This window comes from Pseudomonas sp. GW821-FHT09E04 (genome assembly GCF_059416185.1).
The window spans coordinates 173,015-230,685 of the sequence record NZ_JBWKOR010000003.1 but is presented as its reverse complement, the minus strand read 5'-3'; the positions used below and the strand labels follow the sequence as shown (position 1 = coordinate 230,685).

The window sequence follows — 57,671 nt, the reverse complement described above, 5'->3', positions numbered from 1 at the left end:
GTGCTGCCCCTGACGGCCAACGGCAAGCTGGATCGCCAGGCGTTGCCGGCACCGGGACCTGAGGCGTTGATCCGCCGCGAATATGAAGCCCCGCAAGGTGACGTCGAAATCCTCCTGGCGCAGATCTGGGCCGAGGTGCTGCAAGTCGAAAAGGTCGGGCGTCACGATCACTTCTTTGAACTGGGCGGGCACTCGTTGCTGGCGGTCAACCTGATCGAGCGCATGCGTCAGCTCGGCATGAGCAGTGATGTGCGCGTGTTGTTCGGCCAGCCGACTTTGGCGGCACTGGCCGCGTCGGTGGGCACTGGCCGAGAGGTCGAAGTGCCGGCCAACCGCATTCCGCCGGGCTGCACGCAAATCACGCCGGACCTGTTGCCGTTGGTAGAACTGGATCAGGCCACCCTCGACCGGATCATCGCCACGGTGCCGGGCGGGGCAGCCAACGTGCAGGACATCTATCCGCTGGCGCCGTTGCAGGAAGGCATCCTCTATCACCACATCACCGCCGCGCAGGGTGATCCGTACCTGCTGCAATCGCAGCTGGCGTTCGACAGCGTCGAGCGGGTCGAGGCCTATGCGGCCGCGTTGCGTCAGGTCATGGCGCGGCACGATATCCTGCGCACCGCGGTGGTCTGGGAAGGTTTGACCACGCCGGTGCAGGTGGTCTGGTGCGAAGCCGATCTGCCGGTGCAGGAAATCACCCTCGATCCGGCCGAGGGCGATGTCCTTGCGCAACTGCATGAGCGTTTCGATGCCCGTCGTTATCGCATCGACGTCAGTCAGGCGCCGCTGATCCGGCTGATGTATGCCCGCGACCCGGCCCACGGGCGGATCGTCGCGATTCTGTTGTTCCACCACCTGGCGCTGGATCACATCGCGCTGGAAGTCTTGCGTCATGAAATGCGCGCCAACCTGTTGGGGCAGGGCGAACCGTTGCCGCCGGCGGTGCCGTACCGCAATTACGTGGCGCAGACACGACTGGGCGTCAGCGAACAGGAGCACGAAGCGTTTTTCCGCGAGATGCTCGCCGACATCGACGAGCCGACCCTGCCTTTCGGTTTGCAGGACGTGCAGGGCGACGGTCGCGGCATCGACGAAGCCGTGCGAACGCTTGCGCCTGAACTGGACCGGCGCTTGCGCCTTCAGGCGCGGCAGGCGGGTGTCAGCGTGGCCAGCCTGATTCACCTGGCCTGGGCGCAGGTGCTGGCGGCGACGTCGGGGCAGGAACATGTGGTGTTCGGCACAGTGTTTATGGGCCGTATGCAGGGCGGTGAAGGCGCGGACCGCGCGCTGGGGGTGTTCATCAACACCTTGCCATTGCGGGTGGACATGGACCGGGGCGCGCGCGATGCGGTGCTGCTCACCCACGCCCGACTGACCGACTTGCTCGGGCACGAACATGCGTCACTGGCGCTGGCCCAGCGTTGCAGCGGGGTCGCGTCACCGGCACCGCTGTTCAGTGCGTTGCTCAACTATCGACATACTGACCTTGAGGCGCAGGAAGCGGCGTCGGACCAAGCCTGGCAAGGCATCCAGACCCTGGAGAACGAAGAACGCACCAACTACCCGATGACCTTGAGTGTCGATGATCTGGGCAGTGCCTTGCAGATCACCACGCGGACCCTGATCAGCATCGGCGCCCAGCGCATCGGCGACTATGTGCAGACTGCGTTGCAGACGCTGGTGGATGCCCTGGAGCAGACACCACAACAACCGCTGAATCGCTTGCCGATTCTGCCGGCGGCGGAGCTTGAGCAGCTGCTGGTCGGGTTCAATGCCAGCGAAGTCGATTGCCCGCTCGATCAGCCGCTTCAGGTGCTGTTCGAACAGCAGGCGCAACGCAGACCCGACGCCATTGCCTTGCAGGCCGGGGATCAACAGTTGACGTATCGCCAACTGAATGAGCAGGCCAACCGCCTGGCGCATCATTTGCGCGAGCACGGCGTGCAGCCCGATTCTCGGGTGGCGATCTGTGTCGAGCGCAGCCTGGACCTGGTGATCGGCCTGCTCGGCATTCTCAAGGCCGGCGGTGCGTATGTGCCGCTGGACCCGGACTATCCGCTGGAACGCCTGCACTACATGCTGCAAGACAGCGCGCCGGTCGCGGTGCTGGTGCACGAAGCCACTCGCCATCTGCTGGGCGATCCGGGCGTGCCGGTCATCGATTTCGACCGTTGCACCTGGCAGGACGCGTCGGCCGATAACCTGCACGTACCGGGGTTGAGCGCTGCGAACCTGGCCTACATGATCTACACCTCCGGCTCCACCGGCACGCCGAAGGGCGTGATGATCGAGCACCGAAGCGCCTGCAACATGGTGCACTGGGGCTCGCAGATCAGCCCGCCGACCGAGCACGGCGCGCTGTTGCAGAAGGCGCCGTTCAGCTTCGACAGTTCGGTGTGGGAGATCTTCTGGCCGCTGTGTTCCGGCCTGCGGCTGGTGCTGGCGCGTCCCGACGGCAACCGCGATTCGGCGTATGTGACCCAGGTGATTCGTGAACGACAGATCACCGTGGTCAAGTTCGTACCAGCGCTGCTGCAACAGTTCATCGAACAGGACGATGTCAGCCAGTGCACCAGCCTGACCGACGTGCTCAACGGTGGCGGCGAACTGACCGCCGCACTGGCCCGGCGTGTCCGCGAGCGCCTGCCATGGGTGCGTCTGCATAACGTCTACGGGCCGACCGAAACCACGGTCGACAGCACCGGCTGGACGCTTGAACCCGATCAATCGGTACCAGAGGCCGTAGTGCCAATCGGCAAGGCCCTGAGCAACACCCGGCTCTATGTGCTGGACGCCCACGATCAACCGGTGCCATTCGGCGTCAGCGGTCACCTGCACATCGGCGGGGTCGGGGTCGCGCGGGGGTATCTGGGGTTGCCGGACATGCAGGCCGAGCGCTTCATCGACAGCCCGTTCGTGGCCGGTGATCGCCTGTACCGCACCGGCGATCTGGTGCGTTACCGAGCGGATGGCAACCTCGAATTCCTTGGGCGCAACGACTTCCAGGTCAAGCTGCGTGGCCTGCGTCTGGAACCGGGGGAAATCGAAGCGCGGCTGATCGAGCATCCAGCGGTGCGTGAAGCGGTGGTGCTGGTGCGGGACGAGCGGCTGGTGGCGTATTTCACCGTGCGTGAAGGCTTCGACGCGCCCAGCATCGAAACCTTGCGCGCCCATGTGCTGGAGCGCTTGCCGGAGTACATGGCGCCGGGCGCTTACGTGAAGCTCGATGCGTTGCCCCTGACCCCCAACGACAAAGTCGATCGCAAGGCCTTGCCGGCTCCGGGGGCAGAAGCGGTGCTCAGTCGTCGTTACGAGGCGCCCGAAGGGGAGGTCGAGATCAGGCTGGCGCAGATCTGGGCCGAGGTGCTGCAACTGGAGCAGGTCGGTCGCAACGACCACTTCTTCGAACTCGGCGGGCATTCGTTGCTGGCGGTCAGTCTGGTGGCGCGCATGCGTCAGGCCGGGCTGCACGTCGATGCCCGGACGCTGTTCAGCCAGCCGACCCTGGCTGCGCTGGCGGCTCAGACTTCGGCGCAGTCAACGCAGGTGGAAGTCCCTCAAACCACCATACCGACGCTCAATCGCAAACGCCGGCTCTGAGCGACATCGGCGCCGATTCGCGGTTCCCGCGGATCGGCGGCCATGACTGATCGGTCACGGGTCTTGTCCCCGCTTCCCATGTCAGACACCCAAGCCCCGATGTTTTAGCTTTTCCGGGCTGCGCGTGGCCGCACGGATTCGCCGCTGCGCGCTCCTTTTTCCCGAATTTACAGCAGGTTACCCCCATGCAATTTCGCGAGCTGATGGCTGTTATTTCCACCCATGCGATCCGCCTTCAACAGGACGATGAAGACCTGGTCATTCTGGGCAACGACGACGCGCTGGACGACGCGTTGTGGGACAGCCTCGCCAAGCACAAGGCGCAATTGCTGGAACTGGTGGCGAGCCACGGCGGCGACTGGTCGAGCCCGGCGCTGCGCATCACCCCGGACATGCTGCCGCTGGTGAAACTGGATCAGCCGGCCATCGACCGCATCGTCGCCACTGTGCCGGGTGGCGTGGCGAATGTGCAGGACATCTATCCGCTGGCGCCGCTGCAGGAAGGCATGCTGTATCTGCACCTCGCGGCCGGCGAAGGTGATCTGTATGTGCAACAGGCGCAGTTCACCTTCGACAATCACCAGCGCCTCGACGCATTTGCCCAGGCGTTGCAATGGGTGATCGACCGTCACGACATTCTGCGTACCTCGTTTGTCTGGGAATGCCTGGACGAGCCGGTGCAAGTGGTCTGGCGCCAGGCACCGCTGGTCTGCGAAGAGGTACAGCTCGACACCTCCACGGATGTGTTCAGCCAGTTGCAGGCGCGCTACGACGCCCGTCACTTGCGCCTCGATCTGCAACAGGCGCCGCTGCTGCGCTTGGTCTATGCACGGGATCCGGCGCAGGGACGGATCGTCGCGCTGCTGCTGTTCCATCACATGATCATCGACCACGTTGCACTGGACGTGGTGCGCCGGGAAATCCAGGCCTGGCTGCAAGGGCAGACTGAGCTCGTGGCGCCGGCGGTGCCGTTTCGCAATCACCTGGCGCGAGCGCGCATGGCCCTCGACGAGCAGGCCCACGAAACGTTCTTCCGCGAGATGCTCGGCGATATCGACGAACCGACATTGCCGTGGGGCCTGCAGGATGTTCACGGCGACGGACAGGATTTCGAAGACGCACAGCTCAGACTCTCTGACGATTTGAACCTGCGACTGCGCACGCAAGCGCGGCAACTCGGCGTGAGCGTGGCGAGCCTGATGCACCTGGCGCTGGCGCGGGTGTTGGGCCAGTTGTCCGGGCGCACCTCGGTGGTGTTCGGCACGGTGTTGCTGGGGCGGATGGAGGCGGGTGACGGCGGCGAGCAGGCGTTGGGCATGTTCATCAACACCTTGCCGCTGCGGGTCGATGTCGGTGCACAAAGCGTCTACGACGGCGTGCACGCCACGCATCGACGGTTGAGCGCCTTGCTTGCCCACGAACAGGCGTCGCTGGCATTGGCCCAGCGTTGCAGCGCGTTGAGCGCGCAGACACCGTTGTTCAGCGCCATGCTCAATTACCGTCACAGTGCTGTCGGTGATGTCGCCGAGGTGATCGAACTGGCCCCCGGCGTCCAGGTCCTGAGTGGCAAGGAACCGACCAACTACCCGCTGACCTTGAGCGTCGATGATCTGGGCAGTGGTTTCCGGTTGTCCGCCATCGCCCCGACCGGCATTGGCGCCGAACGCGTCTGCGGCTATGTGCAAACCGCACTCGACGCCTTGCTGGACGCTCTGGAACAGTCGCCCGAGACGCTGATCAACCAGTTGCCGATTTTGCCGGAGCAGGAGCGTCAGCAATTGCTGGTGGGCTTCAATGACAGCCGCGTCGAGTTCGATCTGGAACAGACCGTTCATGGCCTGTTCGAGGCTCAGGTCGAGCGCACGCGGCAAGCCATTGCGTTGCAGGCCGATGAGCTGTCACTGACGTACTTTGAGCTTAATGCGCGGGCCAATCGCCTGGCTCACCGATTGCGTGAGCTGGGTGTCGGGCCGGACACGCCGGTGGCGATCTGCGTCGAACGCGGGTCTGAACTGGTGATCGGCCTGCTGGGCATTCTCAAGGCCGGTGGCGCTTACGTGCCGCTGGATCCGGCCTACCCGGCGGAACGTTTGAACTACATGCTCAAGGACAGCGCCCCGGTGGCGGTGCTGGCGCACGGCGCGACCCGGGCGATGTTCGAGGCGGGCGGCGTGCCGTTGCTCGATTTCGATCAGGATCACTGGCAGGACTACCCCGATCACAATCCTCAGGTGCCGGGCCTGAACGCTTCGAACCTGGCCTACGTGATCTACACCTCGGGTTCCACCGGCACGCCGAAAGGGGTGATGGTCGAACACCGTGGCCTGGGCAATCTGCTTCATTGGAGTTCGCAGGTGTGCCCGCCCGTGGCGGACGGCGCCCTGTTGCAGAAAACCCCTTACAGTTTCGACGCTTCGGTCTGGGAGCTGTTCTGGCCGCTGACGGCCGGCCTGCGACTGGTGCTGGCACGTCCCGATGCGCACTTCGAACCAGCGTATCTGACGCAAGTAGTGCGCGAGCAGCGCATCAGCGTGATCCAGTTCGTCCCGGCGTTGCTGCAACAGTTCCTCGACGTGGAAGACGTCAGCCAATGCACCAGCCTCACGGATGTGTTCTGTGGCGGCGGTGAGCTGACGCCAGCGTTGGCCCGCCAGGTGCGCGAGCGTCTACCGCAGGTTCGCTTGCATAACGTCTACGGCCCGACCGAAACCACGGTCGACAGCACGGTGTGGACGCTGGAGCCGTCGATGCCCGTGCCAGAAGCGCTGTTGCCCATCGGCCGACCGGTCAGCAACACCCGTTTGTACATTCTCGATGAACAACGGCAACCGCTGCCGATGGGCGTGACCGGTGAGCTGTACATCGGTGGCGTGCAGGTGGCGCGCGGCTACTTGAACCTTGCATCGCTCACCGCCGAGCGTTTCCTCGACGATCCGTTCAGCGATCAGCCGAACGCGCGGCTTTACCGCACGGGCGACCTTTGCCGCTACCGGGCCGACGGCAACCTCGAATACCTCGGTCGCAACGACGATCAGGTGAAGATTCGCGGCTTGCGTATCGAGCTCGGGGAAATCCAGGCACGGCTGATTCAACTCGATACCGTACTCGCCGCCGAAGTACTGGTGCGCGAAGACGTGGCCGGCGATCCACGGCTGGTGGCGTACTACACCGGTGAGCCGCTGGACATCGGCGAACTGCGCGACCATCTGCTGGAGCAGTTGCCGGATTACATGGTGCCGACGGCGTTCGTCCATCTCGACGCCATGCCCCTGAGCCCCAACGGCAAACTCGACCGCAAGGCCTTGCCGGCCCCGGATCAGAGCGTCCAGTTGCTGCGCGGGTATGAGGCGCCTGTAGGTGATGTGGAGTGTCGCATCGCCGAGATCTGGCAGACCTTGCTGAACGTCGAGCAGGTCGGGCGGCATGACAATTTCTTTGAACTGGGCGGCCATTCCCTGTTGGCCGTGAAGCTGGTCGAGCGCATGCGCCAGCAGGAATTGAACTGCGATGTGCGGGTACTGTTCGGCCGGCCGACCGTGGCGGGATTGGCGGCAACCCTGGGCGCGTCGTCCGGTGTTCAAGTACCGGTCAATCGCATCACCCCTGACTGCCAACACATCACGCCCGACATGCTGCCCCTGGCCTCACTCGATCAGGCCGGCATCGACCGGATCGTGGAAAGTGTCCCCGGTGGCGTCGCCAACGTGCAGGACATCTATGCGCTGGCGCCGTTGCAGGCGGGGATTCTGTATCACCACATGGCCGCGACTGCCGGTGATCCTTACGTGTTGCAGGCGCAATTCGTGTTTGACGGGATCAAGTCGATCAAGGCGTTTGTGCGCGCCGTCAACGTGGTGATCGCGCGCCACGACATCCTGCGTTCAAGCGTGGTCTGGGAAGGTCTCGAAGAGCCGGTGCAAGTGGTCTGGCGGGCGGCGCCGCTGGCGCTTGAACGAGTCGATGCCGACCCGCAGGACGGCGACGTGCTGCAACAAATGCAGGCGCGATTCGACCCGCGTCACTATCGTCTGAATCTGGGCCGCGCACCGATGATGCGCTTTGCCTACACCGAGGATCCGCAGCAACAACGCTGGGTCGGCATTCTGTTGATGCACCACCTGATGCTCGATCACACCGCGCTGGAAGTGCTGGTGAGCGAGATGAACAGCGTGCTGCACGGTCACGCCGCCGAACTGGCGACCCCGGTGCAGTACCGCAACTATGTGGCACAGGCACGGCTTGGCGCGGATGCCGAGGCGCACGAAGGGTTTTTCCGCGACATGCTCGGCGACATCGATGAGCCGACCCTGGCGTTCGGCGTGCAGGACGTGCACGGCGACGGCAGCACGGTGGTCGACAGCCAGCTCACGCTGGACACCGCGCTGGCCTTGCGTCTGCGCGAGCAGGCACGCCGGCTCGGCATCAGCGTGGCGAGTCTGGCGCACCAGGCCTGGGCGCAGGTCCTGGCGCAGCTTAGTGGCCGGGATGAGGTGGTGTTCGGCACGGTACTGCTGGGCCGGATGCAGGGCGGCGAGGGCGCCGACCGGGCGTTGGGACTGTTCATCAACACCTTGCCGCTGCGCGTCAGCGTGACCGCCACGGCGGTACGCGACAGCGTGCTCGCCACCCATGAACGGCTGGCGCAGTTGCTCGCGCATGAACAAGCGTCACTGGCGCTGGCCCAGCGTTGCAGCGGGGTTTCGGGGGCGTTGCCGCTGTTCGGCACGTTGCTCAACTATCGCCACAGCGCACCGCAGGCTGCCGGCTTGACTCTGGACGGCATTGAATTGCTCAGCTCCCGCGAGCGCAGCAACTATCCGCTGGTAGTCAGCGTCGATGACCTTGGCGAAGGTTTGCGTCTGAGTGTGCAAGCGGTGCCGGGCATCGATGGCGCGCGAATTTGCGAGTACATCAATATTGCCTTCGACAGTCTGGTGCAGGCGCTGGAGCAGACGCCGCAACTGGGTGTCGATCAGTTGTCGATTCTGCCGCCGGATGAGCGTCGGGAGTTGCTGGTCGGTTTCAATGCCACCCAGCGGGATTACCCGTCGGGTTCGACGGTTCATGGTCTGTTCGAGCAGCAAGTGAAATTGCATCCGCAAGCCGTGGCGGCGGTGCATGGACACACCGCTTTGACTTATGAAGGGCTGAATCAACGGGCCAACCGACTGGCCCATCACTTGATCGGGCAGGGCGTACAGCCAGGCGACCATGTGGCGATCCTGCTGCCGCGTTCGCTGGAGTTGTTGGTCGCGCAACTGGCCATCGGCAAATGCGCGGCGGCTTATGTGCCGCTGGACATCAACGCCCCGGCCGAGCGTCAGGCGTTTATGGTTGAGGACTGCGGGGCGAAATCGCTGCTGACCTTCAGCACTGAAACGATTGATTACGCAGTGCGCCGGATCGATCTGGATGCGCTGGATCTAGGCGCGCAACCGGTCTACAACCCGGATCTGTCGCAGTCTTCCGAATCCTTGGCCTACATCATGTACACCTCCGGTTCCACCGGCACGCCGAAGGGTGTGATGGTGCCGCACCGGGCGATCGGTCGACTGGTGATCAACAACGGTTATGCCGATTTCAACCCGCGGGATCGCGTGGCATTCGCCTCCAACCCGGCGTTCGACGCCAGCACCATGGACGTCTGGGGGCCGCTGCTCAACGGCGGGCGAGTGGTGGTCATTGATCACGTGACCTTGCTTGATCCGCACGCATTCGGACAGGAATTGGCGACTTCGGGCGCCACGATCCTGTTCGTCACCACCGCGCTGTTCAACCAGTATGTGCAGCTGATTCCCGAGGCGCTGAAGGGGCTGCGCATCGTGCTCTGCGGTGGCGAACGCGCCGACCCGGCCGCCTTCCGCCGCTTGCTGGCCGAGGCGCCGGATCTGCGCATCGTTCACTGCTACGGCCCGACCGAAACCACCACCTATGCCACGACGTTTGAAGTGCGCGAAGTGGCAGAAGATGCCGACAGCGTGCCAATTGGCGGCCCGATCTCCAACACTCAAGTCTATGTACTCGATGCTCGTCAGCAACCCGTGCCGATGGGCGTGACCGGCGAGTTGTACATCGGCGGGCAAGGCGTGGCGCTGGGTTACCTCAATCGCCCGGACCTGACCGCCGAGAAATTCCTGCAAGACCCGTTCGGCGATCAACCGGGCGCGTTGCTGTACCGCACCGGCGACCTCGCACGCTGGCTCGCGCCGGGGCAACTGGAGTGCATCGGTCGTAACGACGATCAGGTGAAAATCCGTGGTTTCCGCATCGAACTGGGGGAAATCGAAAACCGCCTGCTGAACTGCGAAGGGGTTAAAGAGGCCATCGTGCTGGCCCGTCAGGACGGTCAGGAGCCGTTGCGTCTGGTGGCGTATTTCACCGCCGAAGAGGGCATCGACAGCGCCAGCCTGCGCGAACAATTGCAAGCGCGCCTGCCGGAATACATGGTGCCCTCGGCCTGGGTGCAGCTCGACGCGTTGCCGCTGAACAACAACGGCAAGGTCGACCGCAAAGCCTTGCCGCTGCCGGATCAGAGCGCCTGGCTCAGCCAGGCATACGAAGCCCCGCAAGGCCCGGTGGAAACCGCGTTGGCGCAGATCTGGGCCGATGTCCTGAAGCTGGAAAAGGTCGGTCGCCACGACAACTTCTTCGAACTGGGCGGCCATTCGTTGCTGGCGGTGAGCCTGATCGAACGCCTGCGCCGGATCGGCCTGAGCACCGACGTGCGCGTGCTCTTCAGCCAACCCACTCTGGCTGCACTGGCTGCGGCGGTGGGCAGCGGTCGCGAAATCGAAGTGCCGGCCAATCGCATTCCTGCTGATTGCACCCACATCACCCCGGACTTGCTGAGCCTGACCGAACTGGATCAGGCCAGCATCGACCGGATCGTCGCCACCGTACCGGGCGGTGCTGCCAATGTGCAGGAAATCTACCCGCTGGCGCCGTTGCAGGAAGGCATCCTTTATCACCACTTGAGTGCTGAGCAGGGCGACCCGTACCTGCTGCAATCGCGGCTGGCCTTCGACAGTCTCGAGCGTCTGCGCACCTTCACCGACACCTTGCAGCAGGTCGTCGCCCGCCACGACATCCTGCGTACCAGCGTTGTCCACGAAGGCCTGGCGATTCCTCATCAGGTGGTGTGGCGCCACGCCGAACTGGTGGTGCAACAGGTAACGCTGGACCCGGCGCAGGGCGACATTCTCGAACAGTTGCACGAGCGCTTCGATGCCCGTCACTACCGCCTCGACATCAGCCAGGCACCGCTGCTGCGCATGGTGTATGCCGAGGATCCGAAACAGCAGCGCGTGGTGGCGATCCTGCTGTCCCATCACCTGATCCTCGATCACACCGCGCTGGAAGTGATCGTCGAAGAAATGCGCGATGTGATGTTCGGTGAGATCGACCATCTTTCGGCGCCGATCCCCTATCGCAACTACGTCGCCCAGGCACGCCTGGGGCTCGGCGAACAGGAGCATGAAACGTTCTTCCGCGAGATGCTCGGTGACATTGACGAGCCGACGCTGCCGCTAGGACTGCGGGATGTGCAGGGCGACGGTCACGGCGTCGAGGAAGCGCTGCAACCGGTGGCTGCCGAACTCAACGGGCGCCTGCGTGAACAGGCGCGACAGCTGGGCGTGAGTGTCGCCAGCCTGATGCATCTGGCCTGGGCGCAAGTGCTGGGCGTGCTGTCGAACCGGCGTGATGTGGTGTTCGGCACGGTGATGATGGGGCGGATGCAGGGGGGCGATGGTGCCGACCGGGCGCTGGGGGTGTTCATCAACACCTTGCCGCTGCGCATCGATGTCGGCGCTGGCGCGCGCGACGGGGTCAAGGCGACCCACGCACGACTGACTGCGCTGCTCGGGCATGAACACGCCTCGCTGGCCCTGGCCCAGCGTTGCAGTGGTGTCGCGGCGTCGTCGCCGTTGTTCAGTGCCTTGTTCAACTACCGTCACAGTGCCCCCGCGCAACAGTCGCAGCACGGGCAGGGTATCTGGGAAGGTGTGCAGAAACTTGGCGGTGAAGAACGCACCAACTACCCGTTGACCCTGAGCGTGGACGATCTGGGCGAAGGGTTTGCCTTGTCGGTTCTGGCGGTCAGCCAGATCGGCGCGCAACGGATTTGCAGTTACATGCACACCGCACTGGAGCAACTGGTGCAGGCACTGGAACAGACGCCGCAAAAGCCGCTGAACCGTTTGCCGATCCTTTCGACCGTGGAACTGGAACGTCTGGTCGACGGCTTCAATCCACCGGTCACGGCCTATCCCCGTGGCGCAACGATTCACGCAATGGTCGAGGTTCAGGCCGAGCGCAATCCGCAGGCCCTCGCGGTGATTCAAGGTGCGCAACAGCTGACCTACGGTCAGCTCAATCAGCGCGCCAACCAACTGGCCCATCATTTGATCGGCCTCGGCGTGCAACCGGACGACCGCGTTGCGCTCTGCGTGCGTCGCGGCCCGCAGATGCTGGTCGGGTTGCTGGCGATTCTCAAGGCCGGCGCCGGTTATGTACCGGTGGATCCGGCGCATCCGGTGGAACGCATCGCCTACCTGTTGCAGGACAGCGATCCGGTGGCCGTGCTCGCACAGGCTTCGACCCGGGAGCTGCTGGGCATGATGCCGGTGATCGATCTGGACAGCGACGCCTGGCAACACCTGCCCGACAGCAACCCGAAACTGCCGTACCTGACTCCGGCGCACCTGGCCTACGTGATCTACACCTCGGGCTCCACTGGCCAGCCAAAAGGGGTGATGGTCGAACACGCCACCCTGGAAAACCTCGTGCACTGGCACGCCGAAGCCTTCGACCTGCGTGCCGGCAACCACACCGCCAGCGTTGCCGGTTTCGGTTTCGATGCCATGGCCTGGGAAGTCTGGCCAGCGCTGTGCGTCGGTGCGACCCTGCACCTGCCGCCGGAATCGGTGAGCAATGAGCATCTGGACGAACTGCTCGACTGGTGGCGAGCGCAGCCGTTGCAAGTCAGCTTCCTGCCGACTCCGGTGGCCGAATACGCCTTCAGTCGCGAGCTGCAACACCCGACCCTGCGCACGTTGCTGATCGGCGGCGACAAGCTGCGCCAGTTCAACCATGCGCAAACCTTCGCAGTGATCAACAACTACGGCCCGACCGAGGCCACGGTGGTCGCGACCTCCGGGCCAGTGGAGGTCGGTCAGCCGCTGCACATCGGCCGGCCAATGGCCAACGCTCGCATCTATCTGCTTGATGACCAGCAACGTCCGGTGCCGGTGGGCGTGACGGGCGAGTTGTATGTGGCCGGCGCCGGTGTGGCCCGGGGTTACCTGAACCGTCCCGATCTGACCGCCGAACGCTTTCTCGCCGACCCGTTCAGCGACCAGCCGCAGGCACGGATGTACCGTACCGGTGACCTCGCACGCTGGTTGGCGGACGGCAACATCGAATACCTGGGCCGCAACGACGATCAGGTGAAACTGCGCGGCGTGCGGGTCGAACTGGGGGAGATCGAAGCCGCGCTGGCCAGACATCCGACGGTGCAGGACGCGGTGGCGCTGGTTCGCGACGGGCAGTTGCTGGTGTGGTTCACCGAGCGTGCGCCGACCCATATCGAAGCCCTGCGCAATCATCTGCAAACGCTTCTGCCGCAAGCCTTGATCCCGGCGGCTTACGTGCGACTCGACGCCTTGCCGCTGACCGCCAACGGCAAACTCGACCGCAAGGCCTTGCCGGAACCGGATCAGAACGCCTGGCTCAGCCGTGAATACGAAGCCCCGCAAGGCCCAGTGGAGACTGCGTTGGCGCAGATCTGGGCCGATGTCCTGAGGCTGGAAAAAGTCGGTCGCCACGACAACTTCTTCGAACTGGGCGGCCATTCGCTGCTGGCGGTGAGCCTGATCGAACGTCTGCGCCAGATCGGCTTGAATACCGACGTGCGCGTGTTGTTCAGTCAACCGACGCTCGCAGCCTTGGCTGCTGCGGTGGGTAGTGGTCGCGAAATCGAAGTGCCGGCCAATCGCATTCCCGTAGGCGGCACTCACATCACTCCGGACCTGCTGAGCCTGGCCGAACTGGATCAGCCGAGCATCGACCGGATCGTTGCCACGGTGCCGGGCGGCGCCGTGAACGTGCAGGACATTTATCCGCTGGCGCCGTTGCAGGAAGGCATCCTTTATCACCACTTGAGCGCCGAACAGGGTGACCCGTACCTGCTGCAATCGCGGCTGGCCTTCGACAGCGTCGAGCGGATCGAGAGCTTCGCGGCAGCGCTGCGTCAGGTCATGGCACGCCACGACATCCTGCGCACGGCGGTGATCTGGCAGGAACTGGCCGAACCGATGCAAGTGGTGTGGCGTCAGGTTGAGCTGCCGGTGCAGGAGATCGTGCTCGATCCGGCGGATGGCGACATCCTTGAGCAGTTGCACGAGCGTTTCGATGCCCGTCACTACCGCCTCGACATCAGTCAGGCACCCTTGCTGCGTCTGGTGTATGCCCGTGATCCGGCTCACGACCGGGTGGTCGCAATGTTGCTGTTCCACCATGTGGTGATGGATCACACCGCGCTGGACGTGGTGCAGCACGAAATGCTCGCCTGCCTGCAAGGGCGCGAAGCCTCGCTGGGCGCGGCCGTGCCTTACCGTAACTACGTGGCCCAGGCGCGGCTGGGTGTCAGCGAGCAGGAGCACGAAGCGTTCTTCCGCGACATGCTCGGCGACATCGACGAGCCGACCCTGCCGTTCGGCTTGCAGGATGTACAAGGTGACGGTCGCGACATCGAGGAAACGCAACAGGCCCTGACCGCCGCCACCGGTCAGCGTCTGCGCAGCCTCGCACGGCAACTGGGCATCAGCGTGGCCAGCCTGTTCCACCTCGCTTGGGCGCAGGTGCTGGCGGCGACGTCCGGACAGGAACGCGTGGTGTTCGGCACGGTGCTGATGGGCCGGATGCAGGGCGGCGAGGGGGCCGACCGGGCGTTGGGGATGTTCATCAACACCTTGCCGCTGCGGGTCGATCTGGGGGCAACCCCGGTGCGCGAAGGGGCTCGGGCGACGCATGCGCGTCTCAGTGCGCTGCTCGGCCACGAGCACGCGTCACTGGCGCTGGCCCAGCGTTGCAGCGGTGTGGCTGCGCCATCGCCACTGTTCAGTTCGATGCTCAACTACCGCCACAGCGTCGACGAGGCGCAACAGCAAAACGTGCGTCAGGCCTGGCAAGGCATCGAGACCCTGAGCAGCGAAGAACGCACCAACTATCCGCTGAGCCTGGGCGTCGATGATCTGGGCAACGGTTTCGTACTCACTGCCATGACCCCGGCGAACATCGGTTCGCAGCGTATCTGTGACTACATGCAGACCGCGCTGGAGAAACTCGCGGACGCCCTGGAACAGGCACCGGATCAGCCGCTGAATCGCTTGTCGATCCTTGAAGGCGCAGAGCGTCAGCAGGTGCTGTACGGCCTCAACGTCACCGGCACCGCAGACGATCTGGAGCAAACCGTTCACGCGCTGTTCGAGGCGCAAGTGCAGCGCACGCCGCAAACCATTGCGTTGCAGGCCGGTGAACAGCGGCTGACCTACGCCGAACTCAACGCACAGGCCAACCGTCTGGCCCATCACCTGCGCGAACTGGGCGTGGGGCCGGATGCGCGGGTGGCGATCTGCGTCGAGCGCGGGCTGGAACTGATGGTCGGTCTGCTCGGCATCCTCAAGGCCGGCGGCGCCTATGTGCCGCTGGACCCGGCATACCCGGCGGAGCGTCTGGATTACATGCTCAAGGACAGCGCGCCGGTGGCCGTGCTGGTCCATGGGGCGACTCGTGAGTTGCTGGGCGAGAGCACTGCGCTGGTGATCGATCTGGATCAGGATCACTGGAAGTTCAACCCGGATGACAACCCGCAAGTGCCGGGCCTGAGCGCTTCGAACCTGGCCTACGTGATCTACACCTCCGGTTCGACCGGTGCGCCGAAGGGCGTGATGGTCGAGCATCGCGGCGTGGGCAATCTGTTGCACTGGAGTTCGCAGCTGTGTCCTGCCGTGACGGACGGCGCCCTGTTGCAGAAAACCCCGTTCAGTTTCGATGCCTCGGTCTGGGAGCTGTTCTGGCCGTTGAGCGCCGGGCAGCGTCTGGTGCTGGCGCGTCCTGACGGGCACCGCGAGCCGGCGTATCTGGCGCAGGTGATTCGCGAGCAGCGGATCAGCGTGATCCAGTTCGTGCCGGTGTTGCTGCAACAGTTCCTCGAGCAGGACGACGTCAGCCAGTGCAGCAGCCTCACTGATGTGTTCTGTGGCGGCGGAGACCTGACGCCAGCGCTGGCTCGTCTGGTTCGTGAGCGTTTGCCGCAGGTGCGTTTGCACAACGTCTACGGCCCGACCGAGGCGACGGTCGACAGCACGGTGTGGACGCTGGAGCCTTGGATGCCGGTGCCGGACAGCGCGTTACCGATCGGACGGCCGATCATCAACACTCGTCTCTATGTACTCGACGCCGCCGAACGGCCGGTACCGATGGGCGTCATCGGTCAATTGTTCATTGGTGGTGCCGGGGTTGCGCGGGGCTATCTGGGCCTGCCGCAGTTGATGGCCGAACGGTTTATCCCGAGCCCGTTCGTGGCCGGCGATCGGCTGTACGCCACGGGCGACCTGGTGCGCTACCGCGCCGATGGCCAGCTCGAATTCATCGGGCGCAACGACTTCCAGGTCAAACTGCGTGGCTTGCGCCTGGAGTTGGGTGAAATCGAAGCGCAACTGCTCAGCCATCCGGCGCTGCGTGAAGCCGTGGTGCTGGTGCGTGAGGAGCGTCTGGTGGCGTACTTCACCTGGCACGCCGAGGCCGGGCAACCGGGGATCGAGGCATTGCGCGAACACTTGCTCGCACGCTTGCCCGATTACATGGTGCCGTCAGCCTTTGTCGCACTCGACAGCCTGCCACTGAGCCCCAACGGCAAGGTGGATCGCAAGGCGCTGCCGGCCCCCGGTGCCGAGTCGGTGCTGGTGCGTGAATACGAGCCTCCCGTCGGTGAGACCGAAATCGCCCTGGCCCGGTTGTGGGCCGAGGTACTGAAGGTGGAGCGGGTCGGACGTCACGATCACTTCTTCGAACTGGGCGGTCACTCGCTGCTGGCGGTGAGCCTGATCGAGCGCATGCGCCAGATCGGGCTGAGCACCGATGTGCGTGTGCTGTTCAGTCAACCCACCCTGGCCGCGCTGGCTGCCGCCGTGGGCAGCGGGCGGGAAATCGAAGTGCCGGCCAACCGCATCGCAGCCAATTGCACCCGCATCACCCCGGACATGCTGACGCTGGTGACACTGGATCAGGCCGCCATCGACCGCGTGGTGTCCAGCGTGCCGGGTGGCGCTGCCAATGTGCAGGATATCTACCCGCTGGCGCCGTTGCAGGAAGGCATTCTTTACCACCACTTGAGTGCGGGAGAAGGCGATCCCTACCTGCTGCAATCGCGACTGGCGTTCGACAGCCTTGAACGTTTGCAGCATTTCCGCGCGGCGTTGCAACACGTCATCGACCGCCATGACGTTCTGCGCACGGGTGTGGTGTGGGAAGGCTTGAGCGTGCCGGTGCAGGTCGTGTGGCGCCAGGCTGAACTGGTGGTGCAGGAGGCCATACTCGATCCAGCGGCCGGCGACATCCTTGAACAACTGCACACCCGGTTCGATGCCCGGCATTACCGCCTCGACATCGCCCAGGCACCGTTGCTGCGACTGGTGTACGCCCGCGATCCGGCACACGGCCGGGTGGTGGCGATGCTGCTGTTCCATCACATCGTGCTCGACCACACCGCGCTGGAAGTGGTGCGCCATGAAATGCAGGCGTACCTGCGCGGGGCGGATGAGCCGTTGCCGGCGGCGGTGCCGTACCGCAACTACGTGGCGCAGGCGCGTCTGGGCGTCACGGAGCAGGAGCATGAGGCATTTTTCCGCGACATGCTCGGCGACATCGACGAGCCGACCCTGCCGTTCAGCTTGCGCGATGTACGCGGCGACGGACGCGGCATCGAGGAAGTGCAGCAGGCGCTCGACAACGGCCTGAACCTGCGCCTGCGCAGTCAGGCGCGGCAGATGGGCATCAGCGTGGCCAGCCTGTTCCACCTTGCGTGGGCCCAGGTATTGGCGGCGACCTCCGGGCAGGACAATGTGGTGTTCGGCACGGTGTTGATGGGCCGGATGCAGGGCGGCCAGGGCGCCGACCGTGCGCTGGGCATGTTCATCAACACCTTGCCGTTGCGGGTCGATCTGGGCGAGACCCCGGTGCACGAGGCGGTCAAGGCGACGCATCAGCGTCTCACCGCGCTGCTGGGGCATGAGCATGCTTCGTTGGCACTGGCCCAGCGTTGCAGCGGGATTGCGGCGCCGTCGCCGCTGTTCAGCGCGATGCTCAACTATCGACACAGCCACGGCGCGGAGCATTCGGACAGCGTGATTCAGGCCTGGCAAGGCATCGAGACCCTGAGCAGTGAAGAACGCACCAACTACCCGCTGAGCCTGAACGTCGATGACCTGGGCAACGGTTTCTCGCTGATAGCCATGGTGCCGACGGACATCGGCGCGCAGCGGATTTGCGGTTACATGCAAACGGCGTTGTTGGCATTGGTGGAGGCGCTGGAACAGGCACCGACGCAGGCAATGAATCGCTTGCTGATTCTTGAGGGAGCAGAGCGGCAGCGGCTGTTGTTCGATTTCAACGCTACTGATGTTGGTTATGACCTTCAGCAAAGCATCCACGGTTTGTTCGAGGCGCAGGTCTTGCGCACGCCGCAGGCTGTGGCGGTGCTCTCAGGCGAGCAGCGGCTGAGCTATGCCGAGCTGAACGCTCGGGCCAACCGTTTGGCGCATCACTTGCGCGGTCTGGGCGTTGGCCCGGATTCGCGAGTGGCGATCTGCGTCGAGCGCGGGCTGGAAATGGTGGTCGGGCTGCTGGCCATTCTGAAGGCTGGCGGCGGTTATGTGCCGCTGGATCCGGCGTATCCGCTTGAGCGTCTGTCTTACATGCTGGAGGACAGCGCGCCGTCGGCGGTGCTGGTGCAGGGTTCGACTCGCGGGTTGTTGGGTGAGGTCGCGGTGCCGATGGTCGATCTGGATCACCAGAATTGGCAATCACAGTCGTCCGAAAACCCTTCGGTCGATGGACTGACCCCGCAGCACACGGCTTATGTGATTTACACCTCCGGTTCCACCGGCCAGCCGAAAGGCGTGATCAACGAGCATTCCGGGGTGGTCAACCGTCTGCTGTGGATGCAGGACGCCTATCGCCTGACGGCTGAGGACGTGGTGCTGCAGAAAACCCCGTTCAGTTTCGACGTCTCGGTCTGGGAGTTCTTTTGGCCACTGATGACCGGCGCCCGACTGGTGATGGCGCGTCCGGGCGGCCACAAGGATCCGCTGTATCTGAGCGAAGTGATCGAGCGCGAACGCATCACCACGCTGCACTTCGTGCCGTCGATGCTCGACGTGTTCCTCGCTCACGGTGACACCGCACGTTGCAACGGTTTGCGTCAGGTGATGTGCAGCGGTGAAGCGTTGCCGGGCAGTCTGGTACGGCGCTTCAAGCAGCAATTGCCGAACAGTGGTTTGCACAACCTGTACGGCCCGACCGAAGCGGCCGTGGACGTCACGGCGTGGGATTGCGCCGGGCCGTTGGAGCTAACGCCAGACAACACGCCGATCGGCAAACCGATCGCCAACACCCGCATGTACATCCTCGATGCCCAGCAGCAACCGGTGCCGCAAGGCGTGGTCGGCGAGCTGTACATCGGCGGCGTGCAAGTGGCGCGGGGTTACCTGAACCGTCCTGAACTCAGCGCCGAACGTTTCCTTCAGGATCCATTCCAGCCGAACGGCCGGATGTATCGCACCGGCGACGTCGCCCGCTATCTGGCTGACGGCAACATCGAATACCTGGGCCGCAACGACGATCAGGTGAAGATCCGTGGCCTGCGCATCGAACTGGGTGAAATCCAGTCACGCCTGACCGACATCGGTGGCGTGCAGGAAGCGGCGGTGCTGGCCCGAGAAGATGTGCCGGGAGACAAACGCCTTGTCGCCTACTACACCGGCGCACGACTGGAAATCGACGTGCTGCGCGGTCACTTGCTCGAGCACCTGCCGGATTACATGGTACCGGCGGTATTCGTGCACCTGGATGCGCTGCCACTGAGCCCCAACGGCAAACTCGACCGCAAGGCACTGCCGGCACCCGATCAAGCGTCTGTGATCACTCGCGAATACGAAGCCCCGGTGGGCGAAGTGGAAATTCTCCTCGCCGGGCTCTGGGCCGAATTGCTCAACGTGGAACGGGTAGGGCGGCACGACAACTTTTTTGAACTGGGCGGACACTCATTGCTGGCGGTCAGTCTGATCGGCCGGTTACGTCAGGAAGGCATGGAAGCCGAAGTCAGGGCGTTGTTCGAGCAACCGACCCTGGCCGGTTACGCCGCAATTACGGAAAGAATGGAGATCGTCCTGTGAACGTGATCGAACTGTTGGCAACACTCAAAGCAAAAGATATCCAGTTGGCGGTCACCGACGACCAGTTGCGCGTACAGGGCAACAAACAGGCGCTGAGCGATCCGGCGGTGCTGGCGCTGTTGCGCGAGCACAAACCGGCGCTGATCGAACTGATCAAGGCCGGGCAATATTCAGCGACCAAGAGCGGTCAGGTCGACGTGCCGGCCAATGGCATTGCACCCGGCACCACGCGCATCACCCCGGCGATGCTGACCCTGGCCGAACTCGATCAGGCGGCGATCGACCGTCTGGTCGCCGACGTGCCGGGCGGCGCGGCCAATGTGCAGGACATCTACCCGCTCGCACCGTTGCAGGAAGGCATTCTTTACCATCACGTCAGCGCCACGCAGGGTGATCCCTATGTGATGCAGGCGCATTTCGCCTTTGCCGATCGCGGGCGCTTGAGCGCTTTTGTCCAGGCTTTGCAGGCTGTGATCGATCGCCACGACATCCTCCGTACGGCAGTGGTCTGGGAGGGGCTGGATACGCCGCAGCAAATGGTCTGGCGTCAGGCCGAATTGCCGGTGGAAGAGATCGATGCCGAAGGCGATGCGCTGGCGTACTTGCACGAGCGTTTCGACGCCCGGGAATTCCGTATGGACGTGAGCCGGGCGCCGATGATGCGTCTGGCCCATGCGTGGGACGACGCCGGGCAACGGGTGGTCGCGACGCTGCTGTTTCATCACATGGCGCTGGATCACTCGGCGCTCGACGTGGTGCGCCATGAGATGCGCGCGTTCCTTACGGGGCAGGGCAATCTACTGGGGCGGCCGGTCGCGTTTCGTGACTACGTGGCACAGGCGCGGCTGGGTGTCAGCGAAACCGAGCACGAGGCGTTCTTTCGCGACATGCTCGGCGATATCGACGAGCCGACCTTGCCGTTCGGTTTGCAGGATGTGCAGGGTGACGGGCACGGCATCACCGAGCTGAGTGTGCCGGTCGAACCGGCCTTGGGGCAGCGTTTGCGGGGGCAGGCGCGGCAGCTCGGGGTGAGCGCGGCCAGTCTGTTTCACCTGGCCTGGGCGCAGGTGCTGGCCACACTCGCCGGCAAGCAGCGCGTGGTGTTCGGCACAGTGTTGATGGGCCGCCTGCAAGGTGCCGAGGCCACCGACCGGGCGCTGGGTATCTTCATCAACACCTTGCCGGTGCGGGTGGACGTCGATACTCAGAGCGTGCGCAACGCCGTGCAGGCGACCCACGCGCGCCTGACCACGCTGATGCGTCATGAACACGCGCCGCTGGCGCTGGCCCAGCGCTGCAGCAGCGTGGCTGCGCCGACGCCGCTGTTCAGCGCCTTGCTCAATTACCGCCACAGCCATGGCGCGGCATCGGCGAGTGCACAAACCCTGTCCGCATGGGAAGGCATCACCACCCTGCACTCGGAAGAGCGCACCAATTATCCGCTGACCCTGAGTATCGATGACTTGGGTGATGCCTTCAGCCTGACCCTGCTCGCCACTACTGAAGTCGACCCGCAACGGGTATGCGATTACATGCTCGGTGCCCTGAGCGGTCTGGTGTCTGCGCTGGAGCAGGCACCGGATTCGCCGATCAGCCAGGTGCCGATCCTGCCGGACGCCGAGCGCGAGCAGATCCTGCGCGGCTTCAATGCGACCCAGGCCGACTACCCGCAAGGGCTGACCATTCATCAGCGTTTCGAGGCGCAAGTCATCGAGCGGCCGGAAGCGGTGGCAGCGGTGTTCCTCGGTGAACAGGTGACCTATGCCGAGCTGAACCAGCACGCCAATGCACTGGCCCATCATCTGATCAGCCTGGGCGTTCGCCCCGATGATCGCGTGGCCATCGTCGCCCGCCGAGGGTTGGATACGCTGGCCGGGCTGCTGGCGATTCTCAAGGCCGGGGCCGGCTACGTACCGGTTGACCCGGCGCATCCCGCCGAACGCTTGAGCTATCTGCTCAGCGACAGCGCCCCGGTGGTGGTGCTGACCCAGAGCGATCTGCGTGATCGACTGCCGACGCTGGACGTCCCGGTGATCGACCTCGACCGCCGTACCTGGCCACTGAGTCTGGCCCTCGATCCGCAGGTGCCGGGGCTGACCACAGAGCATCTGGCCTACGTGATCTACACCTCGGGCTCGACCGGTCTGCCCAAGGGCGTGATGGTCGAACACCGCACCCTGTCCAACCTCGTCGACTGGCATTGCGGCGCGTTCGATCTGTGCGCCGGCCGCCACACTTCAAGCCTTGCCGGGTTTGGCTTCGACGCCATGGCCTGGGAAGTCTGGCCGGCGCTGTGTGCCGGTGCGACCCTGCATCTGGCCCCGGCCCGCGACGGCAACGAAGACATCGATGCCTTGCTCGATTGGTGGCGCGCGCAGCCGCTGGATGTGAGCTTTTTGCCAACGCCGGTGGCCGAATACGCCTTCAGTCAAAACCTCGAACACCCGACCTTGCGCACGCTGCTGATCGGCGGGGATCGCTTGCGGCAGTTCAGCCGTCACCAGCATTTCGACGTGATCAACAACTACGGCCCGACTGAAGCCACGGTGGTGGCGACCTCGGGCAAGGTCGAGGCCGGGCAGACGCTGCACATCGGTCGGCCGGTGAGCAATGCCACGGTCTATCTGCTGGATGAGCAGCAACGTCCGGTGCCCATCGGGGTAGCGGGGGAGTTGTATGTCGGTGGCGCCGGGGTTGCCCGGGGTTATCTGAACCGTCCCGAGTTGACGGCCGAACGCTTTCTCGACGATCCATTCAACAGCGGGCGCATGTACCGCACCGGTGACCTGGCGCGCTGGCAGGACGACGGCACCCTCGAATACCTGGGACGCAACGATGATCAGGTGAAAATTCGCGGCGTGCGCATTGAACTGGGCGAGATTGAAACCCGGCTCAACCAGCTTCCCGGTATCCAGGAAGCGGTATTGCTGGCCCGCGAAGATGAACCCGGTCAGCCGCGCCTCGTCGCCTATTACACCGAACAGGCTCAGGTCGAACCGCAACCGGTGGCTGAGCTGCGCGCCTGCCTGCTGGCGCAATTGCCCGAGTACATGGTGCCGTCGGCGTTCGTGCGACTGGATGCGCTGCCGCTGACCGCCAACGGCAAAGTCGACCGTAAAGCCTTGCCGGCGCCGGACCGCGCGGCGCTGTTCACCCGTCATTACGAAGCACCGCAAGGCGAACTGGAAACCGCGTTGGCGCGGATCTGGGGTGAAGTGCTGCAAGTCGAGCGTGTCGGGCGGCGTGACCACTTTTTCGAGCTGGGTGGCCACTCGCTGCTGGCGATGCGCATGGTGTCTCAGGTTCGCCAACGCCTGGGCGTCGAGCTGGCCCTGAGCGAGTTGTTCGCCAATGCCGAGCTGTCAGCGGTCGCCGAGGTGCTGGCTCAGGCCGGGCGCAGTTCGCAACCGGCGATGCTGCCGGTGCCTCGTGACGGCGCGCTGCCGCTGTCGTTTGCCCAGCAACGACTGTGGTTTCTGGCGCGGATGGAAGGGGTCAACACCGCCTACAACATTCCGCTGGGCCTGCGTTTGCGCGGCCATCTCGACGAGGCGGCGCTGCAACAGGCACTGGCCCGGATCGTCGACCGCCACGAAACCCTGCGCAGCCGTTTTGTCCCGCACAACGATGAGGTGCAGGTGATGATCGCGCCGGTCGACAGCGGCATGCTGCTGCGGGTCGAGGATCTGCGTCAGCATCCACACGCCGACGAAGCCTTGCAGGCGTTGATCCGTGAACAGGCCTCGACCCCGTTCGATTTGCAGAACGATCCGTTGATTCGCGGACGTCTGGTCCGGCTGGCCGACGATCACCATGTGTTGCTGCTGACCTTGCACCACATCATCTCCGATGGCTGGTCGATGGGCGTGCTGACCCGTGAACTGATGGCGCTGTATCAGGCTTACAGCCATGGCGAGGCCGATCCGCTGCCGCCATTGGCGCTGCAATACGCCGACTACGCGACCTGGCAACGGCGCTGGTTGAGCGGTGAAGTGCTGCAGCGTCAGAGCGATTACTGGCAGCAGAATCTGGCGGGGGCCCCGACCTTGCTGGTGCTGCCGACCGACCGTCCGCGTCCGGCGCAACAGGATTACACTGGCAGCAGCGTCGAGTTCCGGTTGGACGAACCGCTGAGCGCCGCACTCAAGGCGCTGAGCCAGCGGCACGGCGTGACGATGTACATGACGATGGTGAGCGCCTGGGCGTTGTTGCTCAGTCGCTTGTCCGGCCAGTCCGACGTGGTGGTGGGTTCGCCGATTGCCAACCGTGGTCGGGCGGAAATCGAAGGGCTGATCGGGTTGTTCATCAATACCCTGGCCCTGCGGATCGATACATCCGGTGGGCTCAGCGTCGAGGCGTTGCTGGCCCGGGTCAAGGCGTGCACGCTGCAAGCCCAGGCCCATCAGGATCTGCCCTTCGAGCAGGTGGTGGAAGTCACCCGGCCGGCGCGCAGTCTTTCCCACAGTCCGTTGTTCCAGACCACCCTGAGCTGGGAAAACAGCGTGGGGCCGGATCTGGCGCTGGGTGATCTGGCGCTGGAAAGCGTGGCCGGTCCGGCTCAGTTTGCCAAGTTCGACCTGTCGCTGACCCTGGGTGAAACCCGCAGCGGAATTCGCGGAGCGCTGGAATACGCCACGGCGTTGTTCGATGAATCGACGATCCAGCGTTATGTCGGCTACTTCCAGCAACTGCTGCATGCAATGGTCTCCAACGATCAGGCAGAGCTGGAACAGCTCGATATGGTTCAGGCCCACGAGCGTGAACAGTTGCTCGTCACGTTCAACGACACGCACACGGCGTTTGTGTCGGGGCTGACCATTGCGCAGCGATTCGAGGCACAAGTGATCGAGCGGCCCGAGGCGGTTGCGGCGGTCAGTCAGGGGCAGGCGTTGACCTTTGGCGAGCTGAACCGACAGGCCAACACTCTGGCTCATCACCTGATCGGGCTGGGCGTTCGCCCTGATGATCGCGTGGCCATCGTCGCCCGGCGCGGGCTCGACACACTGGTCGGGCTGGTGGCCATTCTCAAGGCCGGCGCCGGTTATGTGCCGGTGGATCCGGCGCACCCGGCGGAGCGTTTGCACTATTTGCTGAGCGACAGTGCGCCCGTGGCGGTGCTGTGCCTGAGTGATTTGCGTGAACGCTTGCCGGCGCTTGATGTACCGGTGATCGATCTGGATTTGCGTACCTGGCCGGACAACGAGACCGGTAATCCGCAGGTGCCTGGCATGACCAGCGAACACCTGGCCTACGTCATCTACACCTCGGGCTCCACCGGTTTGCCCAAGGGCGTGATGGTCGAACACCACACACTGAGCAACCTCGTCGATTGGCATTGCAAGGCTTTCGACCTGTGCGCCGGGCGTCACACGTCGAGCCTTGCCGGTTTCGGCTTCGACGCCATGGCTTGGGAAGTCTGGCCGGCCCTGTGTGCCGGCGCGACCCTGCACCTGGCGCCGGCCCGCGACGGCAGCGAAGACGTGGATGCGTTGCTCGACTGGTGGCGCGCGCAGCCGCTGGACGTGAGCTTCTTGCCGACACCGGTGGCCGAATACGCCTTCAGCCAGAACCTCGAACATCCGACCCTGCGCACGCTGCTGATTGGCGGCGACCGTCTGCGTCAGTTCAATCGTCAGCAGTCGTTCGATGTGGTCAACAACTACGGCCCGACCGAGGCCACGGTGGTCGCCACCTCGGGCATTGTCGAAGCGGGGCAGGCGCTGCACATCGGCAAACCGATCGCCAACGCGACGGTGTACCTGCTCGATGAACAGCACCGCCCGGTACCTGTCGGCGTGGCGGGTGAGCTTTATGTGGGCGGCGCCGGTGTGGCCCGGGGCTACCTGAATCGTGCGGATCTGACCGAAGAACGCTTCCTGCGTGACCCGTTCAACCACGGCCGGATGTACCGCACGGGTGACCTGGCGCGCTGGCGCGCCGATGGTTCCATCGAGTACCTGGGGCGCAACGACGATCAGGTGAAAATCCGCGGCGTGCGTGTCGAACTGGGCGAAATCGAAACCCGCCTGAATCAGTTGCTCGGCATCCAGGAGGCGGTGCTGGTGGCCCGCGAAGACGAGCCCGGCCAGGTGCGGCTGGTGGCGTATTTCACCGAGCAGGCACAGGTCGAGCCGTTGGCCGTGGCCGAACTGCGGGCGCACCTGTTGACCCAGTTGCCGGAATACATGGTGCCGGCGGCCTTCGTCAGACTCGACACGCTGCCGCTGACCGCCAACGGCAAGGTCGACCGCAAGGCCTTGCCAATGCCGGATCGCAGCGCCTTGTTCACCCGCGACTACCAAGCACCGCAAGGTGAGCTGGAAACCACTCTGGCGCAGATCTGGGCCGACGTGCTGCAAGTTGAGCAGGTCGGACGTCAGGATCACTTTTTCGAACTGGGCGGCCACTCGTTGCTGGCGATGCGCATGCTGTCTCAGGTGCGCCAGCGGCTGGGGGTGGAACTGACGCTCGCTGAGCTGTTCGCCAATGCCGAACTGTCAGCGGTCGCCGAGGTGCTGGCCCAGGCCGGGCGCTGCACGCAACCGCCGATCATGCCGGCGCCGCGGGACGGCGCGCTGCCGTTGTCGTTCGCTCAACAACGGTTGTGGTTCATGGCGCAACTGGAAGGCGCCAACACCGCCTACAACATTCCCCTCGGCCTGCGCCTGCGCGGTCGCCTCGACGAAACCGCCCTGCAACGAGCACTGGCGCGGATCGTTGAGCGTCACGAAACCCTGCGCAGCCGCTTCGCCCAGTTCAACGATGAAGCCCAGGTGCTGATCGCGCCGCTCGACAGCGGTGTGCTGCTGCGGGTCGAAGATTTGCGCCACCACCCGCAAGCCGACGACGCCTTGCTCGCGCTGATTCAGGGTGAAGCCTCGGGGCCGTTCGATTTGCAGGACGACCCGTTGATTCGCGGGCGTCTGGTGCGACTCGCCGATGATCATCATGTGTTGCTGCTGACCCTGCACCACATCATCTCCGATGGCTGGTCGATGGGCGTCCTGACCCGCGAATTGATGGCGCTGTATCAGGCGTTCAGCCATGGCGAGGCCGATCCGCTGCCGCCGTTGGCGTTGCAATACACCGATTACGCCGTGTGGCAGCGCCGCTGGTTGAGCGGTGAAGTCTTGCAGCGTCAGAGCGATTTCTGGCAGCAGACCCTGGCCGGTGCGCCGGCCTTGCTGATGTTGCCGACCGACCGTCCACGCCCGGCCCAGCAGGATTACGCTGGCAGCAGTGTCGACATCCGGCTGGATGAGCGTTTGAGCGCCGGGCTCAAGGCGCTGTGCCAACGCCACGGCGTGACGCCTTACATGGCGGTGATGAGTGCGTGGGCGATGTTGCTCGGTCGCTTGTCCGGCCAATCGGACGTAGTGATCGGGTCGCCCGTCGCCAACCGCAACCGGGCGGAAATCGAAGGGCTGATCGGATTGTTCGTCAACACGCTTGCGCTGCGCATCGATACTTCGGGTGCGCTCAGCGTCGAAGCGTTGCTGGCGCGAGTCAAGGCGTGCACGCTTGAGGCGCAGGCCCATCAGGACCTGCCGTTCGAACAGGTGGTGGAAATCACCCGGCCGGTGCGCAGCCTGTCACACAGCCCGTTGTTCCAGACATTGTTGAGCTGGGACAGTGGCAGCGGTGCGACGCTGGCTCTCGGTGACCTGACGCTGGAAGGCGTGGCCGAGCCGAGCCACTTCGCCAAGTTCGACCTGTCGCTGACGTTGGGCGAAGCCCAAGGTGTGATCCGGGGTTCGCTGGAATACGCCACGGCGTTGTTCGATGAGTCGACGATCCAGCGTTATGCCGGTTACTTGCAGCAACTGCTGCAGGCCATGGTCAGCAACGATCAGGCGTTGCTGGAGCAGGTCGATGTGCTGGCGGAGGATGAGCGTCGGCACTTGCTGCATGACTTCAATGCCACTGACGTTGATTACGATCTGGAGCAGAGCATCCACGGTCTGTTCGAGGCGCAGGCCTTGCGCACGCCGCAGGCTGTGGCGGTGCTCTCAGGCGAACAGCGGCTGAGCTATGCCGAGCTGAACGCTCGGGCCAACCGTTTGGCGCATCACTTGCGCGGACTGGGCGTTGGCCCGGATGCGCGGGTGGCGATCTGCGTCGAGCGCGGGCTGGAGATGGTGGTCGGGTTGCTGGCGATTCTGAAGGCCGGTGGCGGTTATGTGCCGCTGGATCCGGCGTATCCGCTGGAGCGTCTGGCTTACATGCTGGAGGACAGTGCACCGTTGGCGGTGCTGGTGCAGGGTTCGAGCCGCGAACTGTTGGGTGAGGTGTCGGTGCCGGTGGTCGATCTGGATCGCAACACCTGGCAATCGCTGTCGGCCGAAAACCTTTCCGTTGATGGACTGACCCCGCAACACACCGCCTACGTGATCTACACCTCGGGCTCCACCGGTCAGCCGAAAGGTGTGATCAACGAGCATTCCGGTGTGGTCAACCGCTTGCTGTGGATGCAGGACGCTTATCGCCTGACGGCTGAGGACGTGGTGCTGCAGAAAACCCCGTTCAGTTTCGACGTCTCGGTCTGGGAGTTCTTCTGGCCGTTGATGACCGGCGCCCGACTGGTGATGGCGCGTCCGGGCGGCCACAAGGATCCGCTGTATCTGAGCGAAGTGATCGAGCGCGAACGCATCACCACGCTGCACTTCGTGCCGTCGATGCTCGACGTGTTCCTCGCCCATGGCGACACCGCGCGTTGCAACGGTTTGCGTCAGGTGATGTGCAGCGGTGAAGCGTTGCCGGGCAGTCTGGTACGGCGCTTCAAGCAGCAATTGCCGAACAGTGGTTTGCACAACCTGTACGGCCCGACCGAAGCGGCAGTGGACGTTACCGCATGGGATTGCGCCGGGCCGTTGGAGCTAACGCCAGACAACACGCCCATCGGCAAACCGATCGCCAACACCCATATGTACATCCTCGATGCCCAGCAGCAACCGGTGCCGCAAGGCGTGGTCGGCGAGTTGTACATCGGGGGTGTGCAAGTGGCTCGCGGTTATCTGAACCGGCCCGAGTTGAGCGCCGAGCGTTTCCTGAACGATCCATTCCAGCCGAACGGCAGGATGTACCGCACCGGCGACGTCGCCCGTTATCTGGCCGATGGCAACATCGAATACCTGGGCCGCAACGACGATCAGGTGAAGATCCGTGGCCTGCGCATCGAACTCGGTGAAATCCAGTCTCGCCTGACCGACATCGGCGGTGTGCAGGAAGCGGCGGTGCTGGCCCGCGAAGACGTGCCGGGAGACAAGCGCCTTGTCGCCTACTACACCGGCGCACGTCTGGAAATCGACCTGCTGCGCAGTCAACTGCTGGAGCACCTGCCGGATTACATGGTGCCCGCAGTGTTCGTGCATCTGGACGCTCTGCCGCTGAGCCCCAACGGCAAACTCGACCGCAAAGCCTTGCCGATGCCGGATCAGGCCTCGGTGATCACTCGCGAGTACGAAGCGCCCGTCGGCGAGGTGGAAATTCTCCTCGCAGGGTTGTGGGCCGAACTGCTCAAGGTGGAGCGAGTAGGGCGCCACGACAACTTCTTCGAACTGGGCGGACACTCGCTGATGGCAGTCAACCTGGTGGCGCGGATGCGCCACGTCGGGCTGACGGCTGATGTGCGTGTGCTGTTCAGCCAGCCGACGCTCGCCGCACTGGCCGCCGCGGTCGGCGATGAGACGGAGAGCGAAATCCCGGCCAACCGGATTGCACCGGACTGCAAACACATCACCCCGGACATGCTGCCACTGGTTGCACTGGATCAGCCCGCCATCGACCGCATTGTCGCCAGCATTCCCGGCGGCGCAGCGAACGTGCAGGACATTTATCCGTTGGCGCCGTTGCAGGCCGGCATTCTGTTCCATCACTTGTCGGCACCCCAGGGCGATCCGTATGTGTTGCAGGCGCAGTTCGCCTTTGCCAATGAATCACGCCTGAGGGTGTTCGCCGAAGCCTTGCAGGCCGTGATCGAGCGCCATGACATCCTGCGCACGTCGCTGTTCTGGGACGGTCTGCAAGAGCCGGTGCAAGTGGTCTGGCGTCAGGCGTCGCTGGTGTGTGAAACGGTGGAGCTGGATGCTGGCGAAACTGATGCACTCGATCAGTTGCGCAGTCGGTTCGATACCCGGCAATACCGCATGGCCGTCACACAGGCGCCATTGATGCGAGTGGTGCACGGCTGGGACGCGGTCAATCGGCGCGTGGTGGCGCTGCTGCTGTTCCATCACCTGGTCATGGACCACATTGCGCTCGAGGTTCTGCGCCACGAGATGCAGGCAGTCCTGCTCGGCCAGGTGCGGCAACTGGCCGAACCGGTGCCTTATCGCACCTATGTCGCCCGTACTCGCTCGGGGCTGAGCGAAGAGGAACATGAGACGTTCTTCCGTGACATGCTCGGCGATATCGACGAACCGACCCTGCCGTATGGCCAGAGTTCTGTCGCGGACAGCGGTAACGGGCATGCGCAGCGGCTGCTGAACACTGCGCTGAGCCAGCGGGTCAGGGCCAAGGCCAGGCGCCTGGGCATCAGCGCCGCCAGCCTGATGCACCTGGCCTGGGCCAGCGTGCTGGGGCAACTGTCGGGGCGTGAAAACGTGGTGTTCGGCACCGTCATGCTCGGCCGGTTGCACGGCGGTGAAGGTGCCGAACGGGCGCTGGGCGTGTTCATCAACACGCTGCCGCTGCGCATCGATCTGGACGGGCAATCGGTGAAAGAAGCGGCGCTGGCAACCCATCAGCGCTTGAACCGCTTGCTGCATCACGAACACGCGCCGCTGGCGCTGGTGCAACGTTGCAGCGCCATGGCCCCGGGGTCGCCGCTGTTCAATGCGTTGTTCAATTACCGCCACAGTGGCGGCGGGGGCACGCCGTCCGACGAAGTCGTGGCGGCATGGCAGGGCATGCAGTTGCTCGATGCCGAAGAACACAGCAACTACCGCCTGAGCCTGAGCGTCGATGACCTGGGCGAAGACTTCAGCCTGACTGCGTTGACCATGTCCGGGATCGACGCCGAGCGGATCTGCGACTACATGGATCTTGCGGTCGACAGCTTGTTGCAGGCGCTGGAGCGGACGCCGCAACTGGGCATCGATCAGTTGTCGATCCTGCCGCGGGATGAGCGGCGGCAACTGCTGGTCGAGTTCAACGCCACTCAACGGGATTACCCGGCGACGTTGACGGTTCATCGTCTGTTCGAACAGCAGGTGACGAAGCATCCGCAAGTGGTGGCAGCCGTGCATGGTGCGCTATCGCTGAGCTACTTTGAGTTGAATGAGCGGGCCAATCGCCTGGCCCATCACTTGATCGGCCAAAGTGTGCAACCGGGCGATCACGTGGCGATCCTGCTGCCACGCTCGCTGGATCTGCTGATCGCGCAACTGGCCATCGGCAAGTGCGCGGCGGCGTATGTGCCGCTGGACATCAACGCGCCGGCCGAGCGTCAGGCGTTCATGGTCGAGGACTGCGGGGCGAAAGCGCTGTTGACCTTCAGCACTGAAACGGTTGATTACGCAGTGCGCCGGATCGATCTGGATGTGCTGAAGCTTGATGCGCAACCGACGAACAACCCGGATCTGCCGCAGTCCTCGGAATCGCTGGCCTACATCATGTACACCTCCGGCTCCACCGGCACGCCGAAAGGAGTGATGGTGCCGCACCGGGCGATCGGTCGACTGGTGATCAACAACGGCTACGCCGATTTCAATCCGCAGGACCGTGTGGCGTTTGCCTCCAACCCGGCATTCGATGCCAGCACCATGGACGTCTGGGGGCCGCTGCTCAACGGTGGGCGCGTAGTAGTGATTGATCACGCGACCTTGCTCGATCCACTCGCGTTCGGACGTGAGCTGGCCAACACCGGCGTCACGATCCTGTTCGTCACCACCGCGCTGTTCAACCAGTACGTGCAGTTGATTCCCGAAGTCCTCAAAGGATTGCGCATCGTGCTCTGCGGTGGCGAACGCGCTGACCCGGCCGCCTTCCGCCGCTTGCTGGCCGAGGCGCCAAGCCTGCGTATCGTTCACTGCTACGGCCCGACCGAAACCACCACCTACGCGACTACTTTTGAAGTCCGCGAAGTGGCAGAAACTGCCGACAGCGTGCCGATTGGCGGCCCGATCTCCAACACCCAGGTCTATGTACTCGATGCCCGCCAGCAACCGGTACCGATGGGCGTCACCGGCGAGTTGTACATCGGCGGGCAAGGCGTGGCGTTGGGTTACCTCAATCGCCCGGACCTGACCGCCGAGAAATTCCTGCAAGACCCGTTCGGCGATCAACCGGGCGCGTTGCTGTACCGCACCGGCGACCTCGCACGCTGGCTCGCACCGGGGCAACTGGAATGCATCGGTCGTAACGACGATCAGGTGAAGATTCGTGGCTTCCGCATCGAACTGGGGGAAATCGAAAACCGCCTGCTGAACTGTGAAGGAGTGAAGGAGGCCATCGTATTGGCCCGTCAGGACGGCCAGGAACCGCTGCGTCTAGTCGCGTACTTCACAGCTGAAGAGGGCATCAACAGCGCCAGCCTGCGCGGTCAATTGCAAGCACGTCTGCCGGAATACATGGTGCCGTCGGCCTGGGTGCAGCTCGACGCGTTGCCGCTGAACAACAACGGCAAGGTCGACCGCAAGGCGTTGCCAGTTCCGGCACAGGACGCACTGCTCAGTCGTACCTATGAAGCCCCGGCCAATCCGCAGGAGGAAACCCTCGCTCAGTTGTGGGCCGAGGTGTTGCAGGTCGAGCAGGTTGGTCGTCACGACAACTTCTTCGAGCTGGGCGGGCATTCGTTGCTGGCGATTCGTCTGGTCAACCTGATGCAACAGAACGGCCTGGAGGTGACGCTGGCCGAGCTGTTCCAGCACGCCAGCATCGAGTCGCTCGGCACGTTGCTCAGCCAGCGCACAGGCGCTGAACAGCAAGATGACGGGCTGGTCGTGGTGCGTGCCGGTGGCGCAGACACACCGTTGTTCCTGATGCATGAGTTCAGCGGGATGGACGCTTACTTCCCGGCGCTGGGCCTGCATATCGAGGGCGATTTCCCGATCTACGGGCTGCCGGGCATTCCGTTCGGCAAGGCACCGCTGCGCACCATGGAATGCCTGGCGGCGCGCATGGTGGAGATCATCCGTTCGGTGCAGCCGCAAGGGCCTTATCGCCTGGCCGGCTGGTCGTTCGGCGGGGTGCTGGCCTATGAAGTGGCGATGCAGTTGCTCGGCATGGATGAGACGGTAGCGTTCGTTGGCCTGATCGACAGTTTCGTGCCGCGCCTGACCGATCAGGGCAAGGCGCGCTGGAGCGACGAGCATGCGCACAAGCGCCAGCTGTTGCAGCACTGCACGATGTACCGCGCCTCTCTTGGAAACGCGGGACAAGCCGCACTGGCGCATCTGGCGGTGTTGCAGACCGAGCTGGAGCAGATTGACTTCCAGTCGCTGTTGCAGCGCTGCCGGGAGGAGCAATTGCTGCATCCGGACATGGCCGCTGCCGCGCCTCAAGACCTCTGGCATTACCTCGACCGCGAGGTCGCCCACGGGCATGCACTGGCGCATTACCGGATCAATCCATTGGGCATCCCGTTGCATCTGTTCCGGGCCCAGGAGCATCCGACAGAGCTATCTCGTCGTCATCCGACCCTGGGCTGGGCGGACGAGGTGCCGGCCACGCTGCTGCGCTGCATCGACGTGCCGGGCGATCACCAGAGTATGATGCAGGCGCCGCATGTGCATGTGCTCGGTCAGGCGCTCAGCCAGGCGTTGCAGGCGTCGGCGACGGTCGAATCCCGGGCGTATCAGCCGTTGTTGACGATCCAGACCGGCTACACCGGGCACGCGCCGATCTTCTGTGTGCCGGGGGCTGGTGACAGTGTCACCGGGTTTATCCATCTGACCGAGGCGCTGGGGCCGGAGTGGCCGATTTACGGGCTGCAACCCCGAGGCCTAGACGGCGCGACCGTGCCGCACAGTCGGGTCGAAAGCGCTGCCACGTTTTACGTGCGGGCGCTTGAGCAACTGTACCCGCAAGGGCCGGTGCATCTGATCGGGCATTCGTTCGGTGGCTGGGTGGCGTACGCCATGGCGGCGCAGTTGCAGGCTGCGGGGCGCGAGGTGGCGTCCCTGACCCTGATCGACAGCGAATCGCCGGGCGGCAACAGCGTGGTGGGCAAGCCTTACACCACCACTGCAGCGCTGCTGCGACTGATCGAGTCGCTGCAACTGTCCAGCGGCAAGTCTTTGGGCATTGATGCGCTGGCCTTCGCCGAAGCTGACGACACCACGCAAATGCGCCTGCTGCATGACGGGATGGTGCACGCGGGTGTGCTGTCTGAACGTGCGTCAACCGATGCGATGCAGGGCCCGGTGCGCACGTTCGCCACCGCGCTGCGCACGGTCTATCGACCGGCTCTGGCCTACACCGGGCCGGTGCGCCTGGCGCTGGTGGACGACCCGACGCTGGACGCCTCGGGCAACCAGCGCGAACAGGTTGCAATGCTCGAAGGCTGGCAGCGCGAGGCCAGGGATCTGGCGGTGTGGTACGGCCCTGGCAACCACTTCACGATTCTCAAGGCACCCAACGTCTTCAGTCTCGCGGCGTGGTGGCATGACGGGTTGACGGTGGCGGCTGGCCAAGTGTTGTCCTGATTGAAGTCTTTATCCTGGAACCCGGCCGCTGGCCGGGCTCAACCCTGAACGGAATTGTGGTCATTTATGGAACAGTCGAAGTTGCGCAAAGTCGGTCTGGGAATCGCGTTGACGCTGGTGGCCGGGTTGGTCTTCTACACGGTGCAGGCACCGGCCGAAGCACCGCAATACCTGACCGCCACGGTCGAACGCGGTGACATTGAAAACGCGGTGCTCGCCACCGGTCTGCTGGAGGGCATCAAGCAGGTGGACGTCGGTGCCCAGGTCTCGGGGCAGTTGAAGTCGCTCAAGGTCAAGGTCGGCGACAAGGTCAAGAAAGGCCAGTGGCTGGCGGAAATCGACCCGTTGGTGCTACAGAACACCCTGCGTCAGGCTCAGGTCGATGAGGAAAACCTGCAAGCCCAGCGCCGGGCGACTCAGGCTCAGCTCCGGCAGACCAAGGCGATCTACGAGCGCTATCAGAACCTGCAGGAGGACGCCTCTATCTCGCGGCAGGATTTTGAAACCGCGCAATCGAACTACGAAGTGCAGCAAGCCAATCTGTTGTCGCTGGATGCGCAGATCAAGAGCGCGCATATCCAGATCGACACGGCCAAGGTCAACCTGGCCTACACGCGGATCATCGCGCCCATCGACGGCGATGTGGTGGGCATCGTGACTCAGGAAGGCCAGACTGTGATTGCCAACCAACTGGCGCCGATCCTGCTGAAGCTGGCGGATCTGGACACCATGACCGTCAAGGCTCAGGTGTCGGAGGCGGATGTCATTCACATCGCGCCGGGGCAGGAGGTTTATTTCACCATTCTGGGCGAGGACAAACGTTATTACGGCAAGCTGCGCGGCACTGAACCCGCGCCGCAGAACTTCCTCGAAACCCCGCCCGCCGGCACGCCGAAACAGAACACGGCGGTGTTCTACAACGCGCTGTTCGAGGTGCCGAACCCTGATCACCGCTTGCGCATTTCCATGACGGCCCAGGTGCGGGTGGTGCTCGACACCGCCAAATCGGTGTTGACGATTCCGGTGGCCGCGCTGGGCCCGCGCAACAACGATGGCAGTTTTCCGGTGCGGGTGCTGGACGCCAAGGGCCAGGCGCAGTCGCGCAACGTACAGACCGGGATCAACAACAACGTCAAGGTGCAGGTCAACGGTGGTCTGGCCGAAGGCGACCGGGTGGTGATCGGTGATCCGGTGTCGAAAGTGGCAGGGGCATGAGCATGACCGAACCTCTGCTGCAACTGACCGGCATCAGCCGCAGTTTCACCGCGGGCGACCGTGAATTTCTGGCGCTGAAGAACATCGACCTGACGATCAATGCCGGGGAAATGGTGGCGATCATCGGTGCCTCGGGCTCCGGCAAATCAACCCTGATGAACCTCCTCGGCTGCCTCGACTACGCCACGGCCGGCAGCTACAAGATCAACGGCCGGGAAACCCGCGACCTGGACAATCAGGCGCTTGCCGAACTGCGCCGTGATTACTTCGGTTTCATCTTCCAGCGCTACCACCTGCTGCCGCATCTGAGTGCGATGCACAACGTCGAAATGCCGGCAATATACGCCGGCACACCGGAACCGCAGCGTCATGCCCGGGCCCGTGAGCTGCTGGCACGGCTGGGGCTGGAAGGGCACCTGACTCATCGTCCGAGCCAACTGTCGGGCGGTCAGCAGCAGCGCGTCAGTATCGCCCGGGCCTTGATGAACGGCGGCGAAGTGATCCTCGCCGATGAACCGACCGGCGCACTCGACACCACCAGCGGCAAAGAGGTGATGCGTATTCTGCTGGAGCTGCACGCCGCCGGGCACACGGTGATTCTGGTGACCCACGACCCCAAGGTCGCGGCCAACGCCGAGCGCATCATCGAAGTCAGCGACGGCGAAATCCTCAGCGATCGCTGCAACGAGCGCGACACCACGGCGCTGACCAATGAGGACGCAGTGCCGCCCAAGTCCACGGCGGCGCGGCGTCTGGTGGCCAGCCTCGGGTTGTTCAAGGAAGCGTTCAACATGGCCTGGGTCGCACTGATCTCCCATCGGATGCGCACCTTGCTGACCATGCTCGGGATCGTCATCGGCATCACCTCGGTGGTGTCGATTTCGGCCATCGGCGAAGGGGCCAAGCGCTATGTCTTGAAAGACATCCAGGCCATCGGCAGCAACACCATCGATATCTATTCCGGCACCAGTTTCGGCGATAGCCGTTCGGCGGCCATCGAAACCCTGGTGCCGGCGGATGTGACGGCGCTCAATCAGCTGTACTACGTCGACAGTGCCACGCCGGTGGTCGGGCGCAATCTGTTGCTGCGTTACCGCAACATCGACCTCGATGCGCAGGTCAACGGCGTCAGCGATCTGTACTTCCAGGTGCGCGGGATCAAGATGGAGTCGGGCATCCCGTTCAGCGAAAGCGATGCAAGGCGTCAGGCGCAAGTGGTGGTGATCGATCACAACACCCGCCATCGATTGTTCGGCGAAGGGGTTGATCCGCTGGGGCAGGTGATCCTGATCGGTAACCTGCCGTGCACCGTGATCGGTGTGGCGGCGGAGAACAAGAACATCTTCTCGTCGAGCAAGTCGCTCAACGTCTGGGTGCCCTATGAAACCGCAGCCGGACGGCTGCTGGGCCAGCGTTATCTGGACAGCATCAGTGTGCGGATCAAGGACGGTCAACCGAGCAAAGTGGTAGAGGACAACGTCAACAAGCTGATGCTGCAACGCCACGGCACCAAGGACTTCTTCACCAATAACCTCGACAGCGTGATGCAGACCGTACAGAAAACTAGCCGCTCACTGGCCTTGCTGTTGTCGCTGATTGCGGTGATTTCGCTGGTGGTAGGCGGCATCGGCGTGATGAACATCATGCTGGTGTCGGTCACCGAGCGTACCCGTGAAATCGGCATCCGCATGGCGGTCGGGGCTCGGCAGTCGGACATTCGCCAGCAGTTTCTGGTGGAGGCGGTGATGGTCTGCCTGCTGGGTGGCGCCATCGGTATCTCGTTGAGTTACGCCATCGGCCACCTGTTCTCGCTGTTCATCAAGGAATGGGAAATGGTGTTTTCGCTGACCTCGGTGCTCACTGCTGTGCTTTGCTCGACCCTGATCGGTATCGTGTTCGGCTTCGTGCCGGCGCGCAATGCGTCGCGGCTCGATCCGATCGAGGCGTTGGCCCGGGATTGAAACGGGCGCAAAAAAACCGCCGTCCTTTGCAGGAGGGCGGTTTCGTTACAGGCGTGTGAACCGTCAGGCCGCGTTCGACGGGCCGCAGGCTGCGGGGCAGTCCTTTGGTGAGTACATCCAGCGCATCAGCGAGTGACGGCCGCTGATACCCAGTTTGATCGCGGCGCGTTTGAGGTAGCTCTCCACGGTGTTGACCTTCAATTGCAACTGCTCGGCCAGTTCAGGCGCGGTGCGCCCGGCGAGCAGGCCGACACACACTTCCATTTCGCGGTTCGACAGGCTCAGCCCCAGTTGCTCCACGCGCTCGCAAAAGCGCAGGCGCAGGGTTTCCAGGCCCAGCAGGGTTGAATCCGATTGCTCCTGAGATTGTCCCTGGGCGTCAGTGTTCGCCGGTTGCAGGGCGTTGATGTGTTTCTCGACCATCGGCAGCAGCACTGGAGAAATGTCCTGCAACAAACTGCGCTCGTGGGCGGAAAAGCGTTTTGACGGGCCGCACCGGTAAACCGATATCACATAGCGGTAACCGTCCTTGCGCCGGGTCAGATGCAATTGCGAGGCGTCGGTGACCGTCGAGGGTTCGGGAGTGGGCAATTCATTGGCACTCGGCAGAGTGCTCAACTCGGAATACACCGTTTCAGCCAGCAAGGATGCTTCCTTGACGCATTCGGGCTCACTGCGCGGCTGTGCGCGTCCGACCGGTTCCACGCGCATCTGCCGGATGTGCGTGGCGTCCACCGCCAGTTGGGTCAGGATCAGGTCGTGCAGCATCCGTGGGAAATGTCGGCTGCCAGTGCTGGCGATGACCTTGCCAATGTGAGGAAACAGCTGTGAGTTCATGTCGTTCATCCATGAGTTGCAGTGTGGTACTCGTGTTCCTGAGCCACCGGAAAACAGCTCCATGCCCGGCGACAGCGAATCAGGAAATGGGATCCTATCCTAGTACAACGTTTCAGCGACGGTTTAATGAAGGGGCTATTAGCTCATAACTGACGGTGAGGGGGATGTCGGGATGACACGTGTCAGCGAAACGCCTTACAGCTGAATAGGAATAAATTTGTAAGAATCATGGAAGTGACAGTATTTAAAAACAAAAAAAGCCCGTTTCAGCCGAAGCCAAAACGGGCTTTTTCCCGCATCGACAACCGTTACTTCAGGTTGTCAAAGTGGTCTCGCAGGAACTCGTAAAAGCGAAACGCTTGAAACGATCTCCATACGAGGCTCAGCGTACGCAGCAAAAGCTTCATACGTTTTGGCCTCCAGGTCGGGGGCCAAACCTCCAGCGCACTTACCGGACCATGTGTGCCTTCGGACATGCACGTCAATGTTGTCCATGAGGCGGCCGGTTGTGATCCCTCCGAGCCATCATTCCGGCACGGGTGCAAAACCGTGTCGAAGGGCATGAAACCGTTATGGTTCCAGCCAAACCTCACGGATGCACTGGCGAGTGAGCGTCGGCATATTAACTTGTCTTGTGGCGTGATTCTGAGGATCCCGGGCAAAGACTTGATGAGTTTTGTAATTCGTTATTTCTGTCAGTATGTTTTTGTGGGTTAAAGACTTGCCAGGGTTGACCTTGGCTTCACATAACGTCATTCAACACTCACAAAATCACGTTGCAACGAGTACCAAAGATTAATAGTATTCCCGCACGTCAGTGTTGTCCGTGAGACACCAGGCCCCAGCCGCAAACTGAGGCCTACCGAAAAACCGCCCCGCAAAGGCGGTTTTTTTTCGCCCATCGATTGACCGCCGCCAGCAATCCTACGCCTCGCTCACCAAGGGCAACCCGGCGTCCACCAGCTCGATCCAGTGCCTGACCGGCGTGCGTCCCGCGCCGTCGAGGTGGGCCTGGCAGCCGATATTGGCGGTGGCGATGATGTCCGGATGGTCGCTTTCCAGGGCGTTGAGCTTTTGGTCGCGCAGTTGCCGGGCCAGCGCCGGTTGGGTTATCGAATAGGTGCCCGCCGAGCCGCAGCACAGATGGGCGTCCGGCACGGTCGTGAGGTTGAAGCCCAATCGGGTCAGCACCGACTCCACCGCGCCGCCGAGTTTCTGTGCGTGTTGCAAGGTACAGGGGCAGTGGAAAGCCAAGCGCTGATCGGCATGAATACCTAGGGACTCGAGCGGTTCCTCACGCAACACTTCCACCAGATCTTTCGCCAGCGCACTCACGGTTTTCGCCTTTTCGGCATAGGCCGGATCGGTGCACAGCAAGTGTCCGTAATCCTTGATGAACGCGCCGCAACCGCTGGCGGTCTGCACGATGGCTTCGGCGCCTTGTTCGATGGCCGGCCACCACGCATCGATGTTCTGGCGGGCGCGGTCAAGTCCGGTGGCCTGGGCGTCGAGGTGATAGTCCACGGCGCCACAACAGCCGGCCTTTCGCGCCGGTGTAATGCTGATCCCCAATCGATCCAGCACCCGTGCTGCCGCCGCGTTGGTATTGGGCGACAAACCCGGTTGCACGCAGCCTTCGAGCATCAGCACCTGGCGGGCATGTTGCGTTACCGGGCGGGGTGCGATTGCAGAGGTGCTGCGCGGCAGTTTGGCTTGCAGGGTATTGGGCAACAGCACACGGAAGATCTGGCCAGCGCTGACCAGTCCTTTGAACAGTCCGGGATTCGGTGCCACACCACGCAAACCTGCCCGCAACACACGTTGACCAATGGGGCGCGGCACAGCGGCATCAACCACGGCGCGGCCGATGTCGAGCAGGTTGTGATAGTCCACGCCCGAGGGGCAGGTGGTTTCGCAATTGCGGCAGGACAGGCAACGATCCAGGTGCAGCTGGGTCTTGCGGGTAACTTCGTTGCCTTCCAGCACCTGTTTGATCAGGTAGATGCGACCCCGTGGGCCGTCGAGTTCGTCGCCGAGCAACTGATAGGTCGGGCAGGTCGCGTTGCAGAAGCCGCAGTGCACGCAAGTGCGCAGGATGCTTTCGGCTTCTTCGGCGCGAGGCAGTTGTCGGGCTTCTTCGCTGAGAGTGGTTTGCATGGCTCAAAGCTCCGCGTACAGACGACCGGGGTTGAAGATGCCCTGAGGGTCAAGTTGTTGCTTGAGGCGACGGTGATAGTGCAGGAGGGCGGGCGGCAACGGATGGAAAGGCGCGTCGATCAAGCCATGGCTGTAGCAGGTCGCATGCCCGCCAACAGCCGAAACCACCTTGCGAATCAGTGCCGCCTCAGCACCTGATTTGAGCCAACGCTGGGCGCCGCCCCAGTCGAGCATTTGTACACCGGCCAAGGCCAGCGGCGGGGTGTTGTTCGGCACCGACAGGCGCCACAGGGGCTGGTCCTCATCAAAAAAATCCAGGCGCTGTTCATTCAGATCTGACCAATAAGCGCTATCGAGCATTTCACCACCGAGACGATCACGGGCCGCCGCCACCGAGCCTTCGCCACCCTCCAGACGCAAGTGCAGATGCTGCCCATCGTGGCAGGCGGCGCTGATCGGCAGCGGCTGTTGCCCCCACTCGGCCATACGCTGCAAGGCCCGCTCGCTGTCCATTTCCAGGCTGATGCTCAGGCACTCACGCGGTTTGGGCAGGACCTTGAGCGAGACTTCGGTAATCACCCCCAGCGAGCCGTAACTGCCGGCCATCAGCCGCGACAGGTCATAACCGGCGACGTTTTTCATGACTTCACCGCCAAAGCGCAGATGCTTGCCGTGGCCGGTGATGATCCGCGTGCCGAGTACGAAATCCCGCACCGACCCCGACCACGGGCGCCGTGGGCCTGACAGTCCGCTGGCGATCATCCCGCCCACCGTCGCGTCGTCGGCGAAGGCCGGTGGCTCGCACGGCAACATCTGTTGTGAAGCATCCAGCACCGCCAGCAGTTCGCTCAGCGGTGTGCCGCAACGCGCGGTGATCACCAGTTCGGTCGGGTCGTAGCTGACAATCCCGCGATGGGTGCGGGTGTCGAGGATTTCTCCGGCGACGATACGCCCCAGAAACGCCTTGCTGTTGGCGCCCTGAATCCGCAGTGGCGTGGCGTCCTGCAATGCCTGATTGACCTGATTGAGCAGCGCGATGCTGTCGTCGACATCCTTTTCTCGGACCATCAGAAACGCTCCAGCTCGGGGAAGGGCAATTGCCCGGCATGAACATGCATGGCGCCGAACTCGGCGCAGCGGTGCAGGGTCGGAATGTTCTTGCCCGGATTGAGCAGACCGCCGGGGTCGAACGCGGCTTTGACGGCGTGGAACAGGGTCAACTCGTCGTTGTTGAACTGCGCGCACATCTGGTTGATTTTCTCCCGGCCCACGCCGTGCTCGCCGGTGATGCTGCCGCCGACCTTCACGCACAACTCAAGGATTTTGCCTCCCAGGGTTTCGGCGCGTTCGAGCTCGCCGGGTTGATTGGCGTCGAACAGAATCAACGGGTGCATGTTGCCGTCGCCGGCATGGAACACGTTGGCCACCCGCAGGCCGTATTCGACGGACAACTGCGCAATGGCTTGCAGTACGCCGGGCAGTTCGCGGCGCGGGATGGTGCCGTCCATGCAGTAATAGTCTGGCGACAAGCGCCCCACGGCCGGGAAGGCATTCTTGCGTCCGGCCCAGAAACGCACGCGCTCGGCCTCGTCCCTGGCCTGACGCACTTCGGTCGCGCCGGCGTTCTCCAGCACCTGGCGGACGCGGATGCAGTCATCGTGGACGTCGGCTTCGACGCCATCGAGTTCACAGAGCAAAATGGCTTCGGCGTCCACCGGGTAGCCGGCGTGGATGAAGTCCTCGGCGGCGCGGATGGCCAGGTTGTCCATCATTTCCAGGCCTCCGGGAATGATCCCGGCGGCGATGATGTCGGCCACGGCGCGGCCGGCGTTTTCCACGGAGTCGAATGCGGCCAGCAAGACTTTGGCCGTCTGAGGTTTGGGCAGCAGTTTGACCGTGACCTCGGTGATAACGCCCAGCAGGCCTTCGGAACCGGTGAACAGTGCCAGCAAGTCGAAACCGGGGGAATCGAGCGCATCGGAGCCGAGCGTGAGGTGTTCGCCCTCGACGGTCAGGATCTTGACCTTGAGCAGGTTGTGCACGGTCAGGCCGTACTTGAGGCAATGCACCCCGCCAGCATTTTCCGCCACATTGCCGCCTATGGAGCAGGCGATCTGCGAGGACGGATCCGGCGCGTAATACAGGCCGAACGGAGCGGCGGCCTGGGAAATCGCCAGATTGCGAACGCCGGGCTGAACGCGTGCCGTGCGGGCGTCGGGGTCGATGTGCAGGATGTTGTTGAAGCGCGCCATCACCAGCAGCACGCCTTTCTCCAGAGGCAACGCCCCGCCGGATAACCCGGTGCCTGCACCCCGGGCCACCACCGGCACGTTTCTCTCATGACAGATTCGCAAAACACCCTGCACCTCATCGAGATGCCGGGGCAGGACCACCAGCAACGGCGCGGTGCGGTAGGCGGACAAACCGTCACATTCGTACGGTGCGAGATCCTCGCGCTGATGCAGGACTTCCAGCGTCGGCCACTGGCTGTGCAGTGCCTGCAACAGCGCCGCTTTGTCGACGTCCGGCAGGGCGCCGTCGACCTGCTCGTCGTAGAGAATGTTCATGAACGATGGGTGCCCCTTGGTTTTTGTTATCGGGTGCGGGTTGCGTGGGTTGCTCAGCCCAGATCAGCAGCCTCATGTCGTTCCGGCACCTGGCTCGCCTCATCGCCCCAGGTACGGTTGACGCGTTGCCCACGGATGACCGCAGGCCGGTTGGCGATCTCCTCGGCCCAGCGCTGGACATGAGTGTATTCATGAGCCGACAGGAACTCGGCCGCCCCGTACACATTGTTGCGCACCAGTTGCCCGTACCACGGCCAGACCGCGATGTCGGCGATGGTGTAGTTGTCACCGGCAAGATAAGGGTTTTCAGCCAGGCGCCGGTCGAGCACATCCAGCTGACGCTTGGTTTCCATGGTGAAGCGGTTGATCGGGTATTCGAGCTTGTCCGGCGCGTAGGCGTAAAAATGCCCGAAACCACCACCCAGGTAGGGCGCCGAGCCCATTTGCCAGAACAGCCAGTTCAGGGTTTCAGTGCGACCGGCGATGTCGCTGGGCAGGAAGGCGCCGAATTTTTCGGCGAGGTAAAGCAGGATCGAGCCGGACTCGAAAACCCGGATCGCCGGCTCCACACCACGATCCAGCAGCGCCGGGATCTTGGAGTTCGGGTTGATCTCGACAAAGCCGCTGGAAAATTGATCGCCTTCGCCGATGCGGATCAACCAGGCGTCGTATTCGGCCCCGGTGTGCCCCAGCGCCAGCAACTCTTCGAGCAGGATGGTGACCTTGACGCCGTTGGGCGTGGCCAGCGAATACAGCTGCAACGGGTGCTTGCCGACGGGCAATGCCTTGTCGTGGGTCGGCCCGGCAATCGGGCGATTGATGTTGGCGAACTGGCCGCCGGACGGCGCGCTGTGTGTCCAGACCCTGGGTGGTACGTAAGGCGTTTTGCTCATGAAGCGAACCTCATCGTCAGCTGCTGAATGGGCGTGAGCCGGCAGAAAAAACGACCGGCTCCTGACGAACAGAACACCACAGAAGGGCGTTTGAATTCCACCCTGTTGCCCGATCAACGCCTTATATCGTTATTCGATTCGCGGATGCTGCTGCGCCAGATGCTCGCGTTTGGCTTGCAGTTCGGCGATCTCGGCGTCGATGTCTTCGATCTTCTGTTCGATGTTGTCGTGGTGCTCCTGCAACAGCTCCCGCGCTTCCTCTATGTCGGAAGCCGCCGGTGCCGCGCCTCGCAGAGGTTTGTTCGCGGTTTCTTTCATCGTCAGCCCGGTCATCAGTCCGATCACGGCAGTCACCATCAGATAGTAGGCGGGCATGTACAGGTTCTGGGTACCTTCCACCAGCCAGGCCACGACGGTCGGGGTCAGGCCGGCGATCAGTACCGAGACGTTGAACGCCCCGGCCAGCGCGCTGTAACGGATGTGGGTAGGGAACATCGCCGGCAGCGTCGAGGCCATGACGCCAATGAAGAAATTGAGCAGCACGGCCAATATCAGCAAGCCCGAAAAGATCAGGCCGATCTTGCCGCTGTTGATCAGCATGAACGCTGGAATCGCGAGGATGAACAGACCGACACTGCCGCAGATGATGAAGGGGCGACGGCCGATCTTGTCGCTGATGAAGCCGATCGCAGGCTGAACGAACAGCATGCCGACCATGATCGCGATGATGATCAGCACCCCGCGGTTTTCACTGTAGTGCAGGTTGTGCGACAGGTAACTCGGCATGTAGGTGAGCAGCATGTAGTAGGTGACATTGGTCGCCGCCACCACGCCGATGCAAGTCATCAGGCTGCGCCAGTGCTTGGTCGCGACCTCCTTGAACGACACTTTCGGGCCGCTGGCCAGACCTTCGCGGTCGCCTTGTTCAAGCTTCTCGACGTGTTGCTGGAACGCCGGGGTTTCTTCGAGCGCGTGGCGCAGGTAGAGCCCGATCATGCCCAGCGGCAAGGCGAGGAAGAACGGCAGTCGCCAGCCCCATTCCTGGAATTTTTCTTCGCCGATGATCGTGGAAATCAACACCACCACACCCGCGCCGAGAACAAAACCGGCGATGGAGCCGAAGTCCAGCCAGCTGCCGAGGAACCCGCGTTTGCGATCCGGTGCATATTCGGCAACGAAGATCGAGGCGCCGGTGTATTCGCCGCCGACCGAAAACCCTTGAGCCATTTTCGCCAGCAGCAGAAGGATCGGCGCCCAGATGCCGATCGAGGCATAGGACGGGATCAACCCGATGGCAAAGGTGCTGAGCGACATGATCACGATGGTCGCCGCCAGGACTTTCTGTCGTCCGTACTTGTCACCCAGTGCGCCGAAGAACAGACCGCCCAGCGGCCGGATCAGGAACGGCACCGAGAAGGTCGCCAGTGCAGCGATCATCTGCACACCGGGATCTGCACCGGGGAAAAACACCTTGCCGAGCACGTAGGCAACGAAGCCATAGACGCCGAAGTCGAACCACTCCATCGCATTGCCCAGCGCGGCGGCCGTAATGGCTTTGCGCATCTTGGCGTCGTCGACAATGGTGATGTCTTTCAGTCGGATCGGGCTGACGCTTTCCTTTGATTCCATGGGATTCACTCTGCATCTGATCTGTCTTTATGCAAACCGGCAAGCCCGGAGAGGCTTGGGCCAGAGCGGTTTGCCGTGACCGATGCCATCTCCTTGATGGCACGGCTTCTTTCAGATCAGATACAAGTGGACACGAAAAAATTCACCACTGATTTCGTTTTTTGCCGATGAAAGAATTGTGACGCGATCCTGTGCGCAATTGCGCCGGACTCACGCCAAGTCGCTGCTTGAACGCACTGGTCATGTGTGCCTGGGAATTGAAACCGCAGGCGAGGGCGATTTCCGACAGGCTGGCCGTGGAGTCGCGCATTAATGCGCGAGCCCGGGCCAGGCGTCGGTCGATCAGGTAGCTGTGGGGGCTTTTGCCGGTGGCCTGCTTGAAGGCACGAATGAAATAGCCTTCGGACAGTTCCAGCAGTTGCGCCATGGTGTGAAGGCCGAGCGGGCCGTCGAGGCCGGCGTCGATGAACTCGTCGAGCAGGCGCATTCGGCGGCCGGTCATCGAGCCTTGGGGCGACGGCGTGTCTTTGCCTTCGGCGCGCTCGGCCAAGGCGAGCGCCCAGGTTTCCCAGTCATCGTCCACTGAGGCATTCAACAACGCACGGCGCATTCGCGAGGCGAGGTCAATGGCCTGCGGATCGATGCGATTGTTGAACGCCTGCTCACCTGCCAGCGCGATGCCGTCGGTGCGGACCACCCGCAGGTATTCGCCGCCCATGGGTGACTCGGACATCACATCACAGCCGACGGGTACGAACGCCAGACCATTGGGCATGGCATCGAAGGGGCGCACCCGGTCGCTGCCGATGGCATGTACGCCGCGCTGGCTGTCGAAGGCAAAACCGATTGCCGACTGCGCCGCCACATAGCGCGTCGCGTAGGCGGCGCCGGGCAGCAATTCGATCGCCCACGGGCCGGCCTCGATACGACGCACCGGTTCGGGGACGACGGCTGGCTGCTGGCGGTTTCGATGGCTCATGAGCGCCATAGTAGTGAAGTGCGGACGCAAAAGTCAGGTCAGTTTTTTGAAAGCCGACGTGATGTGCCTGTGCCTAGACTGGGGCCACGCACAAGGAGATTCCCATGCATTCACTCACTCGCGAAGACATCGAACACGCTGCCCGTCAGGTTTACCAGGTGATGCCGGCCACCGCTCAGTATCGCTGGCCGTTGCTGGCCGAACGGCTGGGCTGCACGGTGTGGGTCAAACATGAAAACCACACACCGACCGGCGCGTTCAAGGTGCGCGGCGGCATCACCTTCATGCACTGGCTGCGGCGTGAACATCCCAACGTCAAAGGCATTGTCTCGGCGACGCGCGGCAATCACGGGCAGAGCCTGGCACTGGCGGCCAGTGCCGTCGGATTGAAAGCGTTGATCGTCGTGCCGCAGGGCAACTCGCTGGAAAAGAACAACGCCATGCGCGGCTTTGGCGGCGAAGTGGTCGAGTACGGGCGTGATTTCGATGAGGCCCGTGAGGAAGCAGCACGTCTGGCGCTGGAACACGGGCTCTATCTGGTACCGCCATTCCACACCGAACTGGTCAAGGGCGTGGCGACTTATGCGCTGGAGTTGTTCAGCGCGGCGCCGGATCTGCACACCGTCTACGTGCCGATCGGTTGCGGCTCAGGTATCTGCGGCGTGATCGCCGCGCGTGATGCGCTGGGTCTGGATACCCAGGTGGTGGGCGTGGTGTCCACGGAAGCGGCCGCCGCCAAGTTGTCCTTCGAGGCGAAAACGATCTGCGAGACCGCCTCCGCCAATACCTTTGCCGACGGCCTGGCCGTACGCAAACCGATTGCTGAAGCGTTCGATATCTACGGCGCCGGCGCAACAAGGATCGTCGCAGTCAGCGAGGACGAAATCGCCGAGGCGATGCGCGTGTATTACACCGACACCCACAACCTCGCCGAAGGTGCTGGCGCCGCCGCGTTGGCGGCACTCATTCAGGAACGGGAAAGGATGCAGGGCAAAAAGGTCGGGGTGATCCTGTCGGGCGGGAACATCGACCGGTCGGTGTATGCGCGGGTGATTGGTTGACCAATGACGGCTGGTTGCGTGGCACGGTTTTTCCGCTTGTGATTGGTCCTGACTACCCCTTATAAGATCGGCTTTCACTTTCGATATGAAAAGGGTGTCACGCATGAGCAATGCCTGGAACGAAGGTTATTTCACGGACGAGGGCTACACCTACGGGTATAGCCGGGAGATCAATCCGGTTTTCCAGCGTTATTGTTTGTTGCTGCGTGGTTTTGCCACGCTGGAGAGTACCGACGGTTATCACTGCGAATTGGGTTTTGGCCAGGGTGTCTCGATCAATATCCATGCGGCAGGCAATCCGGGAGGCTACGTCGGCACGGATTTCCATCCCGGGCAGGCAGCCCATGCCATTGCGCTGGCAACCGACTGGGGCAGTGATGCCCGGCTGTATGACGACAGCTTCGAGCAACTGCTGGCTCGCCATGACCTGCCACAGTTCGACAGCATCAGCCTGCACGGCATCTGGACCTGGGTCAGTCGTGACAATCACAAGTTGATCGTCGAGTTTGTCCGTCGTCATCTCAAGCCGGGCGGTCATGTGTACATCAGCTACAACTGCTTCCCGGGCTGGTCGCCGCTGGCGCCACTGCGTCAGTTGTTCAGCCTGCATGACCGCTTTGCCACGCAAACTTCTGCTCGCCCGGATCAGCGGATCGACGCCGCGCTGCAATTCTCCGAAGCCCTGCTGGCTGCCAACCCCAACTATGCCAACTCGGCGCCGAATCTGGACGCCAAGCTCCAGAGCATCAAAGGCCAGAATCGCCAGTACGTCGCCCATGAGTATTTCAACCGTGACTGGAATTGCATGTACTTCACCGACGTGGTCGATGCCCTGGCACCTGCCAAACTCGACTACGCCACAACCGCCGTGCCGCTGGACTCGGTGGACCCGCTCAACCTGAGCGCCGAAGGCATGGACTTTCTGGAAGGCATCGAGCATCCGATCATGCGCGAGCAAGCGCGTGATTACTTCGTCAACCAGAACTTCCGCCGGGACCTTTACATCCGCGGCGCGAACAAGCTGTCCACCAGCGAGCACCGCGAACGCATGCTCAGTACCCGCTTTGTCCTGTTGCAACTGGCCGACAGCGTAGCGGGCAGCGTCACGGGGCCCGCAGGCTCAGCCACGTTGCAGGCGGAAATTTACGGCCCGGTGCTGGATGCGCTGGCGGACGACGCGTATGTACCGAAAACCTTGCGCCACTTGCTGGAAGCCTCGCCTTCATTGAGTTATGGCGATCTGGTGCAGGCGATCAACGTGTTGATCGGTATGGGCGCCGTGGCACCATGCCAGAGTGAAACGGCCGAGAAACTGGTGCAGACAACCTGCAACACCCTCAATCTGCAACTGTGCAGACGCTCGCTGTTCGATCACAAGATCCAGGTCCTGGCCAGCCCGGTGACCGGTGGTGGCGTGACGGTCAGTCGCTTCCAGCAACTGTTCCTGATATCGATCAAACAAGGCAAAAAGCACCCGGCCGAGTGGGCGCTTCTGGCGTGGGGCATCATCGGCGGCCAGGGTGAAGGCCTGCTCAAGGACGGCAAGGCCCTCACGACTGCCGAAGAAAACATTGCCGAACTGACCGAGCAGGCCGAGGCATTTGCCGAGCAATCGCTGGTCATTCTCAAGTCCCTGAAAATCGTCTAGCGGCAAAAAAGTCCTTTGGGGTCCGGTTTTTTCATCGAACCGGCCGATCAGCGAACAGTTCATCGAGGGCCTGACACGCCGTTGCTGCGCCTTCGATGGACTGCTTGTATCCTGCGCGGCCCGGGACATACGGTCGCTGTTGTTGCCCCGGTCCGACAACGGCCGTGACGGAAAACGGACTTTCCAAAAGGTACTGATGTGAAGCGTGATACCCACCTCGTGATGCTGTTGCTGTTGATGATCGGCTGCTCCCTGGCGTCGCTGACCATCTGGAAGGTGCTGGGCTCTCGGGAGCGGGCGCTGGACGAGGTGAACGTCCACGGGTTGAACCTGACCCAGGCGCTGGCAACCTATTCCGAAGGCATCGTCCGACAGAGCTCGCTGCTCTTGCTCGGGCTCGTCGAGCGTCTGGAAACCGAGGGCAGCGGCCCCGCGCAGATCGAACGGTTGAATGCGCTGGTCAACCGTCAGCAGCCGCTGATGCCGCAGCTCAGTGGCATCACCGTTTACGATAATCGCGGCCACTGGCTGATGTCCTCCAACCGACCGATTCCGGCCGGGGTCAACAGCAGTGACCGGGACTATTTCATCCATCACCGTGACGATCCTTCCCGCGAGCCCTTCATCGGCCCGCCCATCCGTAGCCGCTCGAATCAGGAGTGGGTGATTACTGTCAGCCGCCGCTTCAATGACGCGCGCGGAGAGTTCGCCGGCGTGGTGGCGGTCACCCTGGGGGTCGAGAACTTCCTGCGACTGTTCGGCAAGCTCGACGTGGGGCAGGAAGGCGCCATCGGTCTGTCCTACACCGACGGTACGCTGCTGGTGCGATATCCCTTCCGCGAACAGGACATGGGGCGCAATTTCTCCAAGTCGCCCATTTATGCGAAGTACCTGGTGGACCAATCGGTGGGCACCGCTTCCTTCACGTCCAGCCTCGACGGGGTGGAGCGGCTCTACGCGTTTCGCAAGAGTGAAAAGCTGCCGCTGATCACCACGGTCGCGCTCGGCAAGCGCGAAGCATTGGCGGCGTGGCGACTGGAGGCGCTGCTGTCGATCGTGGTGGTCGCATCGTTGCTGGGGCTCACTGGCGTGATCGGCTGGTTTCTCATTCTCGATATACGTCGGCGGACTCAGGTGGAAGGGGAGTTGCGGCTCACTCAACAACAGTTGCTCGGTTCAAACCGGCAGCTGGAATTGCTGGCGATGAAGGATGCGCTGACCGGCCTCGCCAATCGCCGCTGTTTCGATGAAACACTGGCCATGGAAGCACGCCGGGCTCAGCGGGACGGGGTTTCGCTGGCCTTGCTGATGATCGATATCGACTACTTCAAGCTGTTCAACGATTCCCAGGGGCATGTTGCCGGGGACGCCTGCCTGCAACGGGTGGGGAAAGTACTTGAGACCTGTGTGCGGCGACCGTCGGATCTGGTGGCGCGCTACGGCGGGGAAGAGGTGGCGATCATCATGCCCGACACCGATGGCGAGGGGGCGGCGGTCGTGGCGCAACTGATTCTGGAGCGACTGACGCAAGCGCACATTGCTCATCCGGCGAGCCCGTTCGGTCGGGTGACGGTCAGTATCGGCGTCACCGCGGCGGCCGGTCCCGAACTGGCAGTGGTACAAGCGCTGATCGAGACGGCAGATCAGGCGCTGTACCAGGCGAAGACTACAGGGCGGAACCGGATGGCAAGGAAAGCTCCCGGCGACAGTTCCCGTTCACCACTGCCAGTGTGAGCGGTGCTGAACGGGCGGGCGTTGCGCCTTACCGATAATCGGCAGTCATCACGCGTACTCGGGGTAGTCCACATACCCTTCGGCATTGCCACCGTAGACCGTGGCCGGATTCAGTGAATTCAGCGGCCAGTCATTGGCGATGCGCGCAGGCAGGTCCGGGTTGGCCATGAACGGACGGCCGAAGGCCACGAAATCCGCCAGCCCGGAATCCAGCAACTGCGTACCGGATTCTGCGGTGTAACGGCCGGCGTAAATGATCGCGCCGCTGAAGGTGTCGCGCACTGCCTGGCGGAACGTGAGTGGCATCGCCGGGGCATCGTCCCAGTCGGCTTCGGCGATGGACAGATAGGCAATGCCCACGTCCTGCAGCACCTTGATCGCTTCGATGTAAGTGGTGTGCGGATCTTCCTCAACCATGCCCAGGTAGGTGCGCGCCTCGTCGGTGGTGGTGAACAGCGGGGCGAAGCGCACACCGACTTTTTCACGACCGATGCACTCGGCAACACCGGACACCACTTCACGCAAAAAGCGCAGGCGGTTGTGCAGCGAGCCACCGTACTGGTCGGTGCGCAGATTACTGTGGGCCGAGATGAACTGGTTCACCAGATAGCCGTTGGCGCAGTGCAGTTCGATGCCGTCGAAACCTGCTTCCATCGCATTGCGTGCGGCCTGGATGTACAGCTGAACCAGTTCCTGCACTTCATCGGTGGTCAGTGCGCGAGGGGCGGACGGTGGCACCAGGGCGCCGGCGCCGGGCGCGGTTTCGATGAACACGCTGACCCGGTCGGTGGCCACCGCAGAGGCCGAAACCGGTGCGGCACCGTCGGGTTGCAGAGCTGTATGGGACACGCGCCCCACATGCCAGAGCTGGGCGAAGATCACGCCCTCTCTGGCGTGCACTGCTTCAGTGACTTTGCGCCACCCGGCAATCTGCTCGGGTGTGTGAATGCCCGGTGTCCAGGCGTAACCCTGGCCCCGGGGTTCGATCTGGGTGCCCTCGGTCACCAGCAGACCGGCGCCCGCGCGCTGCTGGTAATACTCGGCCATCAACTCATTGGCAACGTTGCCCGGCTGTGTGCTGCGCTGGCGGGTGAGGGGCGGCAGGACAATGCGGTTTTTCAGGGTGTGACGACCCAAAGTGGCGGGTTTGAAGAAACTGCTGTGATTCATGGATGTGCCTTGATCGGGATTTATTAGACCAGTCGACTAGTTGTCGGGCCAAAAAAAGACGCCGTGCAACACGCGCACGGCGTCCGGATGGATGACGGCTGAAAGCGTCAGCCGAGCAGCTTCAACAGTTTCTCGGCGACAGCGGCGGAGCTGGCAGGGTTCTGGCCAGTGACCAGTTTCCCATCGGCCACCACGTGCACTTGCCAGTCAGCCACTTTGGAATACCGCGCGCCGAGATGCTGGAACTCGTCTTCGACCAGGAACGGCACCACATCCGTCAGACCGACCGCCGCTTCTTCGGAATTGGTGAAACCGGTGACGTCACGATCCTTGACCAAGGGTTTGCCGTCGGCGCCGAGCACATGCCGCAGAACCCCCGGGGCATGGCAAACGAAACCATGAGGCTTGTTGCTGCGGGCGAAGGCTTCGATCAGGGCAATCGAGTGCTTGTCTTCGGCCAGATCCCAGAGCGGGCCGTGGCCACCTGGATAAAACACTGCATCGAAATCTGAGGCGCTGACTTCGGCCAGGCGCCCGGTGTTCGCCAGCGCCTGTTGCGCCGCCGAATCCTTGCGGAAGCGGTCGGTTTCGGCGGTCTGGGCGTCAGGTTCGTCGCTTTTGGGATCAAGCGGTGGCTGGCCGCCGGCAGGGGAAACCAGCGTGATATCGGCGCCGGCGTCCTTGAAGGCGTAGTAGGGCGCGGCGAACTCTTCGAGCCAGAAGCCGGTTTTCTTGCCGGTATTGCCGAGTTGATCGTGGGAAGTCAGAACCATCAAGATTTTCATAGAGCACCTTGGGTGGGTCGGGTGTCGTGGCTGTGCGAGGAATTCGCACGCAATCAACACCGGGGAGAAGGTTGGTCGGGGCGCAGCATAGTTTCCAATTAGACCAGTCGTCTAGTAATTTTTTATCCGCATGTTTTTCATGGACCGGTGTGGCAAACTCCCGTTCCTTCGAGTTAAACGACTGGTCTATTGCCTGGTAATCTGCGCCCCGATGAAACCGACCTACGACGACACCCGCCAACACCTGCTCGACACCGGCCACCGGATGATGGCCGAAAAGGGCTTCACCAGTGTCGGCCTGAACGAGATCCTGCAAACCGCTGGCGTCCCCAAAGGGTCGTTCTATCACTACTTCAAATCCAAAGAGCTGTATGGCCAGGCGCTGCTCGAGGACTACTTCGTCTGTTACCTGGCCGACATGGAGCGACGCCTGACGCTGCCCGACCTGAATGCCCGCGAGCGACTGATGGATTACTGGCAGGGCTGGCAGGACCGCTGCACGCTGGAAGGGCACGGTGACGAGTGTCTGGTAGTGAAGCTCAGTGCCGAGGTGGCCGATCTGTCCGAAGCCATGCGCCTGACCTTGCGCGATGGCGCCGAGCGAGTGGTGGCTCGCATCACCACTTGCATCGAGCAGGGCCAGGCCGATCAATGCCTGCCCGACGACGATGCCCGGCAACTCGCGGAGACTCTCTATCAGCTGTGGCTGGGGGCGAGCCTGTTGAACAAACTGCAACGGACCGGGCAGTCGCTGGACACGGCGATGGCGACCACGAAGCGGCTCTTGGGCGTTTGAGTGGCATGCGATTACAAGTGATGAATGAACAACGGTTCAGTCTCTGGAGTTGACGATGGCGTTCTCCACCACGCTGTGGGAATGGTATGGGCAAGATGAACACAAACGCGTTCTCTCGGTTTGCGAAGCCATTGAGGGCCTGACAGTCCTGGCATCGAGCGCTGATGTGCAGCGAAATACGATCCCGGATTGTCCGGCCTGTGAGGTGTGGTCAGCGTCAATGTTGCCGGTCAATGAGGTGCTCACAGTGTGTGGCAGTGCGATGCCTCATGACGTTCGGGCTCAACTTCAGCAGGTTTGGGCGTTATGTGACTCGCTGCCGGAAACAGCTTTTCTCTGCCATGACCAGGAAATTTTTTACCGTATCGAATGGCAAGCCATCCGGCATGCCGCCGCGCAGGCGCTGGAATTGATCGAAGTGGTGAAACTGACGCCCTACCTGGATGGGTTGATGTCGTATTGCAGCGATGCTGTGCGCGGACTGAAGGGGCGCGACCGGGGAACGCCTTTCGAATATTGAGTTGACCACGCCTTCCGCGCTCAAAGGCCGCGACTGTTCCTGATCAGCTCATATGCTCGCCTGACCAGCGGGTTTACGGTGTTCGGCCGGATCCACAAGTGATAAGTCACATCCGGCAGCCTTGGCAAGCCATCGGTTTCCCCCAGAACCCGCATGTCCGGGCCAAGCATTTCCATGCTGCGCGGGGTGACCCCCAATCCTGCGCGAGTGGCAGCCTTGATACCAATCAGGTTCGACGCCAGATACGCCTGGCGCCAGGCAATGTTGGCACGCTCCAACGCCTCAAGTGCGTAGCGCCTGTAGATGCTCGGCTCATCCACCAAAATCAGCGGCAGCGGTTCGCCGGGGTTGTGGATGTATTGCGCCGAACAGATCCACCACACCGGCGAAGTACGCAGGGCGAAGCCTTCGAGGGTCGGGTCTTCGCGGGTGGAAATCACCATGTCGACCTTGCCCCGGTGCAGATCGTCCATCAGAAACGGGCTGCGCCCGACATCGATTTCCAGGCGCAGGCGTGGTGCCGAGCGGGCGATGTGGCTGAGGATCGGCGGCAGAATGGTATCGGCGATGTCGTGGGGTGAACCGATGCGCAACACACCACTCAAGCTGCTTTCGCGCAGAGAACTCAATGCGTCGTCGTTGAGCGACAGCATCTGTCGCGCGTGCCGCAACAACTGCAAGCCGGGTTCGGTGAGGTGTTTTTGGCGGCCACGTTTCTCGAACAGACTGACCCCGACCTGTTGCTCCAGCCGCTGTATATGCTGGGTGACGGACGCTTGCGTGCGCGCCAGGTGCACGCCGGCTTCGGCAAAACTGTGGTGATCGACCACGGCTATGAAAGTGCGCAGCAGTTCGAGATCCAGCGTCGACATGGTTCTGTTCCAAGCGTTTTTTTACATCAGCAGTGTAAACATAATCATAAAGAATCGTTATGTGTTGCTGCTGGTTTTGTTGGAGGGTAAGTCAAAATACCCAGTAAAACAGCTGGTTTGCGAGTTCTTCGCTCGTTTGATGTTCTGCAAGTTATAACGATATTAGATCTTTGCATTTCCGTTGGTACACCGCGAAACCTACGATGCCCCCTGTCAGGTCGGAAGACGCCGATCATTCAAAAAGGGGAAGTCCATGTTGCCCAAGCACACGTTTGTAAAACGCCTATTGCCTGTGATGTTGGGTGCCGTGGTTTCCATGGTGGGGGGCGCAGCCCAGGCTGACGCGACACTGGACAAGATCGAGCAACGCCACGTGCTGGCGGTCGGCGTGCTGCTCTCAGGTGGCCCCTTCGGCAGTATCGATCCCGCCACTCAGCAGCCGCGCGGCCTCAATGTGGAACTGGCGCAAGAACTGGGCAAGCAGCTCGGCGCAGAGGTGCAGCTGGTGCCGGTGCTGCCGGCCAACCGCGTGCAATTTCTGCAACAGGGCAAGGTTGACGTGCTGATCGCCAACATGGAATGGACCGCCGAGCGCGGCGAGATTCTCGGCTTCGTGCCGACGCCGTTCTACCGTGTGGGCGGCACGGCCGCCGTGCTCAAGGACAGCAAGATCACTCGCTGGGAAGACCTAAAAGGCCAACCGGTGTGCACGTCCCAGGGCAGCAGTTACGTCAAACCGCTGACTGAATTGGGCGCCGAACTGAAAGCGTTCAAAAGCTCTTCCGAATCCTTGCTGGCGCTGCGTGGCAATAACTGCGTGGCGGCGGTGCATGACGCCACGCTGATCAACCCGCTGATCGCCGACAATGCCGAATGGCAGGGCTATCGTGCCCTTGCCCCGGAACTCAATCCGGCGCCGTCGGTGATCTGGACCCGTCGCGGTGAAAGCGACACCCAGGCCCGGCTTGATCCGATCATCAAGCAACTGCACCGCAGTGGCTGGCTGATCGAGGCCCAGACCCGCAACCACATCACGCCCGCGTCTCCTGCGCTGGTCGAACTGCAAAAACAGTTTCAAGCCAACGGCGCCTGACTTTCCTTTTTATCGATTTCCCGCAACCGTCGTCCTGGACGACGGTTGCCTGAGGCCGGCGTGCATGAATCATTATTTTCTCTCTAAAGACCTGATCAACGCGTCAGTGCAGCAGGTCGTTCGCACGCGGAGCGAACCATGACTCACTGGCTTGAGCTTTTCGTCCACTGGACCGCCGGGCTGGGCCTCAACTACAGCTTTGTGCTCGATGCCTATCAGCGCGGATCTCTCGGGCAAGGTGCGCTGACCACCGTGCTGCTGTGCGTATTCACCATCATTGGCAGCTTGCTGGCGGGCGTCGGACTGGCGGCGATGCTCACGTCAGGCAAACCCTGGCTGGCGACACCGGCCCGAATCTTTGTCGAAGTCACCCGCAACACGCCGACACTGGTACAGCTGTATTGCGCCTTCCTGGTGCTGAACATGCTGCTGACCCAGGCCGTCGGTGCGGCGAATCCGCTGACGCCATTTGCCTGGGTGGTGATCGTGATTTCCCTGCACAAGGGGGCGTTTCATGCCGAAGCGCTGCGTGCCGGCATCGAAGCGGTGCCGACCGTGACGCTGGAAGCGGCCAGCTCACTGGCCTTCAGCAGTCGGCAGTTGCTGTGGAATGTGCAGTTGCCGCTGGCCCTGCGTTTTGCCCTGCCATCGCTGATCAACAACCTGATCGATCTGGTGAAGATGACCGCCGTGGCCTCGGCCATCGCTGTGGGCGACATCACCTACGCAGCGATCATGATCTGGACCCAGAGCGACAATGTGCTGGAGTTGATGATCCTGATCCTGAGCTTTTTCGGCCTGCTGAGTTTTATCGTCAATTGCGTGGGGCGCTACCTGGAAGCGCGCCTGAGGATGCCCGGTTATGGCCATTGACTCGTCCGTCAGCGTGATGACGACCTTGCCGCGCAAGCACCTCGGCAAGCTGTTGGCGCTGATTTTCCTGGGTTTGGCGTTGCTGTATTTCGGTGCGCAAAGCCCGGTGCTCAAGGCCTTGGTGCAGTGGTCGCCGGCGCTGGCTGCGGGGTTCGCCCGGAATATTCTGATCAGCCTGG

At 62.8% G+C, this 57,671-nt stretch carries 23 protein-coding genes (2 of these 23 running past the window's edge); 13 read left to right on the top strand and 10 right to left on the bottom strand.

The window, feature by feature from the left end; translation table 11 throughout:
- From AC07N4_RS12140 to AC07N4_RS12120, 5 genes are all read left to right on the top strand, one after another.
- Positions 1-3,603, top strand: the 3' portion of a protein-coding gene (locus AC07N4_RS12140; RefSeq protein ID WP_493066151.1) for an amino acid adenylation domain-containing protein. 2,808 nt of this gene lie to the left of the window's left edge; 3,603 of the gene's 6,411 nt are visible here — the last part of the coding sequence; its start codon lies beyond the left edge, outside the window; the stop codon is at positions 3,601-3,603.
- 185 nt (positions 3,604-3,788) lie between these two features.
- The gene (locus tag AC07N4_RS12135) at positions 3,789-20,057 is read left to right on the top strand and encodes an amino acid adenylation domain-containing protein (protein WP_493066152.1); all 16,269 of its coding nucleotides are present in this window, start codon (positions 3,789-3,791) and stop codon (positions 20,055-20,057) included.
- Positions 20,054-34,702 (top strand): amino acid adenylation domain-containing protein, encoded by a 14,649-nt coding sequence (locus tag AC07N4_RS12130; protein ID WP_493066153.1) that lies wholly within the window; start codon positions 20,054-20,056, stop codon positions 34,700-34,702. The genes AC07N4_RS12135 and AC07N4_RS12130 overlap by 4 nt, the downstream gene beginning before the upstream one ends.
- Before the next feature lie 66 nt (positions 34,703-34,768).
- Positions 34,769-35,917, top strand: coding sequence for a macrolide transporter subunit MacA (gene macA / locus AC07N4_RS12125; protein ID WP_493066154.1), 1,149 nt, complete (start codon positions 34,769-34,771; stop codon positions 35,915-35,917).
- A gap of 2 nt (positions 35,918-35,919) precedes the next feature.
- Entirely contained in the window at positions 35,920-37,878 is a 1,959-nt protein-coding gene (locus AC07N4_RS12120; protein WP_102622126.1) for a MacB family efflux pump subunit, read from the top strand.
- A 63-nt stretch (positions 37,879-37,941) separates the two neighbouring features.
- Here the strand turns inward: AC07N4_RS12120 and AC07N4_RS12115 are convergent, their stop codons facing one another.
- From AC07N4_RS12115 to AC07N4_RS12085, 7 genes are all read right to left on the bottom strand, one after another.
- Complete coding sequence (locus tag AC07N4_RS12115) at positions 37,942-38,715, bottom strand: helix-turn-helix transcriptional regulator (RefSeq protein WP_096820710.1); 774 nt, start codon at positions 38,713-38,715, stop codon at positions 37,942-37,944.
- A gap of 924 nt (positions 38,716-39,639) precedes the next feature.
- Entirely contained in the window at positions 39,640-40,872 is a 1,233-nt protein-coding gene (glcF, locus tag AC07N4_RS12110) for a glycolate oxidase subunit GlcF (RefSeq protein WP_493066155.1), read from the bottom strand.
- A gap of 3 nt (positions 40,873-40,875) precedes the next feature.
- Entirely contained in the window at positions 40,876-41,940 is a 1,065-nt protein-coding gene (gene glcE / locus AC07N4_RS12105) for a glycolate oxidase subunit GlcE (RefSeq protein WP_493066156.1), read from the bottom strand.
- Entirely contained in the window at positions 41,940-43,439 is a 1,500-nt protein-coding gene (gene glcD / locus AC07N4_RS12100) for a glycolate oxidase subunit GlcD (RefSeq protein ID WP_493066157.1), read from the bottom strand. Before glcD ends, glcE begins: the two co-directional genes overlap by 1 nt.
- A gap of 53 nt (positions 43,440-43,492) precedes the next feature.
- Entirely contained in the window at positions 43,493-44,332 is an 840-nt protein-coding gene (yghU, locus tag AC07N4_RS12095) for a glutathione-dependent disulfide-bond oxidoreductase (protein ID WP_493066158.1), read from the bottom strand.
- A gap of 129 nt (positions 44,333-44,461) precedes the next feature.
- The gene (proP, locus tag AC07N4_RS12090) at positions 44,462-45,961 is read right to left on the bottom strand and encodes a glycine betaine/L-proline transporter ProP (protein ID WP_192560490.1); all 1,500 of its coding nucleotides are present in this window, start codon (positions 45,959-45,961) and stop codon (positions 44,462-44,464) included.
- 142 nt (positions 45,962-46,103) lie between these two features.
- Positions 46,104-46,949, bottom strand: coding sequence for a helix-turn-helix transcriptional regulator (locus AC07N4_RS12085; protein WP_493066159.1), 846 nt, complete (start codon positions 46,947-46,949; stop codon positions 46,104-46,106).
- 95 nt (positions 46,950-47,044) lie between these two features.
- Between AC07N4_RS12085 and AC07N4_RS12080 the strand changes: the two genes are divergently transcribed.
- The 3 genes from AC07N4_RS12080 (at position 47,045) to AC07N4_RS12070 (ending at position 51,383) form a co-directional block, all read left to right on the top strand.
- Positions 47,045-48,001 (top strand): threonine dehydratase, encoded by a 957-nt coding sequence (locus tag AC07N4_RS12080; protein ID WP_493066160.1) that lies wholly within the window; start codon positions 47,045-47,047, stop codon positions 47,999-48,001.
- A gap of 103 nt (positions 48,002-48,104) precedes the next feature.
- Complete coding sequence (locus AC07N4_RS12075; RefSeq protein WP_493066161.1) at positions 48,105-49,649, top strand: methyltransferase regulatory domain-containing protein; 1,545 nt, start codon at positions 48,105-48,107, stop codon at positions 49,647-49,649.
- A 198-nt stretch (positions 49,650-49,847) separates the two neighbouring features.
- Positions 49,848-51,383, top strand: coding sequence for a sensor domain-containing diguanylate cyclase (locus AC07N4_RS12070; RefSeq protein WP_493066162.1), 1,536 nt, complete (start codon positions 49,848-49,850; stop codon positions 51,381-51,383).
- A 48-nt stretch (positions 51,384-51,431) separates the two neighbouring features.
- On the opposite strand, the gene AC07N4_RS12065 is transcribed toward AC07N4_RS12070, so the two are convergent.
- On the bottom strand, positions 51,432-52,553 hold the full coding sequence (locus AC07N4_RS12065) for an alkene reductase (protein ID WP_493066163.1): 1,122 nt from the start codon (positions 52,551-52,553) through the stop codon (positions 51,432-51,434).
- A 107-nt stretch (positions 52,554-52,660) separates the two neighbouring features.
- Positions 52,661-53,338, bottom strand: coding sequence for a type 1 glutamine amidotransferase domain-containing protein (locus tag AC07N4_RS12060; RefSeq protein ID WP_493066164.1), 678 nt, complete (start codon positions 53,336-53,338; stop codon positions 52,661-52,663).
- A gap of 211 nt (positions 53,339-53,549) precedes the next feature.
- On the opposite strand from AC07N4_RS12060, the gene curR reads away from it, so the two are divergent.
- A complete protein-coding gene (gene curR, locus AC07N4_RS12055) occupies positions 53,550-54,134 on the top strand; it encodes a TetR family transcriptional repressor CurR (protein WP_493066165.1) in 585 nt (194 codons plus the stop codon).
- Between the two features lie 55 nt (positions 54,135-54,189).
- Positions 54,190-54,654, top strand: a complete 465-nt coding sequence (locus tag AC07N4_RS12050; protein ID WP_493066166.1) for a hypothetical protein — start codon at positions 54,190-54,192, stop codon at positions 54,652-54,654.
- Between the two features lie 20 nt (positions 54,655-54,674).
- Here the strand turns inward: AC07N4_RS12050 and AC07N4_RS12045 are convergent, their stop codons facing one another.
- Complete coding sequence (locus tag AC07N4_RS12045; RefSeq protein ID WP_096820580.1) at positions 54,675-55,526, bottom strand: LysR substrate-binding domain-containing protein; 852 nt, start codon at positions 55,524-55,526, stop codon at positions 54,675-54,677.
- Positions 55,527-55,779: 253 nt separating this feature from the next.
- Between AC07N4_RS12045 and AC07N4_RS12040 the strand changes: the two genes are divergently transcribed.
- The 3 genes from AC07N4_RS12040 to AC07N4_RS12030 all read left to right on the top strand — a co-directional run.
- Positions 55,780-56,619 (top strand): transporter substrate-binding domain-containing protein, encoded by an 840-nt coding sequence (locus AC07N4_RS12040; RefSeq protein ID WP_493066167.1) that lies wholly within the window; start codon positions 55,780-55,782, stop codon positions 56,617-56,619.
- 138 nt (positions 56,620-56,757) lie between these two features.
- Positions 56,758-57,492, top strand: a complete 735-nt coding sequence (locus AC07N4_RS12035; RefSeq protein WP_273535787.1) for an amino acid ABC transporter permease — start codon at positions 56,758-56,760, stop codon at positions 57,490-57,492.
- Positions 57,482-57,671, top strand: partial view of an amino acid ABC transporter permease gene (locus AC07N4_RS12030; protein WP_493066168.1) — the start only. Its footprint extends 599 nt past the window's final position; only the first 190 of its 789 coding nucleotides appear in the window; its start codon is at positions 57,482-57,484; the stop codon falls past the right edge of the window. The genes AC07N4_RS12035 and AC07N4_RS12030 overlap by 11 nt, the downstream gene beginning before the upstream one ends.

Excerpts from the sequence above, each read along its gene's own strand:
- AC07N4_RS12080 (WP_493066160.1), top strand. The coding sequence starts at position 47,045 with ATGCATTCACTCACTCGCGAAGACATCGAACACGCTGCCCGTCAGGTT.
- proP (WP_192560490.1), bottom strand. The coding sequence starts at position 45,961 with ATGGAATCAAAGGAAAGCGTCAGCCCGATCCGACTGAAAGACATCACC.
- macA (WP_493066154.1), top strand. The coding sequence starts at position 34,769 with ATGGAACAGTCGAAGTTGCGCAAAGTCGGTCTGGGAATCGCGTTGACG.
- AC07N4_RS12085 (WP_493066159.1), bottom strand. The coding sequence starts at position 46,949 with ATGGCGCTCATGAGCCATCGAAACCGCCAGCAGCCAGCCGTCGTCCCC.
- AC07N4_RS12045 (WP_096820580.1), bottom strand. The coding sequence starts at position 55,526 with ATGTCGACGCTGGATCTCGAACTGCTGCGCACTTTCATAGCCGTGGTC.
- glcE (WP_493066156.1), bottom strand. The coding sequence starts at position 41,940 with ATGGTCCGAGAAAAGGATGTCGACGACAGCATCGCGCTGCTCAATCAG.
- yghU (WP_493066158.1), bottom strand. The coding sequence starts at position 44,332 with ATGAGCAAAACGCCTTACGTACCACCCAGGGTCTGGACACACAGCGCG.
- AC07N4_RS12040 (WP_493066167.1), top strand. The coding sequence starts at position 55,780 with ATGTTGCCCAAGCACACGTTTGTAAAACGCCTATTGCCTGTGATGTTG.
- glcD (WP_493066157.1), bottom strand. The coding sequence starts at position 43,439 with ATGAACATTCTCTACGACGAGCAGGTCGACGGCGCCCTGCCGGACGTC.
- AC07N4_RS12050 (WP_493066166.1), top strand. The coding sequence starts at position 54,190 with ATGGCGTTCTCCACCACGCTGTGGGAATGGTATGGGCAAGATGAACAC.
- AC07N4_RS12075 (WP_493066161.1), top strand. The coding sequence starts at position 48,105 with ATGAGCAATGCCTGGAACGAAGGTTATTTCACGGACGAGGGCTACACC.
- AC07N4_RS12120 (WP_102622126.1), top strand. The coding sequence starts at position 35,920 with ATGACCGAACCTCTGCTGCAACTGACCGGCATCAGCCGCAGTTTCACC.
- AC07N4_RS12060 (WP_493066164.1), bottom strand. The coding sequence starts at position 53,338 with ATGAAAATCTTGATGGTTCTGACTTCCCACGATCAACTCGGCAATACC.
- AC07N4_RS12135 (WP_493066152.1), top strand. The coding sequence starts at position 3,789 with ATGCAATTTCGCGAGCTGATGGCTGTTATTTCCACCCATGCGATCCGC.
- AC07N4_RS12035 (WP_273535787.1), top strand. The coding sequence starts at position 56,758 with ATGACTCACTGGCTTGAGCTTTTCGTCCACTGGACCGCCGGGCTGGGC.
- AC07N4_RS12065 (WP_493066163.1), bottom strand. The coding sequence starts at position 52,553 with ATGAATCACAGCAGTTTCTTCAAACCCGCCACTTTGGGTCGTCACACC.
- AC07N4_RS12115 (WP_096820710.1), bottom strand. The coding sequence starts at position 38,715 with ATGAACTCACAGCTGTTTCCTCACATTGGCAAGGTCATCGCCAGCACT.
- curR (WP_493066165.1), top strand. The coding sequence starts at position 53,550 with ATGAAACCGACCTACGACGACACCCGCCAACACCTGCTCGACACCGGC.
- glcF (WP_493066155.1), bottom strand. The coding sequence starts at position 40,872 with ATGCAAACCACTCTCAGCGAAGAAGCCCGACAACTGCCTCGCGCCGAA.